Here is a 56,413-nt window from a genome sequence, read left to right as displayed (position 1 = left end):
TCGGTCAGCACGTGCTGGAAGGCGCCCTCGACGTTCAGCGAGCTGCGGTTGGCCTTCGACATGCACCAGGTGGCGGCCAGGTTGACCACGATCCCGATGAGCGCGGTGACCAGCACCAGCGAGCCGGTGACCTCGGGCGGTTCGATCAGCCGGGTGATCGCCTCGTAGCCCAGCCAGGCCGAGAGCACCAGCAGGGTCACGCCGTTGGCCTGTGCGGAGAGGATCTCGGCCCGCTTGAGCCCGTAGGTGTAGCCGCCGCGGGCCGGGCGGGCGGCGAGCCGCATCGCGACCAGGGCCAGCACGATCGAGGCGGCGTCGGTGAGCATGTGCGCCGCGTCGGAGATCAGGGCCAGCGACTGGGCGGCGAAGCCGACCGCGACCTCGCCGGCCATGAAGACGACGATCAGGGCGAGGGCGCTGACCAGCCAGCGGCGGTCCGCGTCGGCGGCGACACCGTGCGAGTGGCCGCCGTGGCCCCCGTGTCCGTGTCCGTGGCCGTGCGAGTGCTGGTGGTCATGCGCATGATCATCGTGGGAATGCTCGTGGCCGGCCATCGAAGTCCTCTCTGGACGCACGGGTGGGTGGTGACGGGATGCGATCGCCCCGCACTCGAAGTGAACCGCAGAATCGACAAAGATCCAAAGGCTGTACTGGTGACCGTTGTCGTTGCCGTTCGGAGGCCCTTCGGACGTCGTTCGCCGGCCGCCGCCGAGTACCTCCCGTTGCCGGTGCCGACCCCGCGGTCCTGAACGCGAATGAACGCGGCGTTCCCCGCGCCCCAGCAAGGGGCGCGGGGAATATCTGACTCAAAACCTCTTTCCCTGTGGCCAGTTGCGGCCCACACCCCGGGCCCGCCGCCGGGCCGGGTTCACCCCAGCGCCACCGCGTCCAGCGCCACCGCATCCAACGAAGCCGCAGTGGCGGCCCGCACCAGGCCCCGCATCACCCGCAGATCGTCCCCCTGCTCCGGATGCCACTGCACCCCCACCGTGAACCCCGGCCCCTCCACGGCCTCCACCGTCCCGTCCGGCGCGAGTGCGCTCACCCGCAGGCCCGCCCCCAGCCGGTCCACCGCCTGGTGGTGGAAGGTCGGCACCTCCAACTCGCTCTCCGGCAGCAGCCCGCCCAGCAGCGTCCCCGGCACCGGCCGCACCAGGTGCGAGCCGTAGACCCCCGGCGACCCGCCGTGCACGTCCACCGCGACCACGTCCGGCAGGTGCTGCACCAGCGTCCCGCCGCAGACGACGTTCAGCACCTGCATCCCCCGGCAGATCCCCAGCGCCGGCATCCCCGCCGCCAGTGCGCCCCGCAGTAGCGCGACCTCCCAGGCGTCCCGCTCCGGCGAGTCCACCTCCGTCAACGGGTGCGCCGGCTCGCCGTAGTACGCCGGGTCGACGTCCGGCCCGCCCGCGATCACCAGGGCGTCCAGCCGGGCGAGCACCTCGGGGGCGCGTTCGGGGGCGTCGGGCGGGAGCAGGACGGCGATCCCGCCGGAGTTCTGGACGTACGCGGTGTACCGCTCGGGTACCAGGGCGACCCGGCGGCCCCGCCAGTCGCTCCAACTAGCGTCCACCAGGTAGGTGCTGACACCGATCAAAGGCCTGCGATCCATGGCGCGCATTCTCCTCCGGTACCGCCTGATCCCGTGTCAATCACGCACATCGGCGCGCCACACCCGCCCGCCCTCTTCCGCCCCGCGAGCCGCAGGCCGTACGGTTCGCTGTGACTGCCTGAACTCGAAGAGTGATCGATGGGGAGGGTTCCGCCATGCCCGAGAACGCCGCCGCGGGCTCACCACCCCGGCCGCCGCTGACCCTGGACGAGCTGCGCATCCTGGTGGACGCCGGCGAGGTGCACACCGTCGCGCTGTCGTTCACCGACATGCAGGGCCGGCTGCAGGGCAAGCGCTTCGCCGCCCGGTTCTTCCTCGACGAGGTCGCCGAGAAGGGCGCCGAGGCCTGCGACTACCTGCTGGCCGTGGACGTGGACCTGAACACCGTGGACGGGTACGCCTTCTCCTCCTGGGCCACCGGCTACGGCGACTTCGCGATGCGTCCCGACCTCGGCACCCTGCGGCTGACCCCGTGGCAGCCCGGCACCGCCCAGGTCACCGCCGACCTGGCCCGGCACGGCGGCCACCCGGTGGACGCCGCCCCGCGCCAGCTGCTGCGCCGCCAGATCGCCCGGCTCGCCGAGTACGGCCTGGCCGCCGACATCGGCACCGAACTGGAGTTCCTGGTGTTCCGCGACACCTACGAGCAGGCCTGGCTCGGCGGCTACCGCGGCCTGACCCCGGCGAACCTCTACAACGTGGACTACTCGATGCTGGGCACCGCCCGGGTCGAGCCGCTGCTGTCCCGGATCCGCAACGAGATGGCCGGCGCCGGGCTGACCGTCGAGTCCGCCAAGGGCGAGTGCAACCTCGGCCAGCACGAGATCGCCTTCCGCTACGCCGACGCCCTCACCACCTGCGACCAGCACAGCGTCTACAAGACCGGAGCCAAGGAGATCGCCGCCCAACAGGGCTGCGCACTCACCTTCATGGCCAAGTACGACGAGCGCGAGGGCAACAGCTGCCACATCCACCTGTCCCTGCGCGACGCGGTGGGCGCCCCCGCCTTCGCCGACCGGGACGGCCGGATGACCGACACCATGCGGCACTTCCTGGCCGGACAGCTGCTCGCCCTGCGCGAGTTCAGCCTGCTGTACGCGCCGAACATCAACTCCTACAAGCGCTACCGCCCCGGCTCCTTCGCCCCGACCGCCGTCGCCTGGGGCCGGGACAACCGCACCTGCGCCTACCGGGTGGTCGGTCACGGCCCGGGGCTGCGGATGGAGAACCGGGTGCCCGGCGGCGACGTCAACCCGTACCTCGCGGTGTCCGGCATGATCGCGGCCGGCCTGCACGGCCTGCAGCGCAAGCTCGACCTGCCCGCGCCCTGCCTGGGCAACGCCTACGCGGTGGAGGAGTACGTCCGGGTGCCCGGATCGCTGCGCGAGGCCGCCGACTTGTGGGCGGAGAGCGAACTGGCCCGAACGGCCTTCGGTGACGACGTGGTCGAGCACTACCTGAACATGGCCCGGGTCGAGCAGGCCGCCTACGACGGGGCCGTCACCGACTGGGAGCGCTACCGATCCTTCGAACGGATGTGAGCCGTGACCGAGCCGACCGGCAGCACCGTCCGCAACCCCGCCACCGGCGAGGTGCTCGCCACCGTCCCGGACACCACCGCCGAGCAGCTGGACACGGCCGTCCAGCGGGCGGTGAAGGCCCAGGCGGGCTGGGCGGCGCTGGCGCCCGGTGAACGTGCCCGGCTGCTGCGCCGGTTCGCCGACCAGGTCGAGGTGCACATCCCGGAACTGGCCGCCCTGGAGGTCGGCGAGGCCGGGCACACCGTGGGCAACGCCCGCTGGGAGGCCGGCAACGTCCGCGACCTGCTGGAGTACGCCGCCGGGGGAGTGGAGCGTCTGACCGGGCGCCAGATCCCCGTTCCCGGCGGCCTGGACGTCACCTTCCACGAACCGGTCGGCGTGGTCGGGGTGATCGCCCCCTGGAACTTCCCGATGCCGATCGCCGCCTGGGGCTTCGCCCCCGCCCTCGCGGCCGGCAACGCCGTACTGCTCAAGCCCGCCGAGGCGACCCCGCTGACGGCGCTGCGCCTGGCCGAACTCGCCCTGGCGGCGGGTCTGCCCGAGGGCCTGTTCCAGGTCGTCCCGGGCGCCGGCGGCACCACCGGGCGGGCCCTGGTCGACCACCCGGCCGTCCGCAAGATCGTCTTCACCGGCTCCACCGTGGTCGGCAAGGAGGTCGCCGCCCGCTGCGCCGCCCGCGCCAAGCGGGTCACCCTGGAACTCGGCGGCAAGAGCCCCAACATCGTCTTCGCCGACGCCGACCTGGCCCGCGCCGCCGACCCGATGTCCTTCGCCGACAACAGCGGCCAGGACTGCTGTGCCCGCAGCCGCATCCTGGTCCAGCGCGAGGTGTACGAGGACTTCCTCGCCCTGCTGCTGCCCGCCGTCGAGGCGCTGCGCACCGGTGACCCGAACGACCCGAAGACCCAGCTCGGCCCGCTGATCTCGGCCGCCCAGGTCCGCCGGGTCGCCTCCTACGTCACCCCCGAACTGCCGGTGCTGGCCCGCGGATCCGTGCCGGACGGGCCCGGCTACTGGTACCCGCCGACTGTGCTCGCCCCCGCCGACCCCGGGGCCCCTGCGGTCACCGAGGAGATCTTCGGCCCGGTCGCCGCCGTGCTGCCGTTCACCGACGAGGCCGACGCCCTGCGTCTGGCCAACGCCACCCGCTACGGCCTGTCCGGCTCGATCTGGACCAGGGACGTCGGCCGGGCGCTGCGCCTGGCCCGGAGCGTGCAGGCGGGCAACCTGTCGGTCAACTCGCACTCCTCGGTGCGCTATTGGACGCCCTTCGGGGGCTTCGGCGAGTCCGGGGTGGGCCGCGAGCTGGGGCCGGACGCGCTGCGCCACTTCACCGAGACCAAGAACGTCTTCATCCACAGCGAGGAGTAGGAGCCCGATGACCGAGAAGCCCGGGAAGGACGAGACGGTCTGCCGCCGTCTGGTCGGCCGTACCGCCGTGGTCACCGGCGCGGGCAGCGGGATCGGCCTGGCCGCCGCCCGCCGGCTCGCCTCCGAGGGTGCCAAGGTGGTCTGCGCGGACCTGGACGAGGAGACCGGGCGGGCGGCCGCCAAGGAGGTCGGCGGGCTGTTCGTGCACACCGACGTCACCGACCCGTACATGGTCGAGGCGCTGTTCGACGAGGCGTACGAGACCTACGGCAGTGTGGACGTCGCGTTCAACAACGCGGGCATCTCGCCGCCGGAGGACGACTCCATCCTGACCACCGGCCTGGACGCCTGGCGCAAGGTCCAGGAGGTCAACCTGACCTCGGTCTACCTGTGCTGCAAGGCGGCGCTGCCGTACATGCGCCGGCACGGGCGGGGCTCGATCATCAACACCGCGAGCTTCGTGGCGCGGATGGGCGCGGCCACCTCGCAGATCTCCTACACCGCCTCCAAGGGCGGGGTACTGGCGATGTCCCGAGAGCTGGGCGTGCAGTTCGCCCGGGAGGGGATCCGGGTGAACGCGCTCTCGCCCGGGCCGGTGGACACTCCGCTGCTGCGCGAGCTGTTCGCCAAGGACCCGGAGCGGGCGGCCCGCCGGCTGGTGCACATCCCGCTCGGCCGCTTCGCCCGGGCCGAGGAGATCGCCGCCGCGGTGGCCTTCCTGGCCAGCGACGACTCCTCGTTCATCACCGCGAGCGAGTTCCTGGTGGACGGCGGCATCGCCGGGGCGTACGTCACCCCGCTGTAGGCTCTGGGCACGCCGGGCCGCGTCGTGGGCTTCTCACCGTAATCTCATCGAAAACCGCGGGAATTCGCGGCTGCGCTGATTTCGCGTTTATCCGGCTCCCTTTAGATTCTCTGTTGTGAGTGAGCAGATTCCCGCCGGGTGGTACCCGGACCCGAAGGACACCACCAGTGACCCGAGACCGCAGCGCTGGTGGGACGGCAGGGGCTGGACGGCCGACACCCGGCCCGCACCCTCGGACGCCCCGCAGCCGGAGGCCCCGGCCGCAGCGGCTCCGGGGCCGGGAACGGCGGAGCAGCCCACGGTGCTGGAGGGTGAGGTCCTGGAGAGCGGCCCGACGGTCCGCTACCCGGATCCGCCGCCCTTCGGCGCGGCCTACGGCTCCTTCGGCGAGCCCGCCAAGCCGCCGCGCAAGGCCTGGCGCAAGCCCTCCAGGCTCGTGGTGGCGACCGCCGTCGCCGCCCTGCTCGGCCTGGGTGCCGGCTCGGGGATCACCTACCTCGCGATGGACGGCCACGACAAGGACCACACCCAGCGCAGCGCCCGCCAGCTGCCGGTGCCGAACGACGACGGCGGGCCGCTCGGCGGCCTCCCGGGCCTCGGCGGCGGGAAGGGCGGTGGCGGGAACGGCAACGGTGGCGGGAACAGCGGCGGGAAGTCCAAGCCGGGCACCGGGAAGGCGATCGACCTGGTGAACAAGCTCACCCTGCCGGTCCCCTCCGGCTGGCAGGCCGACCAAACCCCGGACGGCTTCGCCGCGCTCACCGTCGGCTCGTACACATGCCCGGACGGCACCGACAACTGCACCCTCGGCGGGGCGACCACCGGCCGGATCGACGGCGGCGGCACCGACGCCCAGGCGGCGGCCAAGGCGGACATCGAGAAGGCCGCCAAGGAGTCCTACGGCGACCTCACCGGTCACCAGGAGCTCAAGTCCGAGGCCGTGAAGGTCAACGGGCAGGACGGCTACCTGGTCCGCTGGAAGGTGGACGCGGCCAAGGGCAACAACGGCTACGTGGAGACCGTGGTCTTCCCGTCCACCGACGGCAAGACGCTGGTCTCGGTGCACTTCGGCTTCGACATCGCCGACAAGGCGCCGGACGTCGCGGTGATGGACACCATCGTCAAGGGCATCGCCGACTACAAGGGCAAGATCCCGAGCATCCCCGGCCTCCCGGGGATGCCGGGCGGTGCCAGTGGCGGCGGCTCCGGCAGCTCGGGCGCCCCCGACGGCTCGGGGACCTCGACCACCTGAGCCCCCGCTCCTCACACCGCGACGGCCCACCCGGGAGGAATCCCTCCGGGTGGGCCGCCGTTTGAACTCGACTCCCCAGGGGAGCCGTGGAACCGGGACCGGACGGGGGTGGGCCGGCCCGGCCCCGCGTCCGGCGTCAGGAGTCGCGTCGAACAGCCTCGACGCGACGGCGCCGGAGCACCATGCCCGCCCAGCCCACGCCGATCGCGGCGGCGCCGGCCAGCAGCAGCGGACCGGTGGCCGAGGTGCCGGCCACGGCTGCGGAGGTGGTGGGGATCGGCTGGCCGGCCGGGGCGTTGGGGTCCCCGCCGTGGCCGTGGTGGGCGACCGTGGACTTCGGCGCGTCGGCGGCGATCTGCGCGTCGCTGGGCGCGGCCGGGGCGGCGAACGAGGAGACGGCCGGGGCGCCGGCGGTGGTCGGCGTGCCGAAGTCGACGTCGGAGCAGCTGTAGAACGCCTCCGGGCTGTCGCTGCGCTGCCAGATCATGTAGAGCAGCTGGCGGCCGGTGCGCTGCGGCAGGGTGCCCGAGTAGGTGTAGTACCCGTTGACGGCGGTGCGGTCGACCCGCACCTGGGCCACCGGGGTCGGGTCGAGGTCCGACCACTTCAGCGGCTTGGTCGGGTCGTAGCTCTGCTTGGTGAGGTAGACGGTCTGGGTGCCGACGTGCGGCGCGGTGGTGCGGAACTGGAAGGTGAAGTCGCCCGCGCTGACCGGGGTGGCCGGCCAGTCGGTGCGCGGCCAGTCCAGCGCCGCGTACTTGTCGCGGCCGGCCGAGCAGAGCCGGCCGTCCGGGATCAGCGCCTGGTGGTTCCCGGCGGCGTCGGCGATGTTGACCTCGTTCCAGTCGTACAGCGGCTGGGTGCCGCTCGCGGCGACGAGGTCCTTGCAGACCTGCGACACCGGGTGCTCCGGGCCCTCGGCGTAGCAGGCGGCGACCCGGCTGACGGGGTTGGTCATCGTGCCGTGGGCGTCGGCGGTACCGGCGGTGGCCGCGGCCACCGCGAGCACCGCGGCGCCGACCACGCCGACGGACAGGGCACTTCGCTTGATGGACATGGGGTGGGACTCCTTGACCGTCGTTCCGGGCGGGTGTGGGGGAGAACGGGCACGTCTGCCCGCTCGGGGGCCGCTCGGCCCGGATCGCGGTCCCCGGCCAGAGCGTAGGATTGGTCTGGACCAGATGGCAATAGCCGTGCGTACCACTCCTGTTGACGGACTGTAGGCTCCGGAGCAGCGCAAAGGCCCGACGGGACGCCCGGGTTAGATGTTCCATCGGGCCCGCTTAAGGCTGCCGAAAGGGTGACCTGCGGTCAGAGGAAGGTCTTCCCCTCGCCCCGGTAGGTCGGTACGGTCCGCACGATCCGGTCGCCCTCGATCAGGTGCAACTCCGCGAAGCGCTCACACAGTTCGCCCGCCTTGGCGTGCCGGAACCAGACCCGGTCGCCGATCAGCAGGTCGTCGGCGGCCGAGCCGAGCAGCGGGGTCTGCACCTCGCCCGCACCCTCCATCGGGTCGTAGCGCAGCCCCGGCGGCAGGTACGGCACCGGCGAGCGGTCCGGCCCGGCCGCGCCGGAGGCCGGGTAGCCGCCGCCGAGCACCGTCACCACCCCGACCCCGGGGCGGCGCACCACCGGCTGGCCGAACAGCGCGGCCGGACGGCCCCGGAACACCCGGTAGTTGTCGAACAGTTGCGGCTGGTACAGCCCGGAGCCGGCCGCCACCTCGGTGACGGCCCGCTCGGCCGCCGTGGACTCCACGCTGCCGGTGCCGCCGCCGTTGACGAACTCCAGCTCCGCCGCCTGCCGCAGCCGCCGGACCACCGCCGCGCGCCGCTCGACCAGTTCGGCCCGCGCCCGGCCCTGCATCAGCCGGATCAGTCGCGAGCGCACCGGCCGTCCCGGCACCAGGTCGCCCACCCCGGCGATGTGCCCCTCGTACGCCATCAGGCCGACCACCCGGAAACCCGGGCGGCGCTGGACGAGTTCGGCGAAGGCGACCAACTGCTCCGGGGTGCGCAGCGGCGAGCGCCGGGCGCCCACCCGGACCCGCCCGCCGAGCAGGTGCAGCGCGGTGTCCAGCTCCAGGCAGACCCGCACCTCGGCGTCGCCGGAGCGGGCCTTGTCGATCAGGTCCAGCTGGGCCGGGTCGTCCAGGACGACGGTGATCTCGCGGGCCGGCCCGGGATCGGCGGTCAGCTCGGCGTAGCCGACCCGGTCGGTGGAGGGGTAGGCGAGCAGGATGTCGCGCACGCCGGTACGGGCCAGCCAGAGCGACTCCTCCAGGGTGAAGCTCATCACCCCGAGGAAGCCGTCCACGGCCAGCGCCCGCTCCAGCAGCGCCCGGCAGCGCAGCGACTTGCTGGCCACCCGGATCGGCTTCCCGCCGGCCCGGCGCACCAGGTCGGCGGCGTTGGCGTCGAAGGCGGCGAGGTCCACGACGGCCACCGGCCCGTCCAGGTGGGCGGTGGCCCGGTCGTACCGGTGGCGGTCGGAGAGCGGGGCGGGCGCGGGAGCGTCGAGCATCACCATGCGCGCAGGGTGCCACAGCGCCCTACCGGTGGGTAGAGGGCGTGTGCGGGGAAATACGGGCAGTGGCTCGCGGTGGCATAGGGTCGGCCGGGTGGACCGCAAAGACTTCTCCAACCCGGCGTTCGTCGGCAAGAGCATCCCGAATCCCGGCTTCTCCGACGACGACGGCACGGCGGACCCGGCGCTGGCCGCGGCCCTCGCCCGCTGGTCGCAGGACCGTACGGCCGAGCCCGAGGTGCTGGCGGCGCTGACCCCGACCCGGCTGATGGTCCCGATCGTCGCCATCCTCGGCGAGGTCGAGGTGGACGAGCACGGACACCAGCACGACAAGACCAGTGACATGGCCGTCCCGGTGCTGGAGGCCCCGGACGGGCGCCGTGCGCTGCCGGCCTTCACGTCACTGGAGACGCTCACCCGCTGGCGGGCCGACGCCCGCCCGGCGCCGACGGCGGCCCCCCAGGCCGCGATGGTGGCCTTCTCCGAGCGTGCCGACACCCTGCTGATCGACCCGGCCGGGCCGGTGCCCTTCCTGCTGACCGGCGCCCGGCTGCGGGCGCTGGCGGAGAACCGCCCGTACCTGCCGCCGGTGACGGACCCGGAGGTGCGCGAGGCGGTCCGGGCGCTGCTGGCGGCCGAGCCGCAGGTGGTCAGCGGGCTGCTGGCGCCCTCGGAGGACTCGGACGGGGTGCTCGCGGTGGTCTTCGACCCGGCGCTGGACCAGCCGGGGCTGCAGGCGGCCGCGCAGCGGGTCGGCCGGGCGGTGGCCGGGGACCCCGTGCTGCGGGTGCGGCTGGACCGGGGGCTGGACCTCGCGGTGCTCCCGGTGAGCGCGCAGCTGCCGGGGGAGGCGCTGTACCAGCGGTAGAACCGACTGTGGCCTCCCGCGCACCCCCGAAATTTCGGGGGTGCGCGGGAGGCCACGGGTGATTCCGGTCAGGAGTAGACCGGCCCGGTGAACTTCTCGCCCGGCCCGGTGCCCGGCGCGTCCGGGACGATGGACGCCTCACGGAAGGCCAGCTGCAGCGAGCGCAGGCCGTCCCGCAGCGGGGCCGCGTGGAAGTTGCTGATCTCCGGGGCGCCGGCGGTGACCAGCCCGGCGAGCGCGGTGATCAGCTTGCGGGCCTCGTCCAGGTCCTTGTCCTTCTCGCCGCCCTCGGCGAGACCGCACTTGACCGCGGCCGCGCTCATCAGGTGCACCGCGACGGTGGTGATCACCTCGACGGCGGGCACCTCGGCGATGTCGCGGGTGAGGTCGTCGAAGCCGATCGCGTCGTCGTCCGCGCCGGGGTTCTGGGTGGGCTCGCTGCTCAAGGGGGGCTCGTTCCGTCGTGCGGTGGTGGGTACACGTGGAGCGTACAAGGGCCCTGTAACGCGCCGAAAAGGGCAGTGCGCCGGGGCGGGAATGGCTTTCGACCCCCCGGCGCTGTATGCTTCGAGACTGACCGGCCGGGATCCCGCATGGGCGCCTGGCCAGCAAGTGGAGGCTCCACTGCAAGGAGGCCCGAGAGGGCAACCGCGAAAGTCTCCCACCTGATCGGCCTCGCGGTCGACGGGTCCCGGTCCGCGACGGGCGCCACGGCGCCGAGTCGCCGCAGCGCCCCTCACCGGGTGCCGCCCCCGGTTGTGTGGAGCCCCGCTTGTACCGAGCGGGGCTTTTTTCGTGTCGCGGTGCACACGGTGCCGAGAGGTGCCGGGCAGCGCAGCTCGAATGAAGCCCCGCCCAGTGGTCGAGTCCACTACGTGCGACCGCCGTCCGACGGCCGCATCGCAGAAGGTGCAACCGAGGAGGCCCCATCAGCACCGAGCCCCGCATCAACGACCGGATTCGCGTCCCGGAGGTGCGACTCGTCGGTCCCAGCGGCGAGCAGGTCGGCATCGTGCCGCTTGCCAAGGCGCTGGAGCTCGCGCAGGAGTACGACCTCGACCTGGTCGAGGTCGCGGCGACCGCCCGGCCGCCGGTGTGCAAGCTCATGGACTACGGCAAGTTCAAGTACGAGTCGGCCATGAAGGCCCGTGAGGCGCGCAAGAACCAGGCGCACACGGTCATCAAGGAGATGAAGCTCCGGCCGAAGATCGACCCGCACGACTATGACACCAAGAAGGGTCACGTCGTCCGGTTCCTCAATCAGGGCGACAAGGTCAAGATCACGATCATGTTCCGCGGTCGTGAGCAGTCCCGCCCCGAGCTGGGCTTCCGTCTGCTGCAGCGGCTCGCCGACGACGTCCAGGAGCTGGGCTTCGTCGAGTCCTCGCCGAAGCAGGACGGCCGGAACATGATCATGGTTCTTGGCCCGCACAAGAAGAAGACCGAGGCGATGGCCGAGGCCCGCGCCCTCGCGGACGCCCGCAAGGCCGAGCGGCTGGGCCGGACCCCCGGCTCCGACGCCGCCCCCGCGGACGACGACGTCGAGACCGACGTCGAGACCGACGTCGAGACCGACGTCGAGACCGACGTCGAGACCGACGTCGTGACCGAGGCGCAGGACGCCCCGGCCGAGGCGGAGGCCCCCGAGGCCGACGCTCCGGTCGAGCAGCCGGCCGCTCCCCAGGGCGCCTGAGCCGCAAGGCTCACGGCAGTCCGGGGTCGGCCCCCAGGGTGACAGGGCGTCCCGCCCGGTCACCGCAGATCCATCCAGTTCACGCCCGCGCGGCGCAGGTCGCGCGGGCGCGGACGGGACTGACGAGGAGATACGGCGAAATGCCGAAGCAGAAGACGCACAGTGGCGCCAGCAAGCGCTTCAAGATCAGTGGCTCTGGCAAGGTGCTGCGCGAGCGCGCCGGCCGCCGCCACCTCCTGGAGCACAAGCCCTCGACGCTGACCCGCAAGCTGGCCGGGACGATCGAGATGGCCCCCGCTGACGCCAAGAAGATCAAGAAGCTTCTCGGCAAGTGATCGCCTTCCCGCCCGGTGTGAGCCGGTGCGGGGCAGCTGATCCTTCCCGACCCATTCGAATGACGGACCACGTGAAGTAGTCCGTGGTCCAACCCAAGGAGTAATCAAGTGGCACGCGTCAAGCGGGCAGTCAACGCCCACAAGAAGCGCCGGGTCATCCTGGAGCGCGCCAGCGGCTACCGTGGCCAGCGTTCGCGCCTGTACCGCAAGGCCAAGGAGCAGGTCACCCACTCGCTGGTCTACAACTTCAACGACCGCAAGAAGCGCAAGGGCGACTTCCGTCAGCTGTGGATCCAGCGCATCAACGCTGCGGCCCGTGCCAACGGCATCACCTACAACCGCTTCGTGCAGGGCCTGAAGGCCGCCAGCGTCGAGATCGACCGCAAGATGCTGGCCGACCTGGCCGTCAACGACCCGGGTGCGTTCGCCTCCCTGGTCGAGGTCGCCCGTAAGGCGCTGCCGGCCGACGTGAACGCCCCGAAGGCCGCCGCGGACGCCGCCTGATCTTCCGAGATCGGTTGAGCTCTGACCGGACCCGCAGGCTCTCCTGCGGGTCCGGTTCTGCTTTCCGCTCCTCAGCACCTCCAGCGTCAGCGCCTCCAGAGAACGAGACCATGCCGAGCACCGACACCCCCCTGCTCACCTCCCTGCGCTCGCCGCGCGTCGTCGCCGCCCGCCGGCTGGCCAAGCGGAACCAGCGCACCAAGGAGCGCCGCTTCCTGGCCGAGGGCCCGCAGGCCGTCCGGGAGGCCGTCGCCTTCGGCAAGCTGCCGGGGACGGCCGAGCACGCGGTGGTCGAGGTGTACGTGGGCCTGGAGGCCGCCGAGCGGCACGCGGACATCGTCGAGGCCGCCCTGAACGAGGGGCTGCCGGTGCTGACCGCCACCGACGAGGTGATCGCCGGGATCTGCGACACGGTGACCCCGCAGGGCATCGTGGCACTCTGCCGCTTCATCGACACCCCGTTCGCCGAGGTGCTCAAGGCCCGGCCCAAGCTGGTGGCGATCCTCGCCCACGTGCGCGACCCGGGGAACGCCGGCACCGTGCTGCGCACCGCCGACGCGGCCGGCGCGGACGCCGTGGTGCTCACCGACGCCTCGGTGGACCTCTACAACCCGAAGGCCGTCCGGGCCTCCGTCGGCAGCCTGTTCCACCTGCCGGTGGCGGTCGGCGTGCCGGTCGAGGAGGCGGTCGGGAAGCTGCGCGAGGCCGGCATCCGGGTGCTCGCCGCGGACGGCGCGGGGTCGCGTGACCTGGACCAGGAGCTCGACGAGGGCACCCTGGGCGCGCCCGGCGCGTGGGTGTTCGGCAACGAGGCGTGGGGGCTCCCGGAGGAGACCCGGGCGCTCACCGACGAGGTCGTGCGCGTCCCGATCCACGGGCACGCCGAGAGCCTCAACCTGGCCACCGCGGCTGCCGTGTGCCTGTACGCCTCGGCGCGGGCGCAGCGTTCGCCCGGCGGCTGCCGCTCGAACGGCTGACACGCCCCGGGGCGCGCCCGGATCGCCACGCTGCAAGCCCTACTGTCGGGGCCTGCGAGGCGCTAGGGTCTGCCTCGGTGGGGGGAACGGCACGGTGGGTAATCGGGGAGGCAACCCATGGTCGGCAGCGGGCCCGAGCTCGACCCGGACGACCTGCCGGACGGCCTGGTGGTCGCCGACGCGCTGGGCCGGGTGGTCTGCTTCAACCGGGCCGCGGCCCGGCTCACCGGCGTGCTCCCGGAGGCCGCGCTCGGCAGCGCGCTGGAGGACGTCCTCCCGCTGGAGGACCTGGACGGCCGCCGCTGGTGGCAGCTGACCGACCCGTACGGCGGCCTGGCCATCCGCACCCGCCAGCCCGAGCGCAACCTGCTGCTGCCCGGCGGCCGCGAGGTGCTGGTCTCCGCCCGGTACGTCCGGACCGGGCCCGGCGGGCCGCTGGAGCGCCTGGTGATCGCCCTGCGCGGCACCGAGGCCCGGCGCCGCACCGAGCGCAGCCACGCCGAGCTGATCGCCACCGTCGCGCACGAGCTGCGCTCCCCGCTGACCAGCGTCAAGGGCTTCACGGCCACGCTGCTGGCCAAGTGGGAGCGGTTCACCGACGGGCAGAAGCGGCTGATGCTGGAGACCGTCGACGCCGACGCCGACCGGGTCACCCGGCTGATCGCCGAGCTGCTGGACATCTCCCGGATCGACGCCGGGCGGCTGGAGCTGCGCAAGCAGGTGGTCGACCTGGCGGCCGCGGTGCGCCGGCACGTCGAGCGCAAGGTCGCCACCGGCATCCCCGAGGAGCGCTTCGACATCCGGATCAGCGAGCCGCTGACCGTGCTGTGGGCCGACCCGGACAAGGTAGACCAGGTGCTGGCCAACCTGCTGGAAAACGCGGTGCGCCACGGCGAGGGAACTGTCACGATCGAGGTGGCACCGGCCAAGGAGGTCGTCGAGGCGCCCGTCTGGGAGCGCTCCGGCACTCCGCCCCGCATCGTGGAAGGCACCGCGGTCACCGTGAGCGATGAAGGAAGCGGCATCCCCGAGGAGTCGATGCCGCGCGTCTTCACCCGCTTCTGGCGGGGCTCCAAGCGCGGCGGCACCGGCCTCGGGCTCTATATCGTCAAGGGCATCGTGGAGGCCCACGGCGGCTCGATCCGGGTCGACCGCGCGCCCGGCGGCGGGGCCCGGTTCCGATTTATCCTGCCCGCCGGCATCCCTGACTTCATGCTCTGAGCAGCTCCTGAGGTCGGCCCCGGACGGGCTTGACGGCAGCCGCGCTACGCGCTGCGACTACACTCGACCTTTGGCGTTGTGGGACGCCCTGTGCGGCTGTGCCGCGGACACCCCTCTTCCCCGTCGTACGGAGAAACGGCTGCCCGTGCCCCGGCCACGCCGGGCGTAGCGCAAAGGCGAGCCACCCTTACCTGAGCACGGACGAGCAGGAGCACGGGAAAGATAGAGATGTCGGCACCCAACAAGTCGTACGACCCGGTCGAGGTCGAGGCCCTCAAGCCCGAGGTGGTGGAGCAGGCGCGGGACGAGGCGATCGCCGCATTCGTCGCCGCCGGCACCCTGGACGAGCTGAAGCAGGCCAAGGTCGCCCACACCGGCGACCGCTCCGCGCTCTCGCTCGCCAACCGCGAGATCGGCGCCCTTCCGCCGCACGCCAAGGCCGCCGCCGGCAAGCTGATCGGCCAGGCCCGCGGCGCGGTCAACCAGGCGCTCGCCAAGCGGCAGGCCGAGCTGGAGGCGGAGCGTGACGCCCGCGTGCTGGTCGAGGAGGCGGTGGACGTCACGCTGCCGTACGACCGCGCCCCGCGCGGCGCCCGGCACCCGCTGACCACGCTGGCCGAGCGCATCGAGGACACCTTCGTCGCGATGGGCTACCAGGTCGCCGAGGGCCCCGAGGTCGAGGCCGAGTGGCTCAACTTCGACGCCCTCAACCTGGGCCCGGACCACCCGGCCCGCTCGATGCAGGACACCTTCTTCGTCCAGGCCCCGGACGGCTCCGCCGACTCCGGCGTGGTGCTGCGCACCCAGACCTCCCCGGTCCAGGCCCGCACCATGCTCGACCGCGAGCCCCCCGTCTACGTGGTCTGCCCCGGCCGGGTCTACCGGACGGACGAGCTGGACGCCACCCACACCCCGGTGTTCCGCCAGGTCGAGGGCCTCGCCGTCGACGAGGGCATCACCTTCGCCGACCTCAAGGGCACCATCGAGGTGCTGGTCGAGAAGCTGATCGGCGGCGGCCTGGAACTGCGCTGGCGCCCCTCGTACTTCCCGTTCACCGAGCCGAGCGCCGAGATCGACCTGCAGTGCTTCGTGTGCCGTGGTGAGAGCGTCGGCAACCCGGACCGCCCGTGCCGCACCTGCTCCTCCGAGGGCTGGATCGAGCTCGGCGGTTGCGGCGTGGTCAACCCCCGGGTGCTGGTCGCCTGCGGCGTGGACCCGAACCGCTACAGCGGGTTCGCCTTCGGCCTGGGCCTGGAGCGGATCCTGATGAATCGTCACAACGTCGCCGACATGCGCGACATGGTCGAGGGTGACGTGCGCTTCACCCTCCCGTTCGGGATGGAGATCTGATGCGCGTCCCGCTTTCCTGGCTGCGCGAGTACGTCGATCTGCCGGCCGGCGAGACCGGCCGTGACGTGGCCGAGCGCCTGGTCCGGGCCGGCCTGGAGGTCGAGACCGTCGAGCAGCTCGGCGCCGACCTCAAGGGCCCGCTGGTGGTCGGCGAGGTGCTCTCCATCGAGGAGCTGTCCGGCTTCAAGAAGCCGATCCGGCACTGCTTCGTCAACGTCGGCGACGCCAACGGCACCGGCGAGCCGCAGGAGATCGTCTGCGGCGCGACCAACTTCGCCGTCGGCGACAAGGTCGTGGTCGTGCTCCCGGGCGCCGTCCTGCCCGGCCCGTTCCCGATCGCGGCCCGCAAGACCTACGGCCACACCTCGGCCGGCATGATCTGCTCCGCCCGTGAGCTGGGCATGGGCGACGACCACAACGGCATCATCGTGCTCCCGCCCGAGTACGAGCCCGGCACCGACGCCGTCGAGCTGCTCCAGCTGGTCGACGAGGTGCTCGACATCGCCGTCACCCCGGACCGCGGCTACTGCCTGTCCATGCGCGGCGTGGCCCGCGAGGCCGCCGCCGCGTACGGGCTGCCGCTGGCCGACCCGGCGCTGCTCGACGTGCCGCCGGCCAACTCCTTCGGCTACCTGGTCAAGGTCAACGACCCGGCCGGCTGCGACCGCTTCGTGGCCCGTACGGTCGTCGGCGTCGACCCGAACGCCAAGTCCCCGATCTGGCTGCAGCGCCGCCTGCAGAAGGCGGGCATCCGCCCGATCTCGCTGACCGTCGACATCACCAACTACGTGATGCTGGAGGTCGGCCAGCCGCTGCACGCCTACGACAAGCAGCGCGTCGACGGCCCGATCACGGTCCGCCGGGCGGAGCAGGGCGAGACCCTCACCACCCTCGACGGTGTCGAGCGCAAGCTCGTCGCCGAGGACCTGCTGATCTGCGACAACAGCGGCCCGATCGGCCTGGCCGGGGTCATGGGCGGCGCCTCCACCGAGATCCTCGACCCGGCCGCCGGCCCGGGCACCACCGAGGTGATCATCGAGGCGGCGCACTTCGACCCGGTGTCGATCGCCCGCACCGCCAAGCGGCACAAGCTGCCCTCCGAGGCGTCCAAGCGCTTCGAGCGCGGCGTCGACCCGGAGGCCGCCCGCGCCGCCGCGCAGCGCGCCGTCGACCTGCTGGTGCTGATCGCCGGCGGCACCGCGGAGGCCGGGGTCACCGACATCGCGGCCCCGCACCCGGTGCGCACCATCACCATCGCCGCCGACCTGCCCGACCGGGTGGCCGGCACCGAGTACGGCCGCGAGACCGTCACCCGGCGCCTGCAGGAGATCGGCTGCTCGGTCGCGGGCGCCGACGTCCTGGAGGTCACCCCGCCGACCTGGCGGCCCGACCTCACCGACCCGTACGACCTCGCCGAGGAGGTCATCCGGCTGGAGGGCTACGACAACGTCCCCGCCCGGATGCCCAACGTGCCGCCGGGCAAGGGCCTGACCGAGGCCCAGCGCATCCACCGCCGGATCGGCGTGGTGCTGGCCGGGGCCGGCTACGTCGAGGTCAACAACTACCCGTTCCTCGGCGAGGCCGCCTTCGATGCGCTCGGCCTGGAGCCGGACGACCGCCGCCGCCGTACGGTCAAGCTGGTCAACCCGCTCAACGACGAGGAACCGTCGCTGCGCACCACGCTGCTGCCGGGCCTGCTCGGCTCGCTGCGCCGCAACATCGGCCGGGGCAACACCGACCTGGCGATCTTCGAGACCGGCACCGTGTTCCGGCCCAAGGACGAGCTGACCGTGGCCCCGCGCCCGGCCGTCGACCACCGGCCGAGCGACGCGGAGCTGGCCGCGCTGGACGCCGCGCTGCCGGACCAGCCGCGCCGGGTCGCCGTCGCCCTCGCGGGCGAGCGGCTGCCCTCCGGCTGGTGGGGCACGGGCGCCCAGGCCTCCTGGGCGGACGCGATCGAGGCGGCCCGTACGGTGGCCCGTGCGGCCGGCGTCGAGCTGACCGTCCGCCAGGACCAGCACGCGCCCTGGCACCCGGGCCGCTGCGCCGCCCTGGTCGTCGCCGGCACCGACCGGGTGGTCGGTCACGCGGGTGAGCTGCACCCGCGCGTGGTCAAGGCGCTCGGGCTGCCGGCCCGGTCCGCGGCCATGGAGCTCGACATCGACCTGCTGACGGCGGACGGCCCGGAGAAGGTCAACGGCCCGGCGGTCTCCGGTTTCCCGGTGGCCACCCAGGACGTCGCGCTGATCGTCGACACCGCCGTCCCGGCCGCCGAGGTCGAGGCCGCGCTGCGCGCGGGCGCGGGCGAACTGCTGGAGGCCATCCGGCTGTTCGACGTGTTCACCGGTGAGCAGGTGGGTGAGGGCAAGAAGTCGCTGGCGTACGCGCTGCGCTTCCGTGCCACCGACCGTACCCTGACCGCCGACGAGGCCACCGCCGCCCGTGAGGCCGCGGTCGCCGAGGCCGTCACCCGCACCGGCGCCGTCCTGCGCGGCGCCTGAGCGCGGACGCGCCGTAGGGCCTGAAGGGCCCCGCCCGGACCACCGTGGTCCGGGCGGGGCCCTTTGCCTTTTCTTGGGTTGACGGCCCGTCATCATCCCCACTTAACTCATTAACTATGGAACTAGATAAAGGTGCCGACCGGCCCTCCCCGATCGAGTTCCGCCTGGACCCGGCCTCCGGTGTCCCGACCTACCTGCAGCTCGTGCAGCAGGTCGAACAGGCGTTGCGGATGGGGTGGTTGGCCGAGGGGGACCGGTTGCCCCGGGTGCGCGAGGTGGTCGCCGGGCTGGCGATCAACCCCAACACCGTGCTCAAGGCCTACCGGGAACTGGAGCACCGCGGCCTGGCGGTCGGTCGGCGCGGCCAGGGGACCTTCGTGCGCGGGCTGCCCGCCGGGGTGGTGCCACTACGGGAACGGGCCGCGCTGCGGCGGGGGTTGCTGGACTGGATGCGCTCGGCGCGGACTGCCGGGCTGGATGAAGGGGGGATGGTCGCGGTGTTCGAGGACGCGCTGCGCGACCTGCGTGAGGGGCGCGACGGGGTGGTGGCGTGATGGCGACGGACACAGTGATCGACTGCGGCGGGATCGGCAAGCGCTACCGTCGCTCCTGGGCACTGCGGGACTGTCATCTCGCCGTCCCCGCCGGGCATGTGGTGGCGCTGGTCGGCCCGAACGGCGCCGGCAAGACCACGCTGCTCAGTCTGGCCGCCGGCCTGACCCTGCCCAGCGAGGGCGCGATGACCGTCCTCGGTGACCAACTGCCCGGCTCGCCGCGGGCCTTGGACCGGATCGGCTTCGTCGCCCAGAACGCCGCGCTCTACCCGGGGCTGCCCGTGCGCGACCTGCTCGCGATGGGCCGTCACCTCAACCGCCGTTGGGACGACGCCCGGGCGCGCACCCACCTGGAGGGCCTCGGCATCCCGCTGGAGCGCAAGTACGGCCGGCTCTCCGGCGGCCAGCAGGCCCAGGTCTCGCTCGCCCTGGCCCTCGCCAAGCGGCCCGAACTCCTGCTCCTGGACGAGCCGTTGGCCGCGCTCGACCCGCTCGCCCGGCACGACTTCATGTCCGTGCTGCTGACCGCGGTGGCCGAGGACGGCCTCTCGGTGATGTTCTCCTCGCACGCCGTCAACGAGCTGGAGCAGAGCTGCGACTACCTGGTGGTGCTGGCCGGCGGCCGGGTCCAGGTGACCGGGGAGGTGGACGACCTGCTGGGCGGCCACCGGATGCTCACCGGCCCGACCGCCGAGGCGGAGGCGGTCGCCGAGCGCCTGCCGGTGGTCCGCGACCGCAGGGCCGGCACCCAGTCCCACCTGCTGGTCCGCACCGGCGGCGTGGACGCCCCCGTGTCCGGCGAGTGGCGCCAACAGCGCATCGGCCTGGAGGAGTTGGTGCTCGCCTACCTGCGCGAGCCGACCGCCTCCGCCCTGCCCGGCCCGCGCGGGGCCGTCCGTACGAACGAGAAGGTACTGCTGCCGTGAGCTCCACCACCCTCGCCCCGCCGCGTTCCGCCGTGCTGCGGGCCGCCGGGCTGCGCCACCGGCCGGCGCTGCTGACCCTGCTCACGGTGATGGGCGCGGTCTCGCTCGCCCTGCTGCTGCACGGCTGGTACATGCACAACGGCCTGGACCGGACGGGCGCGGGCTCCTGCGATCCGGCCAGCGCCGCCTGCGCGGCCAAGTTCAAGCGGTACCTGCACCAGTACGCCGACAGCATGCCGATGCTCGGCAGCGTGTCCTACGTCCTCGGCGGCGTGTTCGGCGCGTTCCTCGGCGGCCCGCTGCTGGCGCGGGAGTTCGAGCACGGCACGGTGCGCTTCGCCTGGACCCAGGGGGCAGGGCGGACGCGCTGGACGGCGGGCGGCCTGGTGCTGGGCGGCGCGGTGCTGGCCGTGGTGGCAGCGCTGTTCGGGCTGGTGCTGCGCTGGTGGAGCGCGCCGCTGGAGCTCATGGGCGGACAGTTCCACCCGGACCTCTTCGTGCAGACGTCGCCGGTGCTGATCGGCCGGGTGCTGGTGGCCTTCGGGGGCGCGGCGCTGGCCGGCGCGGTGCTGCGCCGCACCGTGCTCGCGGTGGGCCTTGGTCTGGCGGCCTCGGTCGCCTTGCCGTTCCTCTCCGAGGCCGTGCGCTCGCACTACATGACTCCGCTGGAGGAGCCGGTGCACGCCATGACATCCCTGGCGGTGGACGACCGCTGGGTGTTGAGCGTCTGGTACTCGGACCCGGCCGGGAACCGGATCTCCGAGGGCGACTTCTATAACCTGGGCCGCAGCTACGACGACCTGCAGTCGCTGGTGCGCGACGGCGGTTACACCATGCACGAGGTGTACCAACCGGCGGACCGGTTCTGGCCGTTCCAGTGGATCGAGTTCGGCTGGACGACCCTGCTCGCCGTGGCGCTGTGCGCGGCGGCGGTCTGGTGGGTGCGGCGCCGGGCGGTCTGATCCGCGCCGTTCACATCGATTTGAAGTGAATCCGTCAAAACTCTTGCGGGGTCGGGGTGTCAGGACGTTTGCTTCTCGTTAGGAAGGTTTCCTAACTGACGAGGAAGCGGAGCATCCCATGCGCCCTCAGCCCCGTCGTGCCCTCCGCGTAGCCCTCGCCGCCGCCCTGGTGGCCGCGCCCCTCACGGTCGCGGCCGCCGCGGCCGTCCAGGCCGCGCCCGCCGCCGCGACGTCCGTCCGACTCGCGGGCGTCGGCCTGGACGACGCGCACAAGAAGGACATCGCGATGCAGCTGGTGTCCAGCGCGGAGAACTCGTCGCTGGACTGGAGGGCCCAGTACAAGTACATCGAGGACATCGGCGACGGCCGCGGCTACACCGCCGGCATCATCGGCTTCTGTTCCGGCACCGGGGACATGCTGGAGCTGGTGCAGCACTCTCCGGCACCAGCCGGGTCGACACCGAGCAGCTGGTCTTCCTGAACGCCAGGAACTTCGACCTCGACCCGCCGCTGAAGTGGAAGGTCTACGGCGACAGCTACGCCGTCAACGGCTGACGTCCCGGCCGGTGCGGTGGCGGGAGGCCGTTCTCCCTCGGTCTCCCGCCGCGCCGGTCTTCGATCACCCCCCCCCGCGAAAAGCCAAAGAGGATGTGAAAATCCTGTTCATCCCGTAACGAATCGAGCAGAGGGATAACGAAGGATCCCTCCCTTATTGACGCATTCGCCCGGTGGCGCTTGACTCCGTCCCCGGCCGCAGGTCCGCGGCGCAGCACAGGAGGCACCACCGATCATGAACAGACCCATGCGTCTCGCGGCCACCGGCACGGCCGCCGTGTCGCTCGCACTCACCCTGGCGGCCTGCGGTCAAACCGCAGCGCCCCAGAAGCCGGCGGCCGGTGGGGGCGACGAGGGCATCGGTCTGCTACTGCCGGAGAGCGCGTCCTCCACCCGCTACGACGCGTTCGACAAGCCGCTGATCCAGCAGACGGTGACCGGCCTCTGCACGAAGTGCACGATGAGCTACGCCAACGCGAACGGCGACGCGAACGCCCAGAAGAAGCAGTTCGACGACATGGTCGCCAAGGGCGTGAAGGTCATCCTGCTCGACCCGGTCGACGCCAAGCTCACCGCCCCGTGGGTCGACGCCGCCAATGCCAAGGGCGTGAAGGTCGTCGCCTACGACCGGCTGGCCCAGGGCAACGTCGCCGCGTACGTCTCCTTCGACAACCAGCACACCGGTGAGCTCCAGGGCCAGTCCCTGCTCGACGCGCTCGGCTCGAAGGCCTCCTCGGCCAACGTCGTGATGATCAACGGCGCCGAGTCCGACCCCAACGCGGCGCAGTTCAAGGCGGGCGCGCACCTGGCACTCGACGGCAAGGTCAAGATCGCGTACGAGCAGTCCGGCGAGTGGAAGCCGGAGGTGGCCACGGCGAAGATGAACGAGGCCATCCAGAGCCTCGGGAAGAACGGCATCCAGGGCGTCTACGCCGCGAACGACGGCATGGCCGCCGCCGTCATCGACGCCCTGAAGTCCGCGGGCATCAAGAACGTGCCGGTGGGCGGCCAGGACGCCTCCATCGACGCGATCCGCCGGGTGCTCACGGGCGAGCAGGCGTACACCATCTACAAGCCGTACAAGCCCGAGACGGACGCGGCGGGCAGCATCGCCGTCCAGCTGGCGGAGGGCCTGGACATCAGCACCACCGCGACCTCGGTCACCGACAGCGGCGCGCTGCACATCCCCTCGCTACTGCTCACCCCGATCGTGGTGACCAAGGCGAAGGTGGAGGCCACGGTCGTCGGCGGCGGGCTCTACAAGGCGTCCGACATCTGCACCCAGCCGTACGCGGAGGCCTGTGCCGAGGCCGGGGTCAAGTAGCCGGGGCCGTCAGGCACGTGAAAGGGCGCGCCCGCACCGGAGCCTCCGGTGCGGGCGCGCCCTTCCGTGTCGAGACTCAGGCGCTCGCGGTGTAGTCGTAGAAGCCGCGGCCGGACTTGCGGCCCAGCAGGCCCGCGTCGACCATCCGGGACAGCAGCGGGGGAGCGGCGTACAGCGGCTCCTTGTACTCGTCGTACATCGACTCGGCGATCGAGACGATGGTGTCCAGGCCGATCAGGTCGCACAGCCGCAGCGGGCCCATCGGATGGGCGCAGCCGGCCTCCATGCCCTTGTCGATGTCGGAGGCGGTGGCCACGCCCGACTCGAACATCCGCACCGCGGACAGCAGGTACGGCACCAGCAGCGCGTTGACCACGAAGCCGGCCCGGTCGCGGGCGCGGATCGGCTCCTTGTCGAGCACCTGGGAGGCGAAGGCCTCGACCCGCTCGGTGGTGGTCGCCGAGGTGGTCAGGGTCGGGATGACCTCGACCAGCTTCTGCACCGGTGCCGGGTTGAAGAAGTGCAGGCCGATGACCTGCTCCGGGCGGGAGGTGGCGGCGGCCAGCTTCACGATCGGGATCGAGGAGGTGTTGGAGGCCAGGATCGCGTCGCGGCGCTCGATCACCCGGTCCAGGGTCTCGAAGATCTTGACCTTGACGTCCTCGCGCTCGGCGACCGCCTCGACCACCAGGTCGCGGTCGGCGAAGTCGGCCAGGTCGACGGTGAAGGACAGCCGGGACAGCGCCTCGTCCCGCTGCTCGGCGGTCAGCTTGCCGCGCTTGACCGCCGTCTCCAGGGAGTTGGTCAGCCGGGTGCGGCCGAACTCCAGCGCCTCACCGCTGGCCTCCGACACCAGGACGTCCAGCCCGGCCCGGGCGAAGACCTCCGCGATGCCCGACCCCATCAGGCCGCAGCCCACTACTCCGACGCGCGCGATGTCACTCACTCAGTTGCCCTTCGGTGGTGCTGGGGGTCGCCCAGCGAACTGGTGGCCCAGCGAGCTGCTGGTCAACGGGTCGGTGGACCGGAATGGGTGCACCGGTCACCGCCCCGACGACGTTACTACTCCGTACCGGCCAGTAGGTCACCCCCTCCCCGGCGGAGTGCCAGCATTCACCGGTCCTCCGAACGAGTGAGGCCGCGTCGCCCGCGCGTGTGCCCGGCGTCCTCACCGCCCGGCGGCCGACAGAATGCCGCAGGTCCGACAAAACGCTGCGGACGGGGGCCGGGGACGGGAAGGGAGCACGCGGTGCCGATGGGATCACTCACAGGACAGGTCGCCCTGATCACCGGCGCCGGCCGGGGCATCGGCCGGGAGATCGCCATCGGTCTGGCTGCCGAGGGCATGGCCGTCGGCCTGCTCGGCCGTACCCACGACACGCTGACCGAGACCCTCAAGGAGTGCTTCAAACACGGGTCCCGGGGCGTCGCGGTCACCGCCGACGTATGCCGCTCCGGCTCGGTGCGCGAGGCCGTCCGGCTGGTCGAGCGCGACCTCGGCCCGATCGACCTGCTGGTCAACAACGCCGGGCAGGTCGACCGCGCCGAGGTGCCGATCTGGGAGACCGACCCCAACCAGTGGTGGCAGGTGATCGAGACCAACCTGCGGGGCCCCTACAACCTGCTGCGCTGCGTGCTGCCGGGCATGGTGGCCCGGCGCAGCGGCCGGGTGATCAACCTCAACTCCGGCTTCGCGCTGCGCCCGGACGGCAACTACACGGCGTACGCCACCTCCAAGGGCGCGCTGCTCCAGCTCTCCGACAACATGGCCGACTCGCTGGCCCGGCACGACATCGTCGTCCTGGACATCAGCCCCGGCGCGGTGGTCACCGACATGACCGCCGGGATGCCGATGTTCAAGGATGTGAAGGCCTGGGGCTCGATCCCGTACATGGTCGCGGTCATGGTGGACGCCGCCCGCGGCCGCTTCGACGGGCTGCACGGGCGGTTCATTCACGCCGGGCGGGACGACCTGGCGGAGCTGGTCGAGCGGGCCGAGGAGATCCGCGGGACGGACGCCCGGACGCTGCGGCTGCGCCCGTACAAGGACGACGACCCGATGGCCTGACCGACCCGATGGCCTGACCGACCCAGTGATCTGGCCGTCCGACCGAACGGCTACGCGCAGAGCTGGCTGGCGGTGACCGGCTTGAGCCCCGCCTTGGCCAGGCCGTCCAGGATCGCCGGCAGCGCGTCGATGGTGCACTGGTGGCCCATGTGCAGGGCCACCACCGAGCCGCCGCGCACCGTGTTCAGCACCCGGCGCTGCAACTCGGCGGCGGTCGGGTCGTTGTAGTCGCGCGGGTCCACGTCGAAGGACAGCACGTGCTCGTAGCCGACCGCCTTGGCCTGGTCGCGCACCATCTGGGTGGCGTACTGCGCGGCGGAGGGGCGGAACCATCGGCCGATCGAGCCGGTCAGCTTCTGCAGCCGGTCGGCGCACTGGGCGATCTCGGCGCGGGCCTGGTCCGGGGTCATCGCGGAGATGTTGAGGTGGTTCTGGGTGTGGTTGCCCAGCTCGTGCCCGCCGTCCAGGATCCGCCGGGCCATCTGCGGCTGCTGGTCCAGCCAGCTGCCGACCACCATCACGGTCAGCTTGGCGCCGCGCTGCTCGGCGGCCTCCAGCAGCGCGGTGGCGAGCTTGGGGTCGCCGCTGCCGTGGAAGGTGAGCGCCACGTTCTTGCCGGTGCGCGGCCCGTACACCACCTCGTACGGCGTGCCGGCCGCGAGCGGCGTCAGCGCGGGCGGGGTCGGCGGGGCGGAGGTCTGGGTGGCGGCCGGGGTCGGCTCGCCGGTGGGCTGCGGTGCGGCCGGGGTGGTCGGCGCGGGGGACTCCGGGCCCTCCCCGCCGTTCCAGGCGGGGTCGGTGGTGTGCTGGGGGTCGACGGCTCCGGGGTGGGCGGCGAGCGTCCCGGTGTCGGCCCGGCGGGGCGTACCGCTGCCGCAGCCGGTGAGGATTCCGCCGGCGGCGGTCAGGGCGGCCAGCTGGGCGGCGGTGCGCAGTACGGTGCGGCGGTCGGCAGTCATCGGCAGCCAGCATAGAGAGCACGGCCCCGCCGAGCGATCCGGCATGGGCGGTCACACGCGCTTTGACGTGCACACACTCCGTTCTACGGGTGTTGCGTAAACCTGAACTCCCGCTGTTTCCACGGCGTGTCGTTGGATACGATCACGGCGCACCGCGTGTTACGGGGCGGTAGGTTCATTCCGGCATTGCGCATTGGGGGCGGAAGATGATGCACGAGGACACCGCGGCCGTCGGCCAGGGCACCGGCTGGGAGTGGGCCAGAGCCGAGGACTGGCAGCCGCCGAGCGAACTCGACACCGGCATACCGCACACCGCGCGGATGTACGACTACTACCTGGGTGGCAAGGACAACTTCGAGGCGGACCGCAAGGCCGCCCAGGCCGCGATAGCCGCCTACCCGGCGCTGCCGCTGCTGGCCCGCACCAACCGGCAGTTCCTGGGTCGGGCCGTCGAGTTCGCGGCGGGTCGGGGGATCCGCCAGTTCATCGACATCGGCACCGGTATCCCGGCCGTCGGCTCCACCAACGAGGTCGCCCAGCGGGTCGCCCCGGACGCCCGGGTGGTGTACGTGGACAACGACCCGATCGTCGCCACCCACGCCCGCGCCCTGCTGGCCGGGCACCCGGCCGGGCACACCTCGGTCATCGAGGCGGACCTGCGCGACCCGGAGGCCATCCTGCGCCACCCCGCGCTGGCCGCCGCCGTCGACCTCTCCCAGCCGGTCGCGCTGATGCTGGTCGCCGTCCTGCACTTCATCCGCGACGAGGACGGCGCGCAGCGGATCGTGCGCACCCTGCGCGACGCGCTCGCGCCCGGCAGCGCGCTGATCCTCTCCCACGGCAGCCCCGACTTCGCCTCCCGGGAGAGCGCCGCCGAGGGCACCCGCATCTACAGGAGCGCCAGCGCCCCGCTCGTCCTGCGCCCGCGCGCCGACGTCGAACCCTTCTTCGGCGACTTCGAGTTCGCCGGCCCCGGCCTCGTCCAACTCCCGCTCTGGCGCCCCACCGCCGGCCACGTCCCCACCACCGACCTCCCCGAGGGCTGGCAGGACGTCTCCGCCTACGCGGGCGTCGCCTTCAAGCACTGACCCCGCACGAGAGCCCGGTCCCGGCACCTTCCTCCTGCGCCGGGACCGGCCGTCGAAGACCGTGGCGGGCCACTGACAACCCCTCACCGTGGTCGGCGGCTCCGTGCGTACCGGGGGAAAACGGTGCGACAGGGCGTGGCGCGCGGTGTTAGCTTCCGCGACATGGAACCCCTGAGCGACTCCGAGATCCGCGCGTCCTTCGTCAACTGCTCCAAGGGCGAGGCCCGTCGGCTCAACGTGCCCCGGGGGCTGGCCGAACTTCCGTGGGAGAGCCTGGACTTCCTCGGCTGGCGGGACCAGGGAGCGCCCGACCGGGCGTACCTGGTGGCGCCGTACGGCGGCGAGGCGATCGGGGTGACGCTGCGCTCGCCGATGGTCCGCCGCAGTCTGACCAAGACCAATGTGTGCTCGCTGTGCATCACTGCGCACGCCGGGTCGGGCGTCGCGCTGCTCGCGGCCCGTCGGGCCGGGGCGGCGGGGCGCGAGGGCAACACCGTGGGCACCTACATCTGCGCCGACCTGGCCTGCTCGCTCTACGTGCGCGGGCTGAAGAAGTCCACCCTGGTCACCCGGCCCGACGAGTCGCTGCCGTTGGAGGACCAGATCGCCCGTACGGTGCTCAACCTGGACGCCTTCGTGGCCCGGGTGCTCACCGACACGGTGGCGTAGGGCGACTACCGTCCGCGCAGCCCGTCCAGCTCGCGGCGCTCCCGCTTGGTCGGGCGGCCGGCGCCGCGGTCGCGCTCGAAGACCGGCGCGACGAACTCCCGCGGCGGCCGCGGCGGGCTGTTGTCGATCAGGCACTCCGCCGCGACCGAGGCGCCGACCCGCTTGTGGATCAGCTTCCGCACCACGACGACCCGCTCGTACCCCTCCTCGCGGACCCGCACCTCGTCCCCGGGCTTCAGGGGCTGGGCCGGCTTGGCCCGCTCGCCGTTCACCCGGACGTGTCCGGCCTTGCAGGCGGCGGCCGCCAGCGACCGGGTCTTGGCCAGCCGGACCGACCAGATCCAGGCGTCCACCCGCACGCTTCCCTCGTGTTCAGCCATCCCACGAGCCTACCCAAGGCCTACCCAAGGCCCATCTGGGCCCTAAGCGGCCGAAGGCGCCTCCTGGACGGCCCAGCCGTTGCCGTCCGGGTCGTTGAAGAACACGAAGTTGTTCCAGTCCTCACCATGCCCGTCCACCCGCGACCTCGCCACGAAGTGCTGGACCGGGCTGACCGCCACGCCGCGTGCCGCGAGTTCCGCGTGCGCCTTCTCGATGTCCGGCACCACCAGTTGGAGTCCCTTCACCGACCCGGGCGCCGAATCGATCACCCCGGTGCCCACCACGATCGAGCAGGACGATCCCGGCGGAGTCAGCTGGACCACCCGGACTCCGTCCCGCAGCCGGGTGTCGTGGTCGACCGTGAAGCCGGCCTGCTCCTCGTAGAAGAGCTTCGCGCGGTCCACATCCGCCACCGGGACCACCACGACTTCGAGCTTCCAGTCCATCGCCCTCACCCCTTTTGGTCGGGCTCTTCCAGTATCCGTCCCGCCGGATTCGTTCAGTACTTTTCCCCGTCGGGCCGTCCGATAGCCTGAGAGCACGATGAATCCGCAGACCACGCCCGCCGCGACCCCGCCGGCCGCCCCGCCGGCCGCCCCGTTGGCCACCCCGTGGGGCACCCTCGACCTCACCCGCTTCCCGGCGGACCCGCGCGAGCGGCTGCGGGCCTGGGACGCCGCCGACGAGTACCTGCTGCGCCACCTCGCCGGTGAGGCGGACAGTGCCGCCGGCGCCCCGACCGAGCTGTCCGGCCGCCGGATCGCCGTCCTCGGCGACCGCTGGGGCGCGCTGACCACCGCGCTGGCGCCGTACGAGCCGGTCCAGATCACCGACTCCCACCTCGGCCGGCAGGCCACCCGGGAGAACCTCGCCCGGGCCGGCGCCGTCGTCGACGAGGCCCGGCTGCTCACCACCCGGGACACCCCGCCGGAGCGGATCGACGTCCTGCTGGTGCGCGTCCCCAAGAGCCTGGCGCTGCTGGAGGACCAGCTGCACCGGCTCGCCCCGGCGATCCATCCGGGCACGGTCGTGGTCGGTACGGGCATGGTCACCGAGATCCACACCTCGACCCTGCAGCTCTTCGAGAAGGTCCTCGGTCCGACCCGCACCTCGCTCGCGGTCCGCAAGGCCCGGCTGATCTTCTGCACCCCCGACCCGGCGCTGAATCCCGGTCCCAGCCCGTGGCCGCACCGCTACGCGCTGCCGCCGGACATCGGCCCGGCCTCCGGCCGTACGGTGGTCAACCACGCCGGCACCTTCTGTGCCGAGCGGCTCGACATCGGCACCCGCTTCTTCCTGGCCCACCTGCCGACCCCGGCCCCCGGTGACCGGGTGGTCGACCTGGGCTGCGGCAACGGCGTGGTCGGTACGGCCGCCGCGCTGGCCGGGCCGGGCGCGGAGCTGGTGTTCGTGGACGAGTCCCACCAGGCGGTGGCCTCCGCCGAGGAGACCTTCCGTACGAACCTGGGCCCGGACGCCCCGGCGGAGTTCCTCACCGCCGACGCGCTCGCCTCGGACGTGTTCGCCCCCGGCTCGGTGGACCTGGTGCTCAACAATCCGCCGTTCCACTCCCACCAGGCCACCACGGACGCCACTGCCTGGCGGATGTTCAGCGGCTCCCGGCGGGCGCTGCGGCCCGGCGGCGAGCTCTGGGTGGTCGGCAACCGGCATCTCGGTTACCACGTCAAGCTGCGCAAGCTCTTCGGCAACTGCCAACTCGTCGCCGGGAACCCCAAGTTCGTGGTACTGCGGGCCGTGAAGCGCTGAACGGCGGCGGTCAGCAGCGCAGCCCGACGACGCCCCAGCCGCGGCGCTGTGCCTCGGTGACCACCCGGCCCCAGTCGGCGAGGAGTTCGGTCCACCTCTCGAAGTCGCCGACCTCGGTGCCCGGCTCCGCCGCGTGCCGGTCGAAGGGCTCGCGCAGCTCCGCCAGCCGGGGCGACACCCGCTGCCACCACCCGGCCACCACGGGTACGAGGTCCGGCGGCAGCCAGAGCAGCAGCGCCGCGTCCCAGGTGCAGGGCCGCTCCGGCAGCCCGGCGCCCTCCCCGGTGAGGTCTTCCAGGGCGTGCCAGAAGAGCACGTCGTTGAACCGGTCGAGCGGGTCGCGCAGCTCGGGTGGGATGAAACCGCGCAGGTGGTCCCAGCGGTGGCCGACCAGGAAGTGCGGTTTGAACGAGCCCATGCTGTGGCGGAAGGCGTACCGGCCGTACCAGTCCTCCCCGGGCCCGGTCGGCCAGTACCAGCCGTGTTCGCGGGGGTCGTCGGTATCGAACACCTCCCCGAAGGCGGCGTCGATCAGGAGGTCCTCCCGGTCGCCGGGCGCGGTCGCCTCCACCCGGGGCCAGTCCACGATCACTACTTCGATCCCCAAGCCCATCGCGCCAGCGTACGGCCTGTCCTAACTCGGCGGCCGACCCCGAGTCTTGCATGGATTTTCCCTCCCGCGTATATTCATGCCACGACTAAGGAGGAACGCCATGGCATTGCGAGTCGCCGTCGCCGGCGCGAGCGGGTACGCGGGCGGCGAGGTGCTGCGCCTGCTGCTCGGCCACCCGGAGGTGGAGATCGGGGCGCTGACCGGCGGCTCGAACGCGGGCACCCGCCTGGGCGCGCTGCAGCCGCATCTGATCCCGCTGGCCGACCGTGTCCTCGAACCCACCACCCCCGAGGTGCTGGCCGATCACGACGTGGTGTTCCTGGCACTGCCGCACGGCCAGTCCGCCGCCGTCGCCGAGGCGCTCGGCCGGAACGTCCTGGTGATCGACTGCGGCGCCGACTTCCGGCTCAAGGCCGCCGCCGACTGGGAGCAGTTCTACGGCTCCGCGCACGCCGGCACCTGGCCCTACGGTCTGCCCGAACTCCCCGGCCACCGCGCCGCGTTGAAGGGCAGCAACCGGATCGCCGTGCCCGGCTGCTACCCGACGGCCGTCTCCCTGGCGCTCTTCCCGGCGTACGCGGCCGGGCTCGCCGAGCCGGAGGCCGTGGTGGTCGCCGCCTCCGGCACCTCCGGTGCCGGCAAGGCCGCCAAGCCCCACCTGCTGGGCAGCGAGGTCATGGGCAGCGTCAGCCCGTACGGCGTCGGCGGCGTGCACCGGCACACCCCGGAGATGGTGCAGAACCTCACCCCGCTCGCGGGCGAGCCGGTCACCGTCTCCTTCACCCCCACCCTCGTCCCGATGCCGCGCGGCATCCTCGCCACCTGCTCCGCCAAGGCCAAGCCGGGCGTGAGCGCCGAGAGCCTGCGCGCCGCCTACACCGAGGCGTTCGCGGACGAGCCCTTCGTCCACCTGCTACCCGAGGGGCAGTGGCCGCAGACCAGCAGCGTCTACGGCGCCAACACCGCCCTGGTCCAGGTCGCCCTGGACCCGACCGCCGGGCGGATCATCGCGATCAGCGCGATCGACAACCTGGTCAAGGGCACCGCGGGCGGCGCGGTGCAGAGCATGAACATCGCCCTCGGCCTGCCCGAGGAGCTGGGCCTTCCCGTGAACGGAGTCGCACCGTGACCAATCCTGTGAACGTGGGCGTGACCGCCGCCAAGGGTTTCCGCGCCGCCGGGGTCACCGCAGGCATCAAGGCCTCCGGCACCCCGGACCTCGCCCTGGTGGTCAACGACGGTCCCTCGCTCGCGGCGGCCGGCGTCTTCACCGCCAACCGGGTCAAGGCCGCGCCGGTGCTCTGGTCCGAGCAGGTCCTCAAGGGCGGCCAGGTCTCCGCCGTCGTCCTCAACTCCGGTGGCGCCAACGCCTGCACCGGCCCGCTCGGTTTCCAGGACACCCACGCCACCGCGGAGAAGGTCGCCGCCGAGCTGGAGCTCAACGCCGGTGAGGTCGCCGTCGCCTCCACCGGTCTGATCGGCGTGCGGCTGCCGATGGACATCCTGCTGCCCGGTGTCACCCTGGCCGCTCAGGAGCTCAGCGAGACCGGCGGCGAGGCCGCCGCGATCGCCATCAAGACCACCGACACCGTGCACAAGACCGCCCAGGTCACCAGCCCGGCCGGCTGGACGGTCGGCGGCATGGCCAAGGGCGCGGGCATGCTCGCCCCGAGCCTGGCCACCATGCTGGTCGTCCTCACCACCGACGCCGACCTGGACAGCGCCGCCCTGGACGCCGCGCTGCGCGACGCCACGCGGACCACCTTCGACCGGATCGACTCCGACGGCTGCATGTCGACCAACGACACCGTGCTGCTGCTCGCCTCCGGCGCCACCGGCATCACCCCGGACCCGGCCGAGTTCGCCGAGGCCGTCCGCGCGGTGAGCGCCGACCTGGCCCGTCAGCTGATCGGCGACGCCGAGGGCGCCGACAAGGACATCCGGATCGACGTGACCGGCGCCGCGACCGAGGACGAGGCCGTCGAGGTCGCCCGGACGATCAGCCGCAACAACCTGCTCAAGTGCGCCGTGCACGGTGAGGACCCCAACTGGGGCCGGGTGCTGGCCGCGATCGGCACCACCTCCGCCGCCTTCGACCCGAACCGGCTGGACGTGGCCATCAACGGCGTCTGGGTCTGCCGGGACGGCGGCGTGGGCGAGGACCGCGACCTGGTGGACATGAAGGGCCGTGAGGTCGTCATCACCGCGAACCTCAACGCCGGTACGGCGAGCGCCTCGCTGTGGACCAACGACCTCACCGCCGACTACGTCCACGAGAACAGCGCCTACTCCACCTGAGCCGCGACATCCGTTCCGATAAGGGAAACCCGTGCAGATCGCACCCAAGGGCGAACAGGCCCGCAACAACACCGCGTTGCCCAAGGCCATGACGCTGATCGAGGCGCTCCCGTGGCTGGAGCGCTTCCACGGCAAGACCGTCGTGATCAAGTTCGGCGGCAACGCCATGGTGGACGACAGCCTCAAGGCGGCCTTCGCCCAGGACGTCGTCTTCCTCCGCTACGCCGGACTGCACCCCGTCGTGGTGCACGGCGGCGGCCCGCAGATCAGCGCCCAACTCGACAAGCTCGGGCTGGAGTCCAACTTCACCAACGGCCTGCGCGTCACCACCCCCGAGACCATGGACGTGGTCCGGATGGTGCTGGCCGGCCAGGTTCAGCGCGAGCTGGTCGGCCTGCTGAACGGGCACGGCCCGTTCGCCGTCGGCATGACCGGCGAGGACGCCCACACCATGACCGCGGTCAAGCGCTACGCGGTGGTGGACGGCGAGCAGGTCGACATCGGCCTGGTCGGCGACATCGTCAACATCGAGGCCGGCGCGGTGAAGGCGCTGATCGCCGACGGCCGGATCCCGGTCATCTCCTCGATCGCCCGCGGCACCGACGGCCACGTCTACAACATCAACGCGGACACCGCCGCCTCCGCCCTGGCGGTCGCGCTGGGCGCCGAGATGCTGGTGGTGCTCACCGACGTCGAGGGCCTCTACAAGGACTGGCCGAACTCCGACGACGTGATCAGCCAGCTCACCGCGAGCGAGCTGGACGAGCTGCTGCCGGGCCTGGCCACCGGCATGCTCCCCAAGATGGAGGGCTGCCTGCGCGCTGTCCGCTCCGGCGTGGGGACCGCCCGCGTACTGGACGGCCGGGTCCAGCACAGCCTGCTGCTGGAGATCTTCACCGACGAGGGCATCGGCACGATGGTCGTGCCGGACGACGAGCCGACCGTGACCGGGGGACTGGCATGACGCACAACGAGCAGCTCACCGACCGGTGGCAGCACGCGTTCACCGACAACTACGGCACCCCCCGCATCCCGCTGGTGCGCGGCGAGGGCGTCAAGCTCTGGGACGCGGACGGCAAGGAGTACACCGACCTGCTCGGCGGCATCGCCGTCAACGCCCTCGGCACCGCCCACCCGGCCGTGGTCGAGGCGGTCAGCCGGCAGATCGCCACCCTCGGCCACGTCTCCAACCTGTTCATGGCCGAGCCGACCATCGCCCTCGCCGAGCGGCTGCTGAAGCTGGACGGCCGCGAGGGCGGCCGGGTGTTCTTCTGCAACTCCGGCGCCGAGGCCAACGAGGCCGCCTTCAAGATCAGCCGGCGGACCGGCCGCACCCATCTGGTCGCCCTCCAGGGCGGCTTCCACGGCCGGACCATGGGCGCCCTCGCGCTCACCGGCCAGCCCGCCAAACAGGACCCGTTCCGCCCGCTGCCCGGCGACGTCACCCACGTACCCTTCGGCGACGTCGAGGCGCTGCGCGCGGCCGTCACCACCGAGACCGCCGCCGTCTTCCTGGAGCCGATCCAGGGTGAGAACGGCGCCATCCCGCTGCCGGACGGCTACCTCAGGGCCGCCCGCGAGATCACCCGGGCCACCGGCACCCTGCTCGTCCTGGACGAGATCCAGACCGGCATCGGCCGCACCGGCCACTGGTACGCCCACCAGGCCTTCGAGGGCATCGAGCCGGACGTGGTCACCCTGGCCAAGGCGCTCGGCGGCGGCCTGCCGATGGGCGCGGTGCTGGCCTTCGGAGAGGCGGCCGAGCTGCTCACCCCGGGCCAGCACGGCACCACCTTCGGCGGCAACCCGGTGGCCGCCGCGGCCGGGCTCGCGGTGCTGGACACCATCGAGTCCCAGGGCCTGCTGGAGCACGTCCGCAAGATCGGCGACCGGCTGCGGCTCGGCGTCGAGGCGATCGGCGACCCGCTGGTCGCGCACGTGCGCGGGGCCGGCCTGCTGCTCGGCATCGTGCTCACCCAGCCGGTCTCTGCCGAGGTCCAGGCCGCCGCGCAGGAGGCGGGCTTCCTGGTCAACGCCGCTGTTCCGGACGCCGTACGGCTGGCGCCGCCGCTGGTGCTGACCGAGCAGGAGGCGGACGCCTTCCTGGCGGCGCTGCCGGGCATCCTCCGGACGGTGCGCGAGAGCGCCCCGGCCGATGCGAGTTGACCGTCGTCCGGGAGAATAATCACATGACCGATTCCCACTCCGGCCCCTCCGCCGCCGGCCCGACGCCGCAGGTCCCGCAGACCCGCACCGCGCGTCACCGGCGGATCGTGGACCTGCTCACCCGCCAGCCCGTGCGTTCGCAGAGCCAGCTCGCCAGGCTGCTCGCCGACGACGGACTCGTGGTCACCCAGGCCACCCTCTCCCGGGACCTGGACGAGCTGGGCGCGGTCAAGATCCGCAACCGGGACGGCGCGCTGATCTACGCCGTCCCGGCCGAGGGCGGCGACCGTACGCCGCGCGCGCCGATGGGGGAGTCGGCCAGCGAGGGCCGGATGGCACGGCTGGCCGGCGAGCTCATGGTCTCCGCGACCGCCTCGGGCAACCTGGTCGTGCTGCGCACCCCGCCCGGGGCGGCGCAGTTCCTGGCCTCGGCGATCGACCAGGCCGAGGTGTTCGAGATCATCGGCACCATCGCCGGCGACGACACCGTGCTGCTGATCAGCCGCGACCCGTCCGGCGGTCAGGCACTCGCCGACCACCTGATGCAACTCGCCCAGGCCAAGGCGCAGTAACACCTCGACCCCTCCGAAACCCCGGCCATGGGAGCAACTCCGGCCGGGGTTTTGTGTTTCATACGGCATCGTGCATACTTATGCCACCCGCTGCAAATGTGTGCCGCGCACCGCATACGTGTAAGGAGCCACCGCGATGACCGCCCAGCAGTCCTCCGACGTCCGCCTCTGGGGCGCGCGCTTCGCCGACGGCCCGTCCGAGGCGCTGGCCAAGCTCTCCGCCTCCGTCCACTTCGACTGGCGCCTCGCCCCGTACGACATCGCCGGCTCCAAGGCCCACGCTCGGGTACTGCACAAGGCCGGCCTGCTCTGCGACGAGGAACTCGCCGCCATGCTGGCCGGCCTCGATCAGCTGCTCGCCGACGTCGAGGCGGGCACCTTCAAGGGCACCGTCGCTGACGAGGACGTGCACACCGCCCTGGAGCGCGGCCTGCTGGAGCGCCTCGGCGCCGACCTCGGCGGCAAGCTGCGGGCCGGGCGCTCGCGCAACGACCAGATCGCCACCCTGTTCCGGATGTACCTGCGGGACCACGCGAAGACCATCGGTGGCCTGCTGCTCGACCTCCAGTACGCCCTGGTCGGCCTGGCCGAGGCGCACCCCGACACCGCCATGCCGGGCCGCACCCACCTGCAGCACGCCCAGCCCGTCCTCTTCGCCCACCACGTCCTCGCGCACGTGCAGGCCCTGGGCCGCGATGCCGAGCGGCTGCGCCAGTGGGACGCCCGCACCGCCGTCTCGCCGTACGGCTCCGGTGCGCTGGCCGGCTCCTCGCTCGGCCTCGACCCGCAGGCCGTCGCCGCCGACCTCGGCTTCGAGGGCGGCTCGGTCGGCAACTCCATCGACGGCACCGCCTCGCGCGACTTCGTCGCCGAGTTCGCCTTCGTGACCGCGATGATCGGCGTCAACCTCTCCCGGATCGCGGAGGAGGTGATCATCTGGAACACCAAGGAGTTCGGCTTCATCACGCTGCACGACGCCTTCTCCACCGGCTCCTCGATCATGCCGCAGAAGAAGAACCCGGACATCGCCGAGCTGGCCCGAGGCAAGTCCGGTCGGCTCATCGGCAACCTGACCGGCCTGCTGGCCACCCTCAAGGCGCTGCCGCTCGCCTACAACCGGGACCTCCAGGAGGACAAGGAGCCGGTCTTCGACTCCTGCGACACCCTGGAGGTGCTGCTGCCCGCGTTCACCGGGATGATGGCCACGCTCACCGTGCACCGGGAGCGGCTGGAGGAGCTGGCCCCGGCGGGCTTCTCGCTCGCCACCGACATCGCCGAGTGGCTGGTCAAGCAGGGCGTGCCGTTCCGGGTCGCGCACGAGGTGGCCGGGGCCTGCGTCAAGGTCTGCGAGGCCCAAGGCGTCGAGCTGTCCGACCTGACGGACGAGCAGTTCGCCTCGATCTCCGAGCACCTGACCCCCGAGGTCCGCTCGGTGCTCAGCGTGCACGGCGCCATCGCCGCCCGCAACGGGCGCGGTGGCACCGCCCCCTCGGCCGTCGCGGTCCAGCTCGCCGAGGTCAAGGCGGACCTGGCGCGGCAGCAGGAGTGGGCCCGGAGCTGACCGTCGGTCAGCGGGGGAGGGGCGCGGCGGTCCGACCGGCGCGCCCCTTCCGCGTTCGTGCCCCGGCCCGGGCGTAACCGGGCCCGCCTGAGCCCGTCATGCACGGTGTGTGCACAGCCCTTCCGCCCGCCCCCTCCGCCGAGGACGTCTACCTCGCCGAACGACGCCGCCGCGTCGTCCGCGAGAGCGTCGCCGCCCTGCCCGGCCGCTGCCCCCAACTCGTCGCCGCCCTCGCCGAGGACCCGCCGCCGACCTACCGCGAGCTCTCCGCACGGCTCGGCATCCCGCGCGGCTCCATCGGTCCCACCCGCTCCCGCTGCCTGGCCTGCCTCCGGCTGCTGCTCCACGCGGAGCGCTTCCTCTGAGTGGCCGGGGTGATTCTCGCCACCCTCGCCCCACTCCCCCCGCCGCTCCTCCCGCCGTGACACTCGCCACTGTCTGCCCCCCGAAGGTTGAGGGAAGCTGACACCCGGGTAGAGCGCTGGCGAACGTCACTCTTGACGGTGGCGCGATCACTCGGATACTGAGCGTGAGCGCGCCACCCTCTGCGCGCCGGGCACGACGACTGGGGAGGCCCCTCCACATGGGCATGAGTGTGATCATCTCGGCCGCGGTGGCCGAAGATGCCGAGCAGATCCTCAAGCTCCAGTACCTGGGCTACCAGCCCGAGGCAGAGCTGTACGGCGACTGGGCGATAGAGCCCCTGACGCAGACCCTGGAGAGCCTGCGCACCGAACTGACCGAGCAGCACGTCCTGGTCGCCCGGCTGGGCGAGGAGGTGGTCGGCACCGTCCGTGGTCACGTCGACGCCGAGGGCATCGGCCGGATAGGGCGTCTGGTGGTCCACCCCCGGATGCAGCGGCACGGTCTGGGCGGACGGCTCCTGGACGCCCTGGAGCGTCGTCTCGTCGAGGACGGCTGCCCGGTGACCGCCTATCGCCTGTTCACCGGCCACCGCAGCCTCGGCAACCTGCGCCTCTACGCCCGTCAGGGATACCGGCAGACCACCGTCGAGCAGGTCAGCGGCCGGCTGAGCTTCGTGCACCTGGAGAAGTCCGTCGCGACCCCGCTCGCCGCGACCGCCTGACCCCCCCGCCCGTACGGGCCCGGCCCCGGCGCCGCCACCATTCGGACAGGAAGGTGGCGGCGCCGAGCCGTATCACCACTGGTCAAAGGCGCGAGTGTCCGCAATGCGGACGGCTCTGCCAAATAATTGGGCGCAATTCGGCTGATCTGTTTTACTGGCTCACATGACTGCGACGACGAACTGGACCCCCACCGGCACACTGCCGGCAGGTGAGCGTGCCATGTGCCGTCGAATGTGTCACTGCTGAGGGCCACCGCCCCCGGCACCCCGCTGAGGGTGCCTCCCCCTCGCGCCCCGAAGCGAGACTCCGGCGCCGCTCCCGTCCGTGCGAGCGCGCCTTCCCTCCCGGAACCCCTCCCTCCGGCGTGCCCGCCCACCCGCGGCCGCCGCTGAGTCGCAAGGGCCGCGCCGTCGCGCGGCCCGGCCGTCCGGCGGCCACGACCAAGGGGTGGCAGGTCCGGATCCCCCTGGCGAAGCGTCGTAGGACACCGCCGACCGCAACCCCGGTCGGGCGGTCGACACCGCCGCCCGCCCCCGACCCACGGAAGCAGCTGTGATCACCACCACGGACCTCACGAAGGTCTACCGCTCCCGAGGCCGCGAGGTGACCGCCCTCGCCGGCGTCGACCTGCACGTCCGCCCGGGCGAGGTCTACGGAGTCGTCGGCACCAGCGGCGCCGGCAAGTCCACCCTCATCCGCTGCGTGAACATGCTGGAGCGCCCGACCTCCGGCACCGTCACCGTGGACGGGGTCGAGCTCACCGCGCTCTCCGGCGGCGAGAACCGGGCCGGCCGGGAGCTGCGCGAGGCGCGCCGCCGGATCGGCATGGTCTTCCAACACTTCAACCTGCTGTCCTCGCGGACGGTGCAGCAGAACGTCGAACTCCCGCTGGAGATCAACGGCCTGGACCGCACTCAGCGCCGCCGCAAGGCCGCCGAGCTGCTGGAGCTCGTCGGCCTCGGCGACAAGGCCCGCAGCTACCCCAACCAGCTCTCCGGCGGTCAGAAGCAGCGTGTCGGCATCGCCCGCGCCCTGGCCGGCGACCCCAAGGTGTTGCTCTCCGACGAGGCCACCTCGGCGCTCGACCCGGAGACCACCCGCTCGATCCTCAGGCTGCTGCGCGACCTCAACCAGCAGCTGGGCCTGACCGTTCTGCTGATCACCCACGAGATGGACGTCATCAAGACCGTCTGCGACTCCGCGGCCCTGATGCGCGGCGGCCGGGTGGTCGAGTCCGGGGGGCTCACCGACCTGCTGGCCAAGCCCGGCTCCGAGCTGGCCCGCGAGCTGTTCCCGCTCAGCGAGTTCGGCACCGGGCGGCCCGGCTCCACCGTGCTGGAGATCACCTTCCAGGGCGACACCTCGGCGCAGCCGTTCGTCTCCCAGCTCGCCCGCACCTACCAGATCGACATCAACATCCTCGGCGCCGCCGTCGAGACCGTCGCCGGCCGGATGGTCGGCCGGATGCGGGTCGAACTGTCCGGCGGCCACCAGGACAACGTGGTGCCGATCGGCTACCTGCGCGAGCAGGGCTTGCAGGTGGACGTGATCGGTGCGGCGAACGGAGCGGTGGCATGACCTGGGACCAGATGCAGGAGCTGATGTGGCCCGCCACCCAGGAGACCTTCCAGATGGTCGGGGTGTCGGCGGCGGTCACCGTGCTGCTCGGCCTGCCGCTGGGCGTGCTGCTGGTGCTCACCGACAAGGCGGGCCTGCTCGCCAACCGGGCGGTCAACAAGGCCATCGGCTTCGTGGTGAACATCGCCCGCTCGGTGCCGTTCATCATCCTGATGATCGCGCTGATCTCCTTCACCCGCCGGCTGGTCGGCACCTCCATCGGCTGGCAGGCCGCGACCGTGCCGCTCACCATCGGCGCCATCCCGTTCTTCGCCCGTCTGGTCGAGACCTCCGTCCGTGAGGTCGACCGGGGTCTGATCGAGGCGGTGCAGTCGATGGGCGGCAGCACCTGGACGATCGTGCGCAAGACCCTGCTGCCCGAGGCGCTGCCCGGCATCGTGGCCTCGATCACCACCACCGTCATCACCCTGATCGGGTACTCGGCGATGGCCGGCACGGTCGGCGGCGGCGGCCTCGGCACCCTCGCCGTCAACTACGGCTACCAGCGCTTCGAGACGGCCTTCATGTGGGTCATCGTGGCCGAGCTGGTGATCATCGTCACCGCCGTCCAGCTGATCGGCGACTTCGCCGTCCGGCGCCTCGCCCACCGCGGCCGCGGCGGCGGCCGGACCCGGCTGCTCGGCCGCGGCCCGACGACTCCGGACCAGGACCTCGTCGCCTCCTAGACCTCCCTCGTCCGACCCCGGACGCGGCTCCCCGTAAGACGCAGAAAGGCACTTTTCGTGCGCAACGCCCTGAAGTTCACCAGCGTCCTCGCCACAGCCGGCCTCGCCCTCTCGCTGGCCGCCTGCGGCAGCTCCGGGTCCTCCTCCTCGGACCCGAACGCGCCGCTCGAGGTCGTCGCCAGCCCCACCCCGCACGGGCAGATCCTCAAGTACGTCAAGGACAACCTCGCGGACAAGGCCGGCCTCAAGCTCGACATCAAGGAGGTCACCGACTACGTGACCCCCAACACGGCGGTGCAGGACGGGTCGGCCGACGCCAACTACTTCCAGCACGTCCCGTACCTGGAGGACTTCAACAAGAAGCACGGCACCGACATCGTCTCGGTCGAGACCGTGCACCTGGAGCCGCTGGGCCTCTACTCCAAGAAGGTCAAGGCGATCACCGACCTGCCGGACGGCTCCACCGTCGGCCTGCCCAACGACGCCACCAACGAGGGCCGCGCGCTCAAGCTGCTCGCCGACAACAAGCTCATCACCCTCAAGGACGGCGTCAGCACCACCGCCACCCCGGCCGACGTGACGGGCAACCCGAAGAACCTCAAGTGGAAGGAGCTGGAGGCCGCCCAGCTGCCCCGATCGGTCTCCGACCTCGACGCCGCCGTCATCAACGGCAACTACGCGATCGACTCCGGCCTGAAGCCGGCCACCGACGCGCTGGTGCTGGAGAAGGCGGAGAACAACCCGTACGCCAACATCCTCGCCGTCAAGAAGGGCAAGGAGAACGACCCGCGGGTCAAGAAGCTCGCCGAGCTGCTGCACTCCGACGAGGTCAAGAAGTACATCAACGACACCTTCCAGGGCTCGGTCGTCCCGGCCTTCTGATCGTCACCGATGGCCATACCGTCACACCCCGACGCCCGACCGGGCCCCCGCCGCACCTCGGCGGGGGCCCGGTCGGGCAGTATGCACCCAGGAACGCTCCGGCCGACCGCGTTCTGACGTACCGTCGTGCGGGCGGCGCACCGCGTGGTACCCGGAGCGCGACGGGGGCGTACGGTGTTGTGTTCACGACCCGGCGAGGAGAGACGGCATGGCAGCGAGCTTCCCCGAGACCGCCATCAGCACCGAACGGCTGCTGCTGCGTCCCCTTGCGGAGGACGACGCCCCCGGCCTGGCCACCATGATGGCCGACGACCTCGTCCTGGCCTGGACGGATCTCCCGCACCCGTTCACCCAGGACTACGCGGCCGAGCTCGCCCGCACCCTCGCCCCCGCCCACCGGGCCGAAGGCCGCGGCATCGTCTTCGCCGTCACCGAGCACCTCACCCAGCGCCTGGTCGGCCTGGTCGAACTGCGCAACACCGACTGGCGGCTGCGCACCACCGAGATCTCCTACGTCACCGCCGTCTGGGCGCGTGGCGAGGGCTACGCCCCGGAGGCCGTCCTCGGCGTCGCCCAGTGGCTGTTCGAGGACCGCGGCTTCCTGCGCCTGGAGATGCGCACCGCCGCCGGGAACACCGCCGCCCAGCAGGTCGCCCAGAAGATCGGCGGGATCAGCGAGGGCGTGCTGCGCAGCGCCTGGATAGTGCGGGGCGAGTCCGGTGAGGTCGTGGTGGGGGCACCTCCCAGCCGCCAGGCTGGGGGAGAGAGCCGCAGCGACCTGATCCTGTGGAGCCTGCTCCCGGAGGACCTGGAGTCGCCCGAACTGCACCGGGACGGCTGGCACGGCGACCACCACTACGTGCTGCGCGACTGATCCACCGCCCGTTGCCGCGGTGAAAGCACCCGGTCACCCGATCGGCAGGACATGTGCACGAGATGTCGGCCATTAGGGCCCGTCCTCAGGTGGATCACACCCGGTAGCCTCTGCACCGGCGCCGCACAGCCGGCGCGACGAGCCGCGCATCGAGTCGAGGGAGAACGGCCGCAGATGGCTGACCGGATCACGGTCATCGGGTGGGACGGAACGCCGCTGACCGAGGCCGCCGGTGCGGCCCTCGCCGCCGCGACCCTGGTGGCCGGCGCGCCCTACCAACTGGGCGCCCTCCCCGTACCGGACGCCGCCGAGCGGATCACCCTCGGCAACATCCAGCAGGCCGCCAAGAAGATCGCCGAGCACCGCGGCGCCGCCGTCGTGGTCGCCGAGGGCGACCCCGGCTTCTTCGGCGTGGTGCGCGCCCTGCGCCGCCCCGAGTACGGCCTCGAACTCGAGGTCCTGCCCGCCGTCTCCTCCGTCGCCGCCGCCTTCGCCCGGGCCGGGATGCCCTGGGAGGACGCCCAGGTGGTCAGCGCCCACGGCGGCCGGCTGCGCCGCGCGGCCAACATCTGCCGGGCCCACGCCAAGGTCGCGGTGCTCACCGCGCCGGGTGCCGGTCCGGGCGAACTCGCCCTGATGCTGCGCGGGGTACACCGGACCTTCGTGGTCTGCGAGGCCCTCGGCACCCCGGAGGAGGACGTCACCGTCCTGACCTCCGACCGGATCGCCGACCACGTCTGGCGCGACCCCAACGTGGTGCTGGTGATCGGCGGCACCGCCCAGGCCGGGGCGGTGGACGAGGCGGCCGGCTGGTTGGCCGGGCGCCCGGTCGGCTACCCCGGCGCGGAACGCGGCTGGGCGCTCCCCGCCGACGCCTACGCGGGCGCCGGGCGCGCGGAGGACGGAGCGGGCGCATCGGGCGCGCTCCCCGCGCACGTCCGCGCGCTGGTGCTGGCCCGTCTGGGTGCACGTCCCGGGGACCTGGTCTGGTCGGTCGGCGCCGGCAGCGGCGCCCTCGCGGTGGAGGCGGCCCGGTTCGGCGCCGCCGTGGTCGCGGTGGAGGCCTCCCGCTCGGCGTGCGCCCGGCTCACCGTCAACGCCCGCCGGTACGGCGTCGAGGTGGAGACCGTGCACGGCCACGGCCCCGAGGTGCTGGGCGGACTTCCGGAGCCGGACGCGGCGGTGGTGGAATCCGGCGGCCTCGACGTGGTGCGCGCGGTGCTCGCCCGCAAGCCCGAGCGCTTCGTCGCGCTGGCCCGCACCTTCGCCGAGGCGGAGGAGGTCTTCCGGGCCATCACCGAGGCCGGCTACCGGGCGGACGGCGCGCTGCTGCAGTCCACTCCGCTGCGCTCCGCAGGGGAGGGCGGCGCACTGGAGCTCGGGGCGGGCGCGGGCGGCGCACTGCTGCTCTGGGGTGAGCAGATCGTGTGAAGGCCTCGGGTGAGTGCCGGGACCGGCGCCCAGGCTCGGCGGTGATCCAGGTCGCATCCGGACACTGATTCGAGAGGTCACCGCGCCGGGCCGGTAGTGTGGCGTCCCAGGCGGCTGCAGCCGTCGGCGACCCGCCCGATTCGGTCGGTTTGTCACCTTTTTTGACGTGGTGCAACCCGACTCCGCTCGGAGTGTGGGCGATTCGACGGGCCGCGTGCCGGACCTGGAGAATGCCGTAGGGTCCGGTGCGGTCGTGCCGGTTGCTCCGGGTTGTCGTTGTTTCAGATGGTGCACCGTCCTTACGGGCGGTGCACGGGCCGGGGTGCCGCAGCGCGCCGGAAGGACTTTGGCCGCAGCGCCTCGGCGCGGCGGCCGCGTGTGGTTGAGGGGCGGGTCGGTGCAGGCCCGACCCGTGCGGATGGGCGCTGCGGTCGGTGATCGCGTCGCCAAGGGGCGCGGCAGCGGCCTGGAAGGAGCTTTGACAATGACCGATGGCGGCCACGTCCCGGGCGAGGGACTGCCGGAGCACCTGCACGCCGGGCCCGACCCGCTCGGCGGACCGGAGGGCGTCGCGGGCGTTGCACCCCTGCAGGGCGTCGCGACGGACGGCGGGGTGATCCCCAACCCGGCGGCGCCGGTCGGCGGCCTGCCCGGCGCGGGTGTCATCCCGCCGCAGGGCCAGCCGAACTACATCGTCCCCGGCATGCCGTCCCCGGCCGTCCCGGGCGACGGCTGGACCGTCGACCAGGGCGCCGCGCGCCCGGCCTTCCACTTCGTCGACCAGCCGGACGGGCTGGACGACGAGGACGACGTGCTGCTGATGCCGGGCCCGCAGGGCTCCTGGGGCGCCGAGCAGGCACCGTTCGCGCCGCAGCCGGACGGCACCCCGCTCGAGCCGTCCTGGCCGCCGGTGGACCCGCCGCTGCTCGGCGCCGAGCACGCCCAGCAGCCGCCCGTCCAGGCCGTCCCGATGCAGCCGCAGGCCCAGCAGCCCATGACGCAGGCTCAGCAGCCGCGCCGCCCGCTGCACGCCGGCCCGCCCATCCCGGACCCGTCGCTGATGACCGGCCAGGTGCCGGTCCGTTCGCTGGCCGACCGCGGCCCGTCGCAGGGCGGCACGCCCGCGCACGGCATCCCGGTCGTCGGCCGGCCGCCGATGGGTGAGGCCGTCGCGCCGGTCCCGGGTGCCGTGCCCCAGGGCGTGCCGCAGGCCGTTCCGATGGCGCCCGCCGCGCCGATGCCCCCGATGGCTTCGACGGTCGAGGGGGTGCAGGAGGTTCAGCAGGTGCCGCAGGGTCAGGGCTTCCAGCAGGTGCCGCTGGCCGCGCAGCCGATCGAGGGCCTGATGACCGTCGAGACGGTCGGGGCGATCGAGGTGGTCGAGGTCGTCGAGACGCCGGAGGCCGCTCAGGCCGTACCGACGCCCGAGGCCGTTCAGGCGGCGCCGGGCCCGGAGGCCGCGCAGGCCCAGGCTGCCGTGGCCGAGCCGGTTCCGGCGGAGGGCGTCGCCCAGCCGGTGGCCGAGGCCGCCGTGGCCGAGACCGCCGCTGTGGAGACGGTTGTCGTCGAGGCCGCAGCCGTTGAGGCCGTCGCCGTCGAGACCGTTGCCGTCGAGACCGTTGCCGTCGAGACCGTTGCCGTTGAGGGTGGCGCCGCCGAGGCCGCCGTGGTCGAGGGTGCCGCCGAGGCCGTCGCGACCGCCGAGCAGACCGAGGCCGCCGCCCCGGCCGGCCAGCCGCGTCGGATCTCCGCCTTCCTCGCCGCGCCGACCCCGCACGGCCTGCCCAAGGTCGAGGCCGCCCACCAGGCCCCGGTGACCGAGGAAGCGGCGCAGCAGCAGCCCGCTCCCATAGCGGCCGCCGACGCGCCGCAGGCCGTCGAGGTGGTTCAGGAGGCCCCGGTGGCCCAGGAGGCCGAGCAGCCCGCCGAGGCCGCGCCGCAGGCCGTCGCCGAGCCGGTCGCCGAGACCGCCGCCGGTACCGGTGAGATGCCCTCCGGCCAGGCCGTCGAGCAGCCCGCCACGGAGGGCGAGCAGCCGCAGCCGGAGGCCGTCCAGACCGAGCAGCCCGCCGAGGCCCCGGCCGAGCCGGTCGCCGAGCAGACGGAGCAGGTCGTCGAGGCCGCGGCTGAGCCCGTGGCCGAGCAGGCTGTCGAGCAGCCCGCCGAGGCCGAGGGGGCGCAGGCCGCCGAAGGCGTCGCGCCGGAGGCGGAGCAGCAGCCCGCCGCCGAGACCGCCGAGACCGTCGAGCAGCCGGTCGCCGAGCAGCCGGTCGCCGAGCAGGCCGTCGAGCAGCCGGCCGTCGTGCAGGCCGCCGAGGTTCCGGTCGGCGAGGAGCCGCAGGCCGAGCAGGTCGCGGAGCAGAGCGGGCAGCCCGCCGAAGCCGCGCCCGAGGCCGCCCCGGAGGAGGCCCCGGCCGTCGAGCCGACCGCGGAGCAGCCCGCCGCCGAGACTGCCGAGACCGTCGAGCAGCCGGTCGCCGAGCAGGCTGTCGAGCAGCCCGCCGAGGCCGAGGCCGCGCAGGCCGCCGAAGCCGTCGCGCCGGAGGCGGAGCAGCAGCCCGCCGCCGAGGCCGTCGAGGACCCGCAGGCCGTCGAGCCCGCCGAGCCGCGCGGCCCGGCCGCCCCCGGCTACGACGAGGTCGGCCGCGACGCCGTCCACCAGGTGATTCGCGAGCGCCGCGACATCCGCAACGGCTTCCGCCCGGACCCGATCCCGCACGAGGTGCTGATCCGCGTCCTGGAGGCCGCCCACACCGCGCCCAGCGTCGGCTACTCGCAGCCCTGGGACTTCGTGGTGATCCGCTCGGCGAAGACCCGCAAGCGGATGCACGCCCTGGCGGAGCGTCAGCGCGAGGCGTACGCGGACTCGCTGCCGAAGGGCCGTGCCAAGCAGTTCCGCGAGATCAAGATCGAGGCCATCCTCGACACCCCGGTCAACATCGTGGTGACCGCCGACCGCACCCGCGGCGGCCGGCACACCCTGGGTCGGCACACCCAGCCGCAGATGGCCCCGTACTCGGCCGCCCTGGCCGTCGAGAACCTCTGGCTGGCCGCCCGCGCCGAGGGACTGGGCGTCGGCTGGGTGAGCTTCTTCGACGACGAGCAGCTGGTCCGCGAACTCGGCCTGCCCGAGCACCTGGAGGTGGTCGCCTACCTGTGCGTCGGCTTCGTCGACTCCTTCCCGGACGAGCCCGAGCTGGAGCAGCAGGGCTGGGCCAAGAAGCGCCCGCTGTCCTGGGTGGTCCACGAGGAGCAGTACGGCAACCGCGCGCTGCCCGGCGAGGAGCCGCAGAGCCTGCTCGCCGACACCCTGCGCGGCATCCGCCCGCTGGACGCCAAGGCGCTCGGCGAGGCCTGGGACCGGCAGAAGCGGATGACCAAGCCGGCCGGCTCGCTCGGCATGCTGGAGATCATCTCCGCCCAGCTGTGCGGCCTGTCCCGCAAGTGCCCGCCGCCGATCCCGGAGCCCGCCTGCGTGGCGATCTTCGCGGGCGACCACGGCGTGCACGCCCAGGGCGTCAGCCCGTGGCCGCAGGAGGTGACCGCCCAGATGGTCGGCAACTTCCTGGCCGGGGGAGCGGTGATCAACTCCTTCGCCAAGCAGATCGGCACCGAGGTCTGCGTGGTGGACGTCGGCGTCGCCGCCGAGCTGCCGGACGCCGTCCAGCAGGGCCGCGCCACCGGCCTGCTGCCGCGCAAGGTCCGCCCCGGCACGGGTGACATGACCCAGGGCCCGGCGATGACCCGCGAGGAGGTCCTGCAGGCGATCGAGGTCGGCATCGAGACCGCCCGTGACCTGGTCGCGGCGGGCAACAAGGCGCTGGTCACCGGTGACATGGGTATCGCCAACACCACCGCCTCGGCCGCCCTGATCTCGGTCTTCACCGGCCTTGACCCGGCCGAGGTCACCGGCCGCGGCACCGGCATCGACGACGAGACCCACGCGCGCAAGATCGAGGTCATCCGCGCCGCGCTGGCCCTGCACCAGCCCGACCCGAACGACCCGATCGGCGTCCTCGCCGCCGTCGGCGGCCTGGAGCACGCGGCCATCGCCGGTTTCCTGCTGGGCGCCGCCTCGCTGCGCACCCCGGTGGTGCTGGACGGTGTCATCGCCGGTTCGGCCGCGCTGGCCGCCAAGGCCATCGCGCCCGAGGTGCTGGCGGCCTGCATCGCCGGCCACCGCTCCGCCGAGCCCGGCCACCAGGCCGCGCTGGCGAAGCTGGGTCTGCGTCCGCTGATCGACCTCGACCTGCGGCTCGGCGAGGGCACCGGTGCCCTGCTGGCACTGCCGCTGGTGCAGAGTGCGGCCCGCGCGATGCACGATGTAGCCACCTTCGACTCCGCAGGGGTCACCGAGAAGGCCTGACGTACTCCGTCACCGCTCCGCGGACCGGCCCGAGGGCGCGCCGGCCCGCGGAGCGGCGTATCTCCGTACCGTCCCCGACACCCTCACCCCCCCCGATCAGGAGCACCGCCGATGACCGCGCCCACCCCGCACCCGAGCACCGAGGGCCCCACCCCCTACCCGGTCGGCCTGCTGCTGGCCGGCCGTCGCGTCGTCGTGGTCGGTGGCGGCCAGGTCGCGCAGCGGCGGCTGCCGGCCCTGATCGCCTCCGGCGCCGAGCTGCACCTGATATCCCCGGCCACCACCCCGGCCGTCCAGGCCATGGCCGACGCGGGCGAGCTGACCTGGCACGCCCGCCCGTACCGGGACGGTGACCTGGCCGGCACCTGGTACGCCCTGGTCGCCACCGACGACCCGGAGGTCAACGCGGCGGTCAGCGCCGAGGCCGAGCGCGAGCGGGTGTTCTGCTCCCGCAGCGACGACGCCTCCGCCGCCACCGCCTGGACCCCGGCCAGCGGCCGCGACGCGGGCGCCACCGTCGCCGTCCTCACCGGCGACCCGCGCCGCTCCGCCGCCCTGCGCGACGCCATCGTCGGGGGCCTGCGGGACGGCTCGCTGGCCTCCCGCCAGTACCGCTCGCACGGCGCCGGCGTGGCCCTGGTCGGGGGCGGCCCCGGTGACCCGGACCTGATCACGGTGCGCGGCCGCCGACTGCTCGCCGACGCCGACGTGGTGGTCGCCGACCGTCTCGCCCCGCGCGAGCTGCTCGCCGAACTGCCCGAGGACGTCGAAGTGATCGACGCCTCGAAGATCCCGTACGGCCGCCAGATGGCCCAGGAGGCGATCAACCGGGCGCTGATCGAGCACGCCGAGGCCGGCAAGTTCGTGGTCCGGCTCAAGGGCGGTGACCCGTACGTCTTCGGCCGCGGCGGGGAGGAACTGCTGGCCTGCGCCGAGGCGGGCATCCCGGTCACCGTGGTGCCCGGGATCTCCAGCTCGATCAGCGTCCCGGAGACGGCCGGCATCCCGGTCACCCACCGCGGGCTGACCCAGGAGTTCACCGTGATCTCCGGCCACGTCGGCCCGGACGACCCGCGCTCGGTCACCAACTGGCCGGCCGTCGCGGGGATGAGCGGCACCCTGGTGCTGCTGATGGCCGTGGACAAGATCGGCGCGATCGCCGCCAAGCTGGTCGAGCACGGCCGCCCGGCCGACACCCCGGTCGCGATCGTCCAGGAGGGCACCACCGCCGCCCAGCGCCGGGTGGACGCCACCCTGGGCACCGTCGCCGCGGTGGTCGAGGCCGAGGGGGTCAAGCCCCCGGCGGTGATCGTCGTCGGCGACGTGGTGAACGTCCTCGCCGCCGCCTTCCAGCGCTAGGACGCTCACGGGCGGTTGGCGGAGTGGGAAGTCGGCCGGTCCGACTTCCTACTCCAGCGGCTGCTCCGTCCAGATGACCTTCCCGGTCGCGGTGTAGCGCGTCCCCCAGCGGTCCGCGAACTGCGCGACCAGGAACAGCCCGCGCCCGCCCTCGTCCTCGGTCGCCGCGTACCGCAGGTGCGGCGAGGTGCTGCTGCCGTCCGACACCTCGCAGATCAGTGTCCGGTCGCGCAGCAGCCGCACCTTGATCGGCCCGGAGCTGTACCGGATCGCGTTGGTCACCAACTCGCTCAGGATCAGCTCGGTGACGAACGCGGCCTCGTCCAGCCCCCAGTCCGCCAGCCGTGCCGCCACCTGCGCCCGGACCGTCCGCACCGCCGCCGGGTCGGAGGGCACGTGCCACTGCGCCACCTGGTCCGGCGCCAGCACCCTGGTCCGCGCCACCAGCAGGGCGATGTCGTCCTGCGGGTGCGTCGGCAGCATCGTCCCGAGCACGTCCGTGCAGGTCTGCTCCGGCGTGCGTGGCGGCCCGCTGAGCGCCGTCCGCAGCAGCTCCAGCCCCTCGTCGATGTCCCGCTCGCGGTCCTCCACGAGCCCGTCGGTGTACAGCACCAGCCGACTGCCCTCGGCGAGCTCCAGCTCGACGGTCTCGAACGGCAGCGCCGCCAGCCCCAGCGGCGGTCCGGTCGGCAGCTCCGGGAACACCACGTGGCCCTGCGGGTCCACGACGGCCGGCGGCGGGTGCCCGGCGCTGGCCACCGTGCAACGCCGCGACACCGGGTCGTAGATCGCGTACAGGCACGTCGCCCCGGCCAGCCACGAACTCTCGCTGAAGGCCGCCTCGTCCTGGTCGATCCGGTTCACCAGCTCGTCCAGGTGCCCCAGTAGCTCGTCCGGCGGCAGGTCCAGGGTCGAGAAGTTGTGGATCGCGGTGCGCAGCCGTCCCATCGTCGCCGCCGCGTGCAGTCCGTGACCGACCACGTCGCCGACCACCAGCGCCACCCGGGCGCCCGGCAGTGGGATCACGTCGAACCAGTCCCCGCCCACCCCGGCCTGGGCCGACAGGTAGCGGTGCGCCACCTCCAGCGCGTTCTGGGCCGGCAGACTGCGCGGCAACAGGCTGTGCTGCAGGGTCACCGCCATCGCGTGCTCGCGGGTGTAGCGGCGGGCGTTGTCGATGCACACCGCCGCGTGCGCCACCAGCTCCTCGGCCAGCGCCAGGTCCTCCGGCTCGAACGGTTCCGGCCGCTCCGACCGCCAGAACCGGGCCACCCCCAGCAACACGCCGCGCGCCCGCAGCGGCACCCGCACCAGCGAGTGCACCCCGTACGCCAGGATCTGCGCCGAGCGCTCAGGGTCCTGCTCGCGCCACTCCCGGGCCTCGGGCAGGTTCGGCTCAAGGCCGGGCTCCCCGCTGTGCAGCGCCCCGGCCAGCGGGGTGGCGGGTACCACGTCCAAGGTGGTGCCCACCGGGTAGAACGGCGCGTCGGTGCTGATCCCGGCGATGGCCGTGCGCCGCATCCGGCCGAGCGAGGCACCCGGGGGCGGCTCCTCGCCGGCCGGCACCTGCTCCGCGAGGTCCACCGTGACGAAGTCCGCGAACCGAGGCACCGCGACCTGCGCCAGCTCCTCCGCCGTCCTGGTCACGTCCAGCGAGCTGCCCACCGTCACCCCGGCGTCGTACAGCAGCCGCAGCCGCCGCTGCGCGCCCTCGGCCCGGCCGGTCAGCGCCAGCAGTTCGGTGGAGTCCCGCAAGGTGGCGACGCAGCCGGGCGGGCGGCCCGCCTGGTCGATCAGCCGTACGTTCACCGCGAGCAGCCGCTCCCCGGCCAGCACCACCTCGTCGGTCACCTGGCGGTTGGCGGTCAGCAGCTCCAGCGAGGGGGGCTCCAGGCCCAGCTCGGTCACCGGGCGGCCCTCGGCGTCCGGCGGCAGGTCGAGCAGCCGGCGTGCCTCGTCGTTGCAGAGCAGCAGCTGCCCGTCCCCGCCGACGATCATGACGCCCTCACGAACCGCGTGCAGCACCGCCGCGTGGTGCTCGTACATCCTGGTCATCTCGACCGGGCCCAGCCCGTGCGTCTGCCGGCGCAGCCGTCGACTGATCAGCGCCGTGCCCAGGGTGGCCAGCCCGATCGCGCCCGCCGCCGCGCCCAGGACCACTGGCAGCTGGCGCTCGCTCGCGGTGAAGACGTTGCTCAGGGTGACGCCCGCCGAGACCAGCCCGACCACCGAGCCGTCCGGCGCGTACACCGGGACCACCGTCTGGACCAGCGGGCCGAGCGTGCCGTTGAGCTGCTCCGTCACCACCTGGCCGTGCAGCGCGGGCTCGTAGGTGCCGATGAACTTCTGACCGATCTGGGCCGGGTTGGGGTGGGTGTAGCGGATGCCCTGGTCGTTCAGCACCACGATGAAGTCCACGCCCGAGGCGACCCGCGCGGACTGCGCCTTCGGCTGCAGGATCGCGGTGGGGTCGGGGGAGTGCAACGCGGCCACCATGCCCGGCGAGTTGGCGAAGGCCTGCGCGACCGCCACCGTCCGGTTGGCGGCCTCGCGGTCGGCGTCGTTGTGCGACTGCACCACCAGCGCCACCGCCGCCCCCGCAACGAGCAGCAGCACGATCAGGATCTGCAGCGCGAACACCTGCCCGGCCACCGACCGGTGTCGTATCGGTCGCGACCGCTTCGCTCGTGGCAACTGTTGCCGACCGTGTGGGCGCCCACCGAAGGAGCCGGCGTCGCCGGTGGCACCAGAGGCCGACGGAGCCCAGGATCGGCCCGGATTTCGGGCCATACGGTCATATTTGCACTCCGTATAGCCTGCGACCACCCCGTCCCTTCGGCCGTTTGGCCTTCCCCGCCCCGGCTTGGCAAGATCGCAGGGTGTCCGAACCCAGCGCCATCACCGACCCCGCCGACCCCCGTCTCGCCGACTACACCGGCCTCACCGACGTCGAACTGCGCCGCCGCCGCGAACCCGCCGAGGGCCTGTTCATCGCCGAGGGGGAGAAGGTCATCCGCCGCGCCCTCGCGGCCGGCTACCGGATGCGGTCGATGCTGCTCACCGCCAAGTGGCTGGACGTGATGGCCGACGTCATCGCCGAGGCCGACGCCCCCGTCCACGTGGTCGAACCCGCCCTCGCCGAGGCCGTCACCGGCTACCACGTCCACCGCGGTGCCCTCGCCTCGATGGAGCGCAAGCCCCTCCCGGCCGCGGCCGACCTGCTCGCCGGGGCCCGCCGGGTCGCCGTCCTGGAAGGCCTGGTCGACCACACCAACCTCGGCGCCATCTTCCGCAGCGCCGCTGCCCTCGGCATGGACGCCGTCCTGCTCTCACCCGACTGCGCCGACCCGCTCTACCGTCGCGCCGTCAAGGTCTCCATGGGCGCCGTCTTCGCCGTCCCCTACGCCCGCCTCGACCCCTGGCCCGCCGCCCTCGGCACCGTCCGCGACGCCGGCTTCACCCTCCTCGCCCTCACCCCCGCGGACACGGCCGTCGACCTCGCCGGCCTCGCCCCCCACACCCTCCCCAAAACGGCCCTCATGCTCGGCGCCGAAGGCGAAGGCCTCACCCCCCACGCCATCGCCGCGGCCCACCACCCCGTCCGCATCCCCATGGCCCACGGCATCGACTCCCTCAACGTAGGCGCCGCAGCCGCCGTGGCCTTCTACGCCGTCACCACCCCCTGACCCCTCCGCCGCGCAGCTCCCCACCGCACACACCGGCCAGACCCTGCGCAGGAAGTCGGCCCGTCCGACTTCCCACGTCCATCTCGGGCCGCCCCTACCTCGCCCATGGCCCAGCCGGTTACTTCTCGATCGGCTCGGCTACTCCGCCGTGGCTGGCTCTCGCCCAGCCGCCCGACTCCGGTCGGCATCTGCCCACACGCGCGCAGGCCTGCGCCGGCCGGGGCTCCGCATCGCCCCGGGCTCGGCCCTGCGCGTAGGAAGTCGGCCGGGTCGACTCGCCACGCAGATCCAAGCTCGCGCTGATCGGCATCGGTGCCGCGCCGGAGACCGGCCACACCGACTCACCGGAAGTCGGCCGGGCCGACTTTCCACTCCCCGCCTCAGCCCGCCGGAGCCGTGGGCGGCGCAGGAGCGGCCGCCGGGGGCGGGGTGGTGAGGCCGGTGCCGCCGGAGGCGCCGGCGCCGGGCCAGGATTCGTCGAGGGTGCCGTCGGCGCGGACGGTGTAGCGGGTGGAGGTGACCGCGCCGGTGGCGGCCACGCGCTCCTCGCGGACGACCGCGCTGCCGTCCAGGCGCCAGGTGGCCGAGGCCTGCGGGTCGGCCGTCGAGGTGCGGGAGGTGGTGGCGACCGGGTTGTCCCCGGCGAAGGTGTAGAGCTGGACGAGGTCGACCGGCGCCGACCCCTCGGCCCGCCGCAGCACGATGACCGCGGCCGGCTGCCCCTTGTACCGGGCAGGCAGCACGGCGCTCAGCGCGACCTGCGGCCCGGGCCCGGCCGAGTGCCCGTCCTTCAGGGCGATCACGGCCCCTCCCGCCCCGTCGGGGTAGCTGCGGTTCGGCCAGTTCACCACCGGACCCGGCCCCTGGGCGGGTGCCAACGCCCCGTCCGCCGCACCGCCGCGGGCCGCCGCCGGTAGCGGCGTCGCCGAGGACTGGGGAGCGGCGTCCACTGAGGTCCCGGGCACCGCCTGCTCGCCTCCGCGGCCACCGCGGTGGTCCGCCGTCGCCGTCTGTCCGACCGGCGGCCGCGCCCCCTGGTTGTTGCGGTTCTCGCACCCCTGGGCCGCCGCGATGGCCAGCGCGACGCCGATCGTCACGGTGACGAAGACCACCAGCCGCTGCCTCAGCAGTCGCTGCCGCGCCGTGCCGGGCCGCCCGCCGGGAGCCGGGGTGTGCTGCCGATCCCGGGACCGGGGATGCCCGGGCGGCGGAGTCTGCGGGCGGTCCCGCAGCGGACGGGTGACCGGCGTCGCCTCGGGCCGCTGGGGCGGAGCAGCCGGGCGCCGTGCCGGCAGCCCCGCCTGCCCGGCGGGGCCACCGGGCCGACCGGCCGCCGCCGCTCTGGCCCGTGCCGGAGCGGCCGGTTCGGGCGAGCGCCCCGGTGCGGGAACCCCCTGCCGGAGGGCTTCCGGTGCAGGGGCCTGCGGCGGAGCCGCCGGAGCGGCCCGTCGTGCCGCGCGTGCACCGCCACCGGCGGCCCCCGTCGCCGCGCCGCGCGCCGCCAGTTCGCTGAGCCGCTCGTGCAGCGCGGCCGCGCCCGGCCGTTCGGCGGGCTCCTTGGCCAGGCAGGCCCGGATCAGCGGGGCGAGCTGCGGGGGGACGGCCGACAGGTCGGGCTCCTCGTGGACGACCCGGTACAGCATCACCTCGGAGGAGGCCCCAGACCCGAACGGCGTGTCCCCGGTGAGTGCGTACGCCAGTGTCGCCCCGAAGGCGAAGACGTCCGTGGCCGGGGTGACGGTCGCGCCGCGGACCTGCTCGGGTGCGAGGAAGCCGGGCGAGCCGACCGCCGTGCCGACGTGGGTGAGGGTGCTGGCGCCGCGTGACCACGCGATGCCGAAGTCGATGATCCGCGGGCCGCGCGGTGAGAGCAGGATGTTGGACGGCTTGAGGTCCCGGTGGACGACCCCGGCCTCGTGTACCTTGACCAGGCCGTCGGCCAGCGCCGCCCCGATCCGGGCGGCTTCGGGCCAGCTCAGCGGCCCCTCGTCGCCGACCCGCTTGTAGAGCGAGGGCCCGGGGACGTAGGCGGTGGCCAGCCAGGGCCGGTCGGCCTCGATGTCCGAGCCGACGACGCGGGCGGTGCAGCCGCCGCGGATCCGGGAGGCGGCGGCGATCTCGCGGGCGAAGCGGGTGCGGAACTCCTGGTCCTCGGCGAGTTCGGCGCGGATCAGCTTGAGTGCGACGCGTTGCCCCCGGCGGTCGGAGCCGAGGTAGACCACGCCCATGCCGCCGGCGCCCAGTCGCCGGTGCAGGCGGTACGGCCCGACGATGCGGGGGTCCTCACGCCTCAGCCGCATCATCGCCATGTCTCGTTCCCCGTCAGCCTGTGGGTGAGGCCCCGTCGGTTGGGGCATCGTCAGTTCCTGTCTGGCACAGCTTACGGACTGCCCGCTGCGGTGTGCTGATACGCAACACCTCAAGCCATCGTGCGATGGTCGGATCTTGCTGTGAGCTGCAGGTCACAGGGGTGTCGAATCGTTTCTCGGGGTAACCCCTCAGGGTTCCCCCGGGGGTGGGGTGCGGCCTGTCTCCCCCTCCGGTAGTACGCCTTGAGTCTGAGCGTCATCCTCCGGGATGCCCGAGGAACAGTACGACGGCATGACGCCCGGAAGGCCCCCTGACCAATAGCGTTCTGCTCAGCGGTGGACGGGAAGCTCGTCCCCCGAGGTAAGCCGTCCACCGCGCCAACTCGATCGGATCAGGAGCAGGGCCATGGCATCGCAGCAGACGGGCACCACCCGCCGCCGTCGGCCGGCCTTCACCCAGTCCCAGTCCGCCGAGCAGCCCACCCGGCACCCCGCCGTCGCGCTGGCCATGGCCCTGCCGTGCGCCGTGCTCCTGGTACTGCTGTTCGGCGGGTGGGATCAGATGGCCAACCAGGCCGAGGCCCTGGTCGACCTGATCGGCCGCTGAGGAAGGAACACCAGAACGGGCACTGGTCCCCTGGGGACGGGGAGCAGTGCCGCCGGGGAGGCCGCGGCCGCGTTGACACGCGGACGGGCGAGAGCGGTCCGCAGAGCACCCCGGCAGGCGGAGATGCCGCGTACGGACGTCGGTGAGGACGACCGTACGCGGCTCTTCTCTTTTCCGATCTTTTCCGACCTCCGCCGGAACGACCGTCCCGGAGCGACCGACCGGAGTGACAAAACGGCCGGGGCCACGAACCATACGGTTCGCGGCCCCGGCCGTTACTGTGCGCGATACTGGGATTGAACCAGTGACCCCTACCGTGTCAAGGTAGTGCTCTCCCGCTGAGCTAATCGCGCCTGGTGTGGCGGTCCTGCAGCGGACCCCGAAGGATCCGACGTGCGCGATACTGGGATTGAACCAGTGACCCCTACCGTGTCAAGGTAGTGCTCTCCCGCTGAGCTAATCGCGCCTGGTGTGGCGGTCCTGCAGCGG

Annotated in this window: 48 protein-coding genes, 2 tRNA genes and 2 pseudogenes (1 of these 52 only partly in view); 38 read left to right on the top strand and 14 right to left on the bottom strand. The window is 72.9% G+C overall.

Annotation, left to right across the window (positions count from 1 at the left end; translation table 11 throughout):
- Positions 1-554 carry the 5' portion of a cation diffusion facilitator family transporter gene (locus ABZW30_RS06545; protein WP_355669901.1) on the bottom strand. The gene continues 502 nt to the left of window position 1, outside the view, so 554 of the gene's 1,056 nt are visible here — the first part of the coding sequence; its start codon is at positions 552-554; its stop codon lies off the left edge, out of view.
- A 314-nt stretch (positions 555-868) separates the two neighbouring features.
- Positions 869-1,612 (bottom strand): gamma-glutamyl-gamma-aminobutyrate hydrolase family protein, encoded by a 744-nt coding sequence (locus ABZW30_RS06540; protein ID WP_355669900.1) that lies wholly within the window; start codon positions 1,610-1,612, stop codon positions 869-871.
- Positions 1,613-1,767: 155 nt separating this feature from the next.
- Between ABZW30_RS06540 and ABZW30_RS06535 the strand changes: the two genes are divergently transcribed.
- The 4 genes from ABZW30_RS06535 (at position 1,768) to ABZW30_RS06520 (ending at position 6,581) form a co-directional block, all read left to right on the top strand.
- A complete protein-coding gene (locus ABZW30_RS06535) occupies positions 1,768-3,153 on the top strand; it encodes a glutamine synthetase family protein (RefSeq protein ID WP_355669899.1) in 1,386 nt (461 codons plus the stop codon).
- A gap of 3 nt (positions 3,154-3,156) precedes the next feature.
- Positions 3,157-4,524, top strand: coding sequence for an aldehyde dehydrogenase family protein (locus ABZW30_RS06530; protein WP_355669898.1), 1,368 nt, complete (start codon positions 3,157-3,159; stop codon positions 4,522-4,524).
- A gap of 7 nt (positions 4,525-4,531) precedes the next feature.
- Positions 4,532-5,329: a 3-oxoacyl-ACP reductase gene (locus tag ABZW30_RS06525; RefSeq protein WP_355669897.1), complete on the top strand. Its 798-nt coding sequence runs from the start codon at positions 4,532-4,534 to the stop codon at positions 5,327-5,329.
- A 115-nt stretch (positions 5,330-5,444) separates the two neighbouring features.
- The gene (locus tag ABZW30_RS06520; RefSeq protein ID WP_355669896.1) at positions 5,445-6,581 is read left to right on the top strand and encodes a DUF2510 domain-containing protein; all 1,137 of its coding nucleotides are present in this window, start codon (positions 5,445-5,447) and stop codon (positions 6,579-6,581) included.
- 136 nt (positions 6,582-6,717) lie between these two features.
- On the opposite strand, the gene ABZW30_RS06515 is transcribed toward ABZW30_RS06520, so the two are convergent.
- A complete protein-coding gene (locus ABZW30_RS06515; protein ID WP_355669895.1) occupies positions 6,718-7,638 on the bottom strand; it encodes a lytic polysaccharide monooxygenase in 921 nt (306 codons plus the stop codon).
- Positions 7,639-7,892: 254 nt separating this feature from the next.
- On the bottom strand, positions 7,893-9,110 hold the full coding sequence (locus ABZW30_RS06510; protein WP_355669894.1) for an alanine racemase: 1,218 nt from the start codon (positions 9,108-9,110) through the stop codon (positions 7,893-7,895).
- A 91-nt stretch (positions 9,111-9,201) separates the two neighbouring features.
- Here ABZW30_RS06510 and ABZW30_RS06505 point away from each other — a divergent pair, with 91 nt between their 5' ends.
- Positions 9,202-9,975, top strand: coding sequence for an SseB family protein (locus ABZW30_RS06505; protein WP_355669893.1), 774 nt, complete (start codon positions 9,202-9,204; stop codon positions 9,973-9,975).
- Between the two features lie 68 nt (positions 9,976-10,043).
- Here the strand turns inward: ABZW30_RS06505 and ABZW30_RS06500 are convergent, their stop codons facing one another.
- Positions 10,044-10,421 (bottom strand): DUF1844 domain-containing protein, encoded by a 378-nt coding sequence (locus ABZW30_RS06500; RefSeq protein WP_355669892.1) that lies wholly within the window; start codon positions 10,419-10,421, stop codon positions 10,044-10,046.
- A gap of 482 nt (positions 10,422-10,903) precedes the next feature.
- Here ABZW30_RS06500 and infC point away from each other — a divergent pair, with 482 nt between their 5' ends.
- From infC to ABZW30_RS06440, 12 genes and pseudogenes are all read left to right on the top strand, one after another.
- The gene (gene infC / locus ABZW30_RS06495; RefSeq protein WP_355669996.1) at positions 10,904-11,668 is read left to right on the top strand and encodes a translation initiation factor IF-3; all 765 of its coding nucleotides are present in this window, start codon (positions 10,904-10,906) and stop codon (positions 11,666-11,668) included.
- A 140-nt stretch (positions 11,669-11,808) separates the two neighbouring features.
- Positions 11,809-12,003 (top strand): 50S ribosomal protein L35, encoded by a 195-nt coding sequence (gene rpmI, locus ABZW30_RS06490; RefSeq protein ID WP_153460093.1) that lies wholly within the window; start codon positions 11,809-11,811, stop codon positions 12,001-12,003.
- Between the two features lie 108 nt (positions 12,004-12,111).
- Complete coding sequence (rplT, locus tag ABZW30_RS06485; protein WP_355669891.1) at positions 12,112-12,507, top strand: 50S ribosomal protein L20; 396 nt, start codon at positions 12,112-12,114, stop codon at positions 12,505-12,507.
- 110 nt (positions 12,508-12,617) lie between these two features.
- Positions 12,618-13,484: an RNA methyltransferase gene (locus tag ABZW30_RS06480; RefSeq protein WP_355669890.1), complete on the top strand. Its 867-nt coding sequence runs from the start codon at positions 12,618-12,620 to the stop codon at positions 13,482-13,484.
- A gap of 117 nt (positions 13,485-13,601) precedes the next feature.
- A complete protein-coding gene (locus tag ABZW30_RS06475; RefSeq protein ID WP_355669889.1) occupies positions 13,602-14,705 on the top strand; it encodes an ATP-binding protein in 1,104 nt (367 codons plus the stop codon).
- A gap of 228 nt (positions 14,706-14,933) precedes the next feature.
- The gene (gene pheS, locus ABZW30_RS06470) at positions 14,934-16,055 is read left to right on the top strand and encodes a phenylalanine--tRNA ligase subunit alpha (RefSeq protein ID WP_355669888.1); all 1,122 of its coding nucleotides are present in this window, start codon (positions 14,934-14,936) and stop codon (positions 16,053-16,055) included.
- Positions 16,055-18,556 carry a phenylalanine--tRNA ligase subunit beta gene (gene pheT, locus ABZW30_RS06465; RefSeq protein WP_355669887.1) on the top strand — a complete coding sequence of 834 codons (2,502 nt, stop codon included), beginning with the start codon at positions 16,055-16,057 and terminating at the stop codon, positions 18,554-18,556. Before pheS ends, pheT begins: the two co-directional genes overlap by 1 nt.
- A gap of 116 nt (positions 18,557-18,672) precedes the next feature.
- Positions 18,673-19,110 (top strand): GntR family transcriptional regulator, encoded by a 438-nt coding sequence (locus ABZW30_RS06460; protein ID WP_355669886.1) that lies wholly within the window; start codon positions 18,673-18,675, stop codon positions 19,108-19,110.
- Positions 19,110-20,036, top strand: coding sequence for an ABC transporter ATP-binding protein (locus ABZW30_RS06455; RefSeq protein ID WP_355669885.1), 927 nt, complete (start codon positions 19,110-19,112; stop codon positions 20,034-20,036). The genes ABZW30_RS06460 and ABZW30_RS06455 overlap by 1 nt, the downstream gene beginning before the upstream one ends.
- Complete coding sequence (locus ABZW30_RS06450; protein WP_355669884.1) at positions 20,033-20,998, top strand: hypothetical protein; 966 nt, start codon at positions 20,033-20,035, stop codon at positions 20,996-20,998. Before ABZW30_RS06455 ends, ABZW30_RS06450 begins: the two co-directional genes overlap by 4 nt.
- A gap of 118 nt (positions 20,999-21,116) precedes the next feature.
- A pseudogene (locus tag ABZW30_RS06445) lies at positions 21,117-21,431 on the top strand (chitosanase); the annotation flags it as partial.
- Positions 21,432-21,788: 357 nt separating this feature from the next.
- Complete coding sequence (locus tag ABZW30_RS06440) at positions 21,789-22,877, top strand: substrate-binding domain-containing protein (protein WP_355669883.1); 1,089 nt, start codon at positions 21,789-21,791, stop codon at positions 22,875-22,877.
- 76 nt (positions 22,878-22,953) lie between these two features.
- Here ABZW30_RS06440 and ABZW30_RS06435 read toward each other — a convergent pair whose 3' ends face one another.
- The gene (locus ABZW30_RS06435) at positions 22,954-23,823 is read right to left on the bottom strand and encodes a 3-hydroxybutyryl-CoA dehydrogenase (protein WP_355669882.1); all 870 of its coding nucleotides are present in this window, start codon (positions 23,821-23,823) and stop codon (positions 22,954-22,956) included.
- Positions 23,824-24,132: 309 nt separating this feature from the next.
- Between ABZW30_RS06435 and ABZW30_RS06430 the strand changes: the two genes are divergently transcribed.
- The gene (locus ABZW30_RS06430) at positions 24,133-24,945 is read left to right on the top strand and encodes an SDR family oxidoreductase (protein WP_355669881.1); all 813 of its coding nucleotides are present in this window, start codon (positions 24,133-24,135) and stop codon (positions 24,943-24,945) included.
- 50 nt (positions 24,946-24,995) lie between these two features.
- Here the strand turns inward: ABZW30_RS06430 and ABZW30_RS06425 are convergent, their stop codons facing one another.
- Complete coding sequence (locus tag ABZW30_RS06425; RefSeq protein ID WP_355669880.1) at positions 24,996-25,904, bottom strand: polysaccharide deacetylase family protein; 909 nt, start codon at positions 25,902-25,904, stop codon at positions 24,996-24,998.
- A gap of 206 nt (positions 25,905-26,110) precedes the next feature.
- On the opposite strand from ABZW30_RS06425, the gene ABZW30_RS06420 reads away from it, so the two are divergent.
- Positions 26,111-26,992 (top strand): SAM-dependent methyltransferase, encoded by an 882-nt coding sequence (locus tag ABZW30_RS06420; protein ID WP_355669879.1) that lies wholly within the window; start codon positions 26,111-26,113, stop codon positions 26,990-26,992.
- A 162-nt stretch (positions 26,993-27,154) separates the two neighbouring features.
- Positions 27,155-27,661: an FBP domain-containing protein gene (locus ABZW30_RS06415; RefSeq protein ID WP_355669878.1), complete on the top strand. Its 507-nt coding sequence runs from the start codon at positions 27,155-27,157 to the stop codon at positions 27,659-27,661.
- 5 nt (positions 27,662-27,666) lie between these two features.
- Here the strand turns inward: ABZW30_RS06415 and ABZW30_RS06410 are convergent, their stop codons facing one another.
- Entirely contained in the window at positions 27,667-28,041 is a 375-nt protein-coding gene (locus ABZW30_RS06410; protein ID WP_355669877.1) for an RNA-binding S4 domain-containing protein, read from the bottom strand.
- A gap of 42 nt (positions 28,042-28,083) precedes the next feature.
- On the bottom strand, positions 28,084-28,488 hold the full coding sequence (locus ABZW30_RS06405; RefSeq protein ID WP_355669876.1) for a VOC family protein: 405 nt from the start codon (positions 28,486-28,488) through the stop codon (positions 28,084-28,086).
- A gap of 97 nt (positions 28,489-28,585) precedes the next feature.
- On the opposite strand from ABZW30_RS06405, the gene ABZW30_RS06400 reads away from it, so the two are divergent.
- Positions 28,586-29,809: a methyltransferase gene (locus ABZW30_RS06400; protein ID WP_355669875.1), complete on the top strand. Its 1,224-nt coding sequence runs from the start codon at positions 28,586-28,588 to the stop codon at positions 29,807-29,809.
- A 10-nt stretch (positions 29,810-29,819) separates the two neighbouring features.
- Here ABZW30_RS06400 and ABZW30_RS06395 read toward each other — a convergent pair whose 3' ends face one another.
- On the bottom strand, positions 29,820-30,422 hold the full coding sequence (locus ABZW30_RS06395; RefSeq protein ID WP_355669874.1) for a hypothetical protein: 603 nt from the start codon (positions 30,420-30,422) through the stop codon (positions 29,820-29,822).
- Positions 30,423-30,522: 100 nt separating this feature from the next.
- Here ABZW30_RS06395 and argC point away from each other — a divergent pair, with 100 nt between their 5' ends.
- The 15 genes from argC (at position 30,523) to cobA (ending at position 49,322) form a co-directional block, all read left to right on the top strand.
- A complete protein-coding gene (gene argC / locus ABZW30_RS06390) occupies positions 30,523-31,551 on the top strand; it encodes an N-acetyl-gamma-glutamyl-phosphate reductase (RefSeq protein ID WP_355669873.1) in 1,029 nt (342 codons plus the stop codon).
- Between the two features lie 14 nt (positions 31,552-31,565).
- Positions 31,566-32,720: a bifunctional glutamate N-acetyltransferase/amino-acid acetyltransferase ArgJ gene (gene argJ / locus ABZW30_RS06385; protein ID WP_355669995.1), complete on the top strand. Its 1,155-nt coding sequence runs from the start codon at positions 31,566-31,568 to the stop codon at positions 32,718-32,720.
- 88 nt (positions 32,721-32,808) lie between these two features.
- Positions 32,809-33,684, top strand: coding sequence for an acetylglutamate kinase (gene argB / locus ABZW30_RS06380; RefSeq protein WP_355669994.1), 876 nt, complete (start codon positions 32,809-32,811; stop codon positions 33,682-33,684).
- Positions 33,681-34,886, top strand: a complete 1,206-nt coding sequence (locus ABZW30_RS06375) for an acetylornithine transaminase (protein WP_355669872.1) — start codon at positions 33,681-33,683, stop codon at positions 34,884-34,886. The genes argB and ABZW30_RS06375 overlap by 4 nt, the downstream gene beginning before the upstream one ends.
- Positions 34,887-34,909: 23 nt before the next feature.
- Positions 34,910-35,458 carry an arginine repressor gene (locus ABZW30_RS06370; RefSeq protein ID WP_355669871.1) on the top strand — a complete coding sequence of 183 codons (549 nt, stop codon included), beginning with the start codon at positions 34,910-34,912 and terminating at the stop codon, positions 35,456-35,458.
- A 136-nt stretch (positions 35,459-35,594) separates the two neighbouring features.
- On the top strand, positions 35,595-37,019 hold the full coding sequence (gene argH, locus ABZW30_RS06365) for an argininosuccinate lyase (protein WP_355669870.1): 1,425 nt from the start codon (positions 35,595-35,597) through the stop codon (positions 37,017-37,019).
- A 107-nt stretch (positions 37,020-37,126) separates the two neighbouring features.
- Positions 37,127-37,384: a hypothetical protein gene (locus ABZW30_RS06360; RefSeq protein WP_355669869.1), complete on the top strand. Its 258-nt coding sequence runs from the start codon at positions 37,127-37,129 to the stop codon at positions 37,382-37,384.
- Positions 37,385-37,602: 218 nt separating this feature from the next.
- Positions 37,603-38,106, top strand: a complete 504-nt coding sequence (locus tag ABZW30_RS06355; RefSeq protein WP_355669868.1) for a GNAT family N-acetyltransferase — start codon at positions 37,603-37,605, stop codon at positions 38,104-38,106.
- 553 nt (positions 38,107-38,659) lie between these two features.
- Entirely contained in the window at positions 38,660-39,685 is a 1,026-nt protein-coding gene (locus ABZW30_RS06350; RefSeq protein ID WP_355669867.1) for an ATP-binding cassette domain-containing protein, read from the top strand.
- Entirely contained in the window at positions 39,682-40,410 is a 729-nt protein-coding gene (locus ABZW30_RS06345) for a methionine ABC transporter permease (RefSeq protein ID WP_355669866.1), read from the top strand. Before ABZW30_RS06350 ends, ABZW30_RS06345 begins: the two co-directional genes overlap by 4 nt.
- Before the next feature lie 57 nt (positions 40,411-40,467).
- Positions 40,468-41,292 carry a MetQ/NlpA family ABC transporter substrate-binding protein gene (locus tag ABZW30_RS06340; protein WP_355669865.1) on the top strand — a complete coding sequence of 275 codons (825 nt, stop codon included), beginning with the start codon at positions 40,468-40,470 and terminating at the stop codon, positions 41,290-41,292.
- A gap of 208 nt (positions 41,293-41,500) precedes the next feature.
- Positions 41,501-42,166: a GNAT family N-acetyltransferase gene (locus ABZW30_RS06335; RefSeq protein ID WP_355669864.1), complete on the top strand. Its 666-nt coding sequence runs from the start codon at positions 41,501-41,503 to the stop codon at positions 42,164-42,166.
- 174 nt (positions 42,167-42,340) lie between these two features.
- Positions 42,341-43,597: a precorrin-6y C5,15-methyltransferase (decarboxylating) subunit CbiE gene (gene cbiE, locus ABZW30_RS06330; protein WP_355669863.1), complete on the top strand. Its 1,257-nt coding sequence runs from the start codon at positions 42,341-42,343 to the stop codon at positions 43,595-43,597.
- 484 nt (positions 43,598-44,081) lie between these two features.
- Positions 44,082-47,963, top strand: a complete 3,882-nt coding sequence (gene cobT / locus ABZW30_RS06325) for a nicotinate-nucleotide--dimethylbenzimidazole phosphoribosyltransferase (RefSeq protein WP_355669862.1) — start codon at positions 44,082-44,084, stop codon at positions 47,961-47,963.
- A gap of 111 nt (positions 47,964-48,074) precedes the next feature.
- Positions 48,075-49,322 (top strand): uroporphyrinogen-III C-methyltransferase, encoded by a 1,248-nt coding sequence (gene cobA, locus ABZW30_RS06320; RefSeq protein WP_355669861.1) that lies wholly within the window; start codon positions 48,075-48,077, stop codon positions 49,320-49,322.
- A 48-nt stretch (positions 49,323-49,370) separates the two neighbouring features.
- On the opposite strand, the gene ABZW30_RS06315 is transcribed toward cobA, so the two are convergent.
- Entirely contained in the window at positions 49,371-52,112 is a 2,742-nt protein-coding gene (locus tag ABZW30_RS06315) for a SpoIIE family protein phosphatase (RefSeq protein WP_355669860.1), read from the bottom strand.
- Positions 52,113-52,201: 89 nt separating this feature from the next.
- Here ABZW30_RS06315 and ABZW30_RS06310 point away from each other — a divergent pair, with 89 nt between their 5' ends.
- Positions 52,202-53,008 carry an RNA methyltransferase gene (locus ABZW30_RS06310; protein WP_355669859.1) on the top strand — a complete coding sequence of 269 codons (807 nt, stop codon included), beginning with the start codon at positions 52,202-52,204 and terminating at the stop codon, positions 53,006-53,008.
- 1,049 nt (positions 53,009-54,057) lie between these two features.
- Here ABZW30_RS06310 and ABZW30_RS06305 read toward each other — a convergent pair.
- Positions 54,058-55,317, bottom strand: a pseudogene (locus ABZW30_RS06305) (serine/threonine-protein kinase); the annotation flags it as partial.
- A 406-nt stretch (positions 55,318-55,723) separates the two neighbouring features.
- Between ABZW30_RS06305 and ABZW30_RS06300 the strand changes: the two are divergent.
- On the top strand, positions 55,724-55,924 hold the full coding sequence (locus tag ABZW30_RS06300) for a hypothetical protein (RefSeq protein WP_355669858.1): 201 nt from the start codon (positions 55,724-55,726) through the stop codon (positions 55,922-55,924).
- Between the two features lie 281 nt (positions 55,925-56,205).
- Here ABZW30_RS06300 and ABZW30_RS06295 read toward each other — a convergent pair.
- Positions 56,206-56,277, bottom strand: a tRNA-Val gene (locus ABZW30_RS06295).
- Between the two features lie 41 nt (positions 56,278-56,318).
- Positions 56,319-56,390, bottom strand: a tRNA-Val gene (locus ABZW30_RS06290).
- Between the last annotated feature and the right edge of the window lie 23 nt (positions 56,391-56,413).

The organism is Kitasatospora sp. NPDC004669 (assembly GCF_040609455.1).
GTDB lineage: Bacteria > Actinomycetota > Actinomycetes > Streptomycetales > Streptomycetaceae > Kitasatospora.
This window is presented reverse-complemented; position numbering and strand designations above follow the sequence as displayed.

Excerpts from the sequence above, each read along its gene's own strand:
- ABZW30_RS06420 (WP_355669879.1), top strand. The coding sequence starts at position 26,111 with ATGATGCACGAGGACACCGCGGCCGTCGGCCAGGGCACCGGCTGGGAG.
- ABZW30_RS06540 (WP_355669900.1), bottom strand. The coding sequence starts at position 1,612 with ATGGATCGCAGGCCTTTGATCGGTGTCAGCACCTACCTGGTGGACGCT.
- pheS (WP_355669888.1), top strand. The coding sequence starts at position 14,934 with ATGTCGGCACCCAACAAGTCGTACGACCCGGTCGAGGTCGAGGCCCTC.
- ABZW30_RS06375 (WP_355669872.1), top strand. The coding sequence starts at position 33,681 with ATGACGCACAACGAGCAGCTCACCGACCGGTGGCAGCACGCGTTCACC.
- ABZW30_RS06315 (WP_355669860.1), bottom strand. The coding sequence starts at position 52,112 with ATGGCCCGAAATCCGGGCCGATCCTGGGCTCCGTCGGCCTCTGGTGCC.
- ABZW30_RS06525 (WP_355669897.1), top strand. The coding sequence starts at position 4,532 with ATGACCGAGAAGCCCGGGAAGGACGAGACGGTCTGCCGCCGTCTGGTC.
- cbiE (WP_355669863.1), top strand. The coding sequence starts at position 42,341 with ATGGCTGACCGGATCACGGTCATCGGGTGGGACGGAACGCCGCTGACC.
- ABZW30_RS06515 (WP_355669895.1), bottom strand. The coding sequence starts at position 7,638 with ATGTCCATCAAGCGAAGTGCCCTGTCCGTCGGCGTGGTCGGCGCCGCG.
- ABZW30_RS06425 (WP_355669880.1), bottom strand. The coding sequence starts at position 25,904 with ATGACTGCCGACCGCCGCACCGTACTGCGCACCGCCGCCCAGCTGGCC.
- ABZW30_RS06345 (WP_355669866.1), top strand. The coding sequence starts at position 39,682 with ATGACCTGGGACCAGATGCAGGAGCTGATGTGGCCCGCCACCCAGGAG.
- pheT (WP_355669887.1), top strand. The coding sequence starts at position 16,055 with ATGCGCGTCCCGCTTTCCTGGCTGCGCGAGTACGTCGATCTGCCGGCC.
- argB (WP_355669994.1), top strand. The coding sequence starts at position 32,809 with ATGACGCTGATCGAGGCGCTCCCGTGGCTGGAGCGCTTCCACGGCAAG.
- ABZW30_RS06405 (WP_355669876.1), bottom strand. The coding sequence starts at position 28,488 with ATGGACTGGAAGCTCGAAGTCGTGGTGGTCCCGGTGGCGGATGTGGAC.
- ABZW30_RS06410 (WP_355669877.1), bottom strand. The coding sequence starts at position 28,041 with ATGGCTGAACACGAGGGAAGCGTGCGGGTGGACGCCTGGATCTGGTCG.
- ABZW30_RS06335 (WP_355669864.1), top strand. The coding sequence starts at position 41,501 with ATGGCAGCGAGCTTCCCCGAGACCGCCATCAGCACCGAACGGCTGCTG.
- ABZW30_RS06455 (WP_355669885.1), top strand. The coding sequence starts at position 19,110 with ATGGCGACGGACACAGTGATCGACTGCGGCGGGATCGGCAAGCGCTAC.
- ABZW30_RS06400 (WP_355669875.1), top strand. The coding sequence starts at position 28,586 with ATGAATCCGCAGACCACGCCCGCCGCGACCCCGCCGGCCGCCCCGCCG.
- ABZW30_RS06535 (WP_355669899.1), top strand. The coding sequence starts at position 1,768 with ATGCCCGAGAACGCCGCCGCGGGCTCACCACCCCGGCCGCCGCTGACC.
- cobA (WP_355669861.1), top strand. The coding sequence starts at position 48,075 with ATGACCGCGCCCACCCCGCACCCGAGCACCGAGGGCCCCACCCCCTAC.
- ABZW30_RS06355 (WP_355669868.1), top strand. The coding sequence starts at position 37,603 with ATGGGCATGAGTGTGATCATCTCGGCCGCGGTGGCCGAAGATGCCGAG.
- ABZW30_RS06300 (WP_355669858.1), top strand. The coding sequence starts at position 55,724 with ATGGCATCGCAGCAGACGGGCACCACCCGCCGCCGTCGGCCGGCCTTC.
- cobT (WP_355669862.1), top strand. The coding sequence starts at position 44,082 with ATGACCGATGGCGGCCACGTCCCGGGCGAGGGACTGCCGGAGCACCTG.
- ABZW30_RS06430 (WP_355669881.1), top strand. The coding sequence starts at position 24,133 with ATGGGATCACTCACAGGACAGGTCGCCCTGATCACCGGCGCCGGCCGG.
- ABZW30_RS06510 (WP_355669894.1), bottom strand. The coding sequence starts at position 9,110 with ATGGTGATGCTCGACGCTCCCGCGCCCGCCCCGCTCTCCGACCGCCAC.
- ABZW30_RS06370 (WP_355669871.1), top strand. The coding sequence starts at position 34,910 with ATGACCGATTCCCACTCCGGCCCCTCCGCCGCCGGCCCGACGCCGCAG.
- ABZW30_RS06395 (WP_355669874.1), bottom strand. The coding sequence starts at position 30,422 with ATGGGCTTGGGGATCGAAGTAGTGATCGTGGACTGGCCCCGGGTGGAG.
- rpmI (WP_153460093.1), top strand. The coding sequence starts at position 11,809 with ATGCCGAAGCAGAAGACGCACAGTGGCGCCAGCAAGCGCTTCAAGATC.
- ABZW30_RS06460 (WP_355669886.1), top strand. The coding sequence starts at position 18,673 with ATGGAACTAGATAAAGGTGCCGACCGGCCCTCCCCGATCGAGTTCCGC.
- argC (WP_355669873.1), top strand. The coding sequence starts at position 30,523 with ATGGCATTGCGAGTCGCCGTCGCCGGCGCGAGCGGGTACGCGGGCGGC.
- ABZW30_RS06415 (WP_355669878.1), top strand. The coding sequence starts at position 27,155 with ATGGAACCCCTGAGCGACTCCGAGATCCGCGCGTCCTTCGTCAACTGC.
- ABZW30_RS06475 (WP_355669889.1), top strand. The coding sequence starts at position 13,602 with ATGGTCGGCAGCGGGCCCGAGCTCGACCCGGACGACCTGCCGGACGGC.
- ABZW30_RS06440 (WP_355669883.1), top strand. The coding sequence starts at position 21,789 with ATGAACAGACCCATGCGTCTCGCGGCCACCGGCACGGCCGCCGTGTCG.
- argH (WP_355669870.1), top strand. The coding sequence starts at position 35,595 with ATGACCGCCCAGCAGTCCTCCGACGTCCGCCTCTGGGGCGCGCGCTTC.
- ABZW30_RS06480 (WP_355669890.1), top strand. The coding sequence starts at position 12,618 with ATGCCGAGCACCGACACCCCCCTGCTCACCTCCCTGCGCTCGCCGCGC.